Raw genomic sequence first — 56,867 nt, 5'->3', positions numbered from 1 at the left:
TCTACGCCGCCGCGGGGATCCCGACGCTGCACTACGGGCCCGGCGACCTGCACCTCGCCCACGGGCCGCTGGAGCGGGTGCCGGTCGCCGAGCTGGTCACCGCGGCGCGGGCGTTCGCGCTGCTGACCCTGCGCACCTGCGGGGTCGCATGAGCCTCGTCGGGTTCGAGGCCTGGGCGCAGCTGGCCGGCGACTCCCCCACCTCGCGCACCGAGTGGGCGGCCGTCGTCGCGGCGTGGAGCGAGCCGCACCGCCGCTACCACGACCTCGCGCACCTGGCCGCCGTGCTGGGCCTGGTCGGGGAGCTGGCGGAGGCCGCGAGCGACCCGGACGCCGTCCGGCTGGCCGCCTGGTACCACGACGTCGTCTACGACCCCCGGCGCGGCGACAACGAGCAGGTCAGCGCGGAGCGGGCGCGGGCCGGGCTGCGCGGCCTGGTGCCCGACGAGCGGGTCGCGGAGGTCGTGCGGCTGGTGCTGCTGACCGCCGGGCACGACCCCGCGCCGGACGACGCCAACGGTGCGGTGCTGTGCGACGCGGACCTCGCGGTGCTGGCCGGCCCGCCCGCGGCCTACGCGGCCTACGCCTCGGCGGTGCGCGAGGAGTACGGGCACCTCCCCGACGCCGAGTTCACCGCGGGGCGGATCGCCGTCCTCGAGCACCTGCTGGCGCTGCCGCGGCTCTACCGGCTGCCCGCGGTGGCCGACGGGTGGACGCCGCGCGCCCGGGCCAACCTGACCGCCGAGCTCAGCCTGCTGAGGGCGCGGGCCGGGTCTCCCCCGCAGGACGATCCCCCCGCGCCTTCCTGAGCCGCAGGCCGGCGCCCACCAGGCGGGACAGCAGCTCCCGCGACCCGACCGGCAGCGCCCCGGCGGCCACGGCGACCGCGTGCAGCTCCTCCGGCACGTCGTAGTGGTCGCCCTGGAACGCCCGCCGCGGGATGCCGAGCTCCGCCGCCACGAACGCGTGCAGCTCGTCGTAGGACACGTCGCTGACCAGGTGCGACCACCGCCGCCCGCGCCAGGGCCACACGGGAGGGTCGATCAGCACCACCACACGCGCCAGTCTGCCTGCGCGGTTAGCGTCGTGCCGGTGAGCGACGAGATCCGCTGGGGCATCGTGGGGCCGGGCCGCATCGCGGAGAACGTGATGGGCGACTTCGTGCACGTCCCCGGCGCCCGGCCGGTGGCGGTCGCCTCCCGGTCGGCCGAGCGGGCCGCCTCGTTCGCCCGGCGGCACGGGCTCGACCGCGCGCACGGGTCCTACGCCGACGTCCTGGCCGACCCCGACGTCGACGTCCTCTACGTCGCGACCCCGCACCCGCAGCACCACGCGGTCGCGCTGGGCGCCATCGACGCGGGCAAGGCGCTGCTGGTGGAGAAGGCCTTCACCGCGACCCCCGGCGGCGCTGCCGAGGTGGTCGCGCGGGCGCGGGAGCGCGGGGTCTTCGTCATGGAGGCGATGTGGACCCGGTTCCAGCCGGTGGTCGTCACCCTGCGCGAGCTGGTGGCCGACGGCGCGATCGGCGAGGTCCGCTCGGTGCAGGCCGACCTCGGGGTGTCCCGCGCCTACGACCCGCACGACCGGCTGTTCGCCCTGGAGCTCGGCGGCGGGGCGCTGCTCGACCTCGGCGTGTACGTCGTCTCCTTCGCGCAGATGCTGCTCGGCACGCCGGACACGGTGGCCGCGACGGGCTCCCGGTTCCCGACCGGCGCCGACGCCGACGCCGCGCTCCTGCTGGGCTGGGCCGACGGGCGCTCGGCGACGCTGACCACCTCGCTGCGGCACCCGACGCCCGGGGCGGCCCGGGTCTTCGGGACGGCGGGCTGGATCGACGTCCTCCCCCGCTTCCACCACCCGCGCACGATCGTGCTGCACCGCACCGGCGCCGACCCGGAGACCATCACCCGCCCGCCGACCGGTACCGGCTACGCGCACGAGATCGCCGAGGTGACCGAGTGCCTGCGGGCCGGCCGGACCGAGAGCGCGGTCATGCCGCTGGCCGACACCCTGTCGGTGCAGACCGTGCTCGGGCAGGCCGCCGAGGCGCTGGGGGTCCGGCACGCGGAGGACCCCGACGTCCTCCGTTAGGAGAAGTTCTCCTACAAGGTTCAAGTTCTCGTCCGCGGCGCCGATGGATGGAGTGACACCCGTCACCCACCCCTCAGGGAGCCCCCGTGTTCCTGCTCCACGGCATCACCGCACTCGTCGCGAAGTTCGGCTCCGCCTCGGTGGTCGTCCAGGCCGCCACCGGCCTCGGGATCGCCGTGGCCGGCGTGACCGGAGCCGGCGCCGCCGGCGCCCTGCCCGGCTCCGTCCAGGACGGCGTGGCCGGCGCGATCGAGGCGGTCACCCCGTTCGACGTCCCGTCCTCCGACGACCTGGCCGGCGACTCCGGCCGCAGCGGCGACGACGACGGCACCGCCGACCGCGGCCCCGGCGATGCGGGCACCACGGGCACGGACGACGACAGCACGGACGACGGCACCGACCGCGACGGCGCCGACGACGGCACGGACGACCGCGGATCCGGCGACGCGGGCCCCGACGGGATGGACGACGACAGCACGGAGCACCGGGGCGTCCCGAGCACCGACGACGACGGCACGGACGACGACGGCCTGCACCACGACGGCACGGACGACGACGGGACCGACGACCGCGGCTCGGGCGACGCCGGCGCGAGCCACTCCCCCGACGACTCCGACGACCCGGCCCGCGTGGCGCGCGAGGCCGAGGAGGAGGCCCGCGAGGCCGCCGAGGAGGCTGCTGAGGAGGCACGCGAGGCCGAGGAGCGGGCCCGGGAGGAGGCCGAGGAGGCCGCCGAGGAGGCGCGGGAAGCCCAGGAGCGCGCCCGGGAGGAGGCCGAGGATGCCGCCGAGGAGGCCGCCGAGGAGGCGCGCGAGGCCGAGGAGCGTGCTCGGGAGGAGGCTGAGGAGCGGGACCGCCGGGACGACGACTCCGACGACCGCTCCCGGCACGGCGGGGACGACGACTGACTAGGCCGCTGCCCAGGCGTCGCCGGTGGCCTGGGCGGACGTCGGCACGCGGGTCGGCGTCCGGCCGGTCCGGCGGACCGCCTCGGCGAAGGCCACCGCGTCGACGACCGCGGCGCACCCCGGGTCGTTGTTGAAGTAGACGAGCACGTCCTCGTCCGGCCCCCAGGTCGCGGCCAGCCGCTCGGCCCACAGCTGCAGGGTCTCCGGCCGGTAGCGGGGCCACGGCGACGCCGCGCCGGTGTGCATCCGCAGGTAGCCCCACCCGGTGGTGCGCCACAGCGGAGCGACCGGCTGCTCGTCGCGGTCGGCCCAACACAGCGCCGCGCCGTAGCGCTCCAGCAGCGCGCGGACCTCGTCGGTCCACCAGCTGTCGTGCCGCGGCTCGACGGCCACGCGGGTGCCGGCCGGGAACTGCGCCAGGCAGGTGCGCAGCAGCTCCGGATCGGCCTTGAGCGTGGGCGGCAGCTGCAGGAGGACGACGTCGAGCCGCTCTCCCAGCCCCGCGGCGCGCTCCAGCAGCCGGGCGACCGGCTCCTCGGGCTCGCGCAGCCGCTTGACGTGCGTGAGGAACCGGCTGGCCTTCACCGCCCACCGGAAGTCGGCCGGGGTGCGCGCCCGCCAGGCCTCGAACGTCGACCGCTCCGGCAGCCGGTAGAAGGCGTTGTTGCTCTCCACCGTGGCGAAGTGCTCGGCGAAGTGCTCCAGCCACAGCCGCTGCGGCAGGCGCTGCGGGTAGAAGCGGCCGCGCCAGTCGCGGTACTGCCACCCCGACGTCCCGATCACCACGGCCACGGTCAGCGCCTACCCGCAGGTCGTGCGGACGACGCGCGGAGGAGTGACCGCCGTCCTCCTCGGGCACTGTCGGACGAACGCTCCCAGCAGCGAGGAGGACCCGTGCCCGACCTGCCGCCCACCGTCTTCGTGCTCTTCGGCGCGACCGGGGACCTCGCTCGCCGGATGGTGCTGCCCGCCTTCTTCCAGCTCGCCCAGGAGGGGCTGCTCCCGGAGGACTGGCGACTGGTCGGCAACGGGCGCGGCGACGTGTCGCACGAGGACTTCGCCGGCCGCGTGCGGGAGGCGCTCGAGGAGTTCGGGCCCTCGCCGGACGACGGGCCGTGGGAGGAGTTCGCCGGCCGGCTGCGGTTCGCCGGGGGCGGCTTCGAGGAGTCCGACCCCGGCAGCCTGCTCGACGTGCTCGGGGAGGCCCGCGACGAGCTGGACGGCGACCCGCAGCTGGTGCACTACCTCGCCGTCCCGCCGTCGGCGTTCGAGAAGCTGACCCGGGGCCTGCAGGAGCACGGGCTGGCCGAGGGCGCGCGCGTGGTCTACGAGAAGCCCTACGGCACGTCGCCGGAGACCTTCGCCGAGCTCGACGAGCTGGTGCACTCCGTCCTCGACGAGGACCAGGTCTTCCGGATCGACCACTTCCTGGGCAAGGAGGGCACCCAGGACCTGCACGTGCTGCGGTTCGCCAACGGGCTGTTCGAGTCGATGTGGAACCGGGAGCACGTCGTCCAGGTGCAGATCGACGTCCCGGAGGACCTCGACGTCGCCCAGCGCGCCGAGTTCTACGACGCCACGGGCGCGGCGCTGGACATGCTGGTCACCCACCTGTTCCAGCTCGCCGCCGAGGTGGCGATGGAGCCGCCGGCCAGCTTCGCCCCCGCCGACCTGGTGGACGCGCGGGAGGCGGTGCTCGCCTCCTTCCGCCCCCTGGACCCCGGCGACGACGTGGTGCTCGGACAGTTCGACGGCTACACCGACATCGACGGCGTGGCCGACGACTCCCGCACCGACACCTTCGTCGCGGCCCGGCTGTGGGTGGACACCGACCGGTGGCGCGGCGTCCCGTTCGTGCTGCGCACCGGGAAGCGGATGGCGGCCGGCGAGCAGCGGGTGAGCCTGCTCCTGCGCAAGCCGGAGGGGCCGGTCACCGGCGTCCCCGGGCACGGCAACGTGCTCTCGCTGTCGCTGTCCGGGTCCGGCGCGGTGGACCTGACGCTGGTGGCCAAGGAGCCCGGCCCGGACCTCGCGCTCGCCCGCGCGACGGCGACGCTCGAGCTCGCCGACGTCCCCGGCGGGACGCCGCTGCCGCCCTACGTCTCCCTGCTGCACGACGTCCTCACCGGTGACCGCTCCCTGTTCACCAGCAGCGCCGGCCTGGCCAGCGCGTGGCGGGCGTTCGCCCCGCTGCAGGAGCACCCGCCGCAGGTGCACCGGTACGCGCCCGGGTCGTGGGGTCCGGAGGAGGCCGGGGCGCTGGCCGAGCCGTGCGGGTGGCTCCTCGGCCCCACCGGGGGCTGACCTCCGCCCCCTCCTCCCGGCCTCGGTGCGGGTCAGGAGGGTGACGGGGACCCGCCGACGGCGGGTGCCACCGTGGTCGTACGACCTCCGTCGCCCCACGCATTGGGGGAACGCCTCCCCCCTCGTCGCGGCTCCCCGTGCACCGCTCCGTGCGACGACCGTCTGACCGACCCTCCGGTGTCGGAGGGAGCCAGGACGGCTCGGACTGCGGAGAGAGGCCATGACCAGGACACGACCGACCCACCACGGCGGTCGCGGGGGCGGGACTGCACATGCGGCTCCCTCCCCCTCGCGACTGTCACTGCACAGCACGCGCACCCGCCTCGCCACCGCCGGCCTGGTGGCCGCCACGGCCACCGGCGGCGTCATCGGTCTCGCGACCAGCGCCTCGGCCGGCACCCCGCCGACGGGACCGGGGAACATCGAGGTGTTCCCCTCCCGCGACATGGTGGCCATCGAGGGCTACACCGCCCAGGCGGGGCAGACCGCGACCCTGACGGTCACCCGTGGCGGCCAGACCGTCGGCACCGCCACGGGCGAGGTCGACGCGACCGGCTTCATGGAGTGGAACCACGAGGCGACCCCCAACGGCGACGGCACGTTCGCCGGGTGCTTCACCGACGTCACGCCGGACATCCAGCCGGGTGACGAGGTGTCGGTCCGCTTCAGCGGCTCGCCGCTGGTGGACGGCATGAGGGTGAGCTCGGCGGAGGTCACCGAGGTGACCGCCAGCGAGCCGGCCGAGGGCAACGTCAACACCGTCACGATCCGGGGGACCTACGGCTCGGACGTCGACCTCAACCGGTTCGCCGTCGAGGTCGTCAACCCGGAGATGCGGGAGGCCGGCAGCGCCATCGGCGAGCGGGCCATCAGCTGGGGCCCGAACGAGCCGCCCGCGGCCACGCAGGGCTACACCGTCGAAGGCACCGCGGCCAACGGCGAGTTCTCGGTGACGTTCGGGGGCCTCTCGCCGTCCGACCAGCAGCTGGTCTTCGACGGCGAGAAGGTCGCGCTGAGCTGGATGGCCGACGCCACGACGGTCGAGGCCCAGCTCGGCCTCACCCTGTCGGAGTTCGGGCTGGTCGGCGGCGGCGCCCCCGGCTGCGCGCCCGGACCGGCCGGCGCGGAGCCCCCCGCCGGCGAGTTCTCCGTCGTGTGGGCCAACCAGTCCGAGGCCACCATCACCTGGAACTCGGCCGCGCCCGTCGCGGGCGGCGAGGCGGTCGACGGCTACAGCGTCGAGGCCATCGACCAGACGGCCGACGCCAACGGCGCCCAGCGGACGGCGGGCTACCGGGTGGGCGCGGACGCCACCCAGGTCGTCCTCGGCGACCTCGACCCCGGCGCCCTGTACGACATCGAGGTCCGCTCGATCGTCAACGGTGAGATCGGCGCACCGTTCGCCCTCGCCGGCACCGCGGAGCCCACGCCGCCGGAGGGCACCGCGCTGCAGCTGACCTCGACGCCGGCCTTCAGCGGCGACACCGCGGTCATCGCGGAGGACCGGCAGCTGACCCTGTCGGCCAACGCCGGGACGATCTACTACACCGTCGACGGCAGCGCGGTCACCACCCAGCCGAACGGCAACGTCCCGTCGGCGACCGCGAAGATCTACACGGCGCCGGTCCCGATCACGGCCGAGAACACGCGGGTCAACGTCGCGGTCATCGACGCCACGGGTGCCGTCGCGCACGCCACGGGCGTCGTGTCACCGAAGCCCGCGGCCGCCGCTGTCGCCCCGGGCGGGCTGGCGATCACCAGCATCGCCGGCTCCGGGCCGAACAACGACGCCGGCCGGGTCAGCCTGGCCTGGAACCCGGTGCCCGACGCCACCGAGTACCGGGTCCGGGCGTTCCTGAGGACGGACGCGACGAACATCAACGCGCTGCAGGCCGAACGCGACGTGGTCGTCACCGGCACCACCGCGGACGTGAGCGGTCTGCCGAAGTCCGAGCCGGGGACGCGGTGGGTCTTCCGGGTCCAGTCGAAGACGGCGGCAGGGGCGCAGTTCTCGGCGCTGTCCAACCCCGGCGTGAACGTCGTCCTCCCCGGGGACAGCATCGGCCTGACCCTCGCCCAGTTCCGGACCGGCGACGAGTTCCGCATCAGCGGCTCGGGCACCGTGCCGGGCGCGACGGTCACCGTCCATCGCCCGAACACCGCGGGCACCGGTCCGGCCGCCACCCCGATCGCCGGGTACCCGTCGGGGACGGTGGGCGCGCTGGAGGCACCGGAGAACACCGGGCCGTGGCAGATCGTCCTCGACCCCGCCCCGGCGACCGCGCCGACCACCATCTGGATCAAGTCCAGCCTGGGTGGCGTCGCCGGTCCGTTCACCGTCGAGGTCCGGTGACCCCGGCCCGGCCGGGTCCGCACCCCCGCCAGGGGTGAGCCCGGCCGGGAGGCGCCACGACCGAACACCCACCCGAGGGCCCGTCACCATCCCGGTGGCGGGCCCTCGGCCTGTCCGTGTCCGGGGTGTGCCGACATGTCCGACGCACCAGGCAGTGGACGCGGTGGCCCGGGAACGCCGACAGGGGCGGCCCCGCGGAGTGCGGGACCGCCCCTGCCGGGCAGTGCTGGTGTTGCAGGCGGCCCCTCTGCAGGGTCCCGCGCCGAGCGTGCGAGGCGTGGGGGCAGAGGGGTCCTTCAGGGACTCAGAAGTCCATGCCACCCATGTCGCCGGCGCCCGGGGCGGCCGCGGCGGCCTTCTCCGGCTTGTCGGCGATGACGGCCTCGGTGGTGAGGAAGAGCGCCGCGATGGAGGCGGCGTTCTGCAGCGCCGAGCGGGTCACCTTGGCGGGGTCGATGATCCCGTTGGCGACGAGGTCCACGTACTCGCCGGTGGCGGCGTTGAGGCCGAAACCGGTGTCCGAGTTGCGCACCTTCTCCGCGACGACGCCGCCCTCGAGGCCGGCGTTGACGGCGATCTGCTTCAGCGGCGCCTCGAGCGCGACGCGCACGATGTTGGCACCGGTGGCCTCGTCACCGTCGAGCTCGAGCTTGTCGAACGCGACGGCGGTGGCCTGCGCCAGGGCGACGCCACCACCGGCGACGATGCCCTCCTCGACGGCGGCCTTGGCGTTGCGCACCGCGTCCTCGATGCGGTGCTTGCGCTCCTTGAGCTCGACCTCGGTCGCGGCGCCGGCCTTGATGACGGCGACGCCACCGGCCAGCTTGGCCAGGCGCTCCTGCAGCTTCTCGCGGTCGTAGTCGGAGTCCGACTTCTCGATCTCGGCGCGGATCTGGTTGACCCGGCCGGCGATCTGGTCGCTGTCACCGGCACCCTCGACGATCGTCGTCTCGTCCTTGGTGACGACGACCTTGCGGGCGCGGCCGAGCAGCTCGGTGCCGGCGGACTCGAGCTTGAGGCCGACCTCCTCGCTGATGACCTGACCGCCGGTGAGGATGGCGATGTCGGTCAGCATGGCCTTGCGGCGGTCGCCGAAGCCCGGGGCCTTGACGGCGAGGGACTTGAAGGTGCCGCGGATCTTGTTGACCACCAGGGTCGCCAGGGCCTCGCCCTCGACGTCCTCGGCGATGATCGCCAGCGGCTTGCCCGACTGCATGACCTTCTCCAGCAGCGGGAGCAGGTCCTTCACCGAGCTGATCTTGCTGTTGACGACGAGCACGTACGGGTCGTCGAGGACGGCCTCCATGCGCTCGGCGTCGGTGACGAAGTAGGGCGAGATGTAGCCCTTGTCGAAGCGCATGCCCTCGGTGAGCTCCAGCTCGAGGCCGAAGGTGTTGCTCTCCTCGACGGTGATGACGCCTTCCTTGCCGACCTTGTCCATCGCCTCGGCGATGAGCTCGCCGATGGCCGGGTCAGCGGCGGAGATCGACGCGGTGGCGGCGATCTGCTCCTTGGTCTCGACGTCCTTGGCGGTCGAGAGGAGGTACTCGGTGACCGACTCGACGGCCTTCTCGATGCCCTTCTTCAGGGCCATCGGGTTGGCGCCGGCGGCGACGTTGCGCAGACCCTCGCGGACGAGCGCCTGGGCGAGCACGGTGGCGGTGGTGGTCCCGTCACCGGCGACGTCGTCGGTCTTCTTCGCGACCTCCTTGACGAGCTCGGCGCCGATCTTCTCCCACGGGTCCTCGAGCTCGATCTCCTTGGCGATGCTCACACCATCGTTGGTGATGGTGGGGGCGCCCCACTTCTTCTCGAGGACGACGTTGCGGCCCTTCGGACCGAGGGTCACCTTGACGGCGTCGGCGAGGGTGTTCATGCCCCGCTCGAGGCCGCGGCGCGCCTCTTCCTCGAAGGCGATCATCTTGGCCATGTGGTGATGTCCTCCATGCATGGATCGCTGCACGGCCGGGTTCGGCGCCCGCGACGGACGACACCAGCGGTTCGCGGGCACTCCGTCGGCCCGCCCACCAGTGCCTCACCGTTCCGACCTGATTGGCACTCGGCACTGTCGAGTGCCAATCGAGAGTCTGGCACTCGACCCTGCCGAGTGCAAGAACGGGGTGTGACCGGCGACTGTTCCCGCCGGGGACCGTGTGCGCTGATCAGCGGCACCCGGGCCCGGACTGCCGACCAGCGCCCGACGTCGCCACAGCGGCCTGCACACACGACCGAGGCCCGGCCCCCTGACGGGGACCGGGCCTCGATGAGGACCTGCTGGCTCAGGCGACGCGAACGGAGTCCGCCTGCGGACCCTTCTCGCCCTGGACGACCTCGAAGGTGACCCGCTGGCCCTCGTCGAGGCTCTTGTAGCCGTCCATCTGGATGGCCGAGTAGTGGACGAAGACGTCCTGGCCGCCGTCGACGGCGATGAAGCCGAAGCCCTTCTCGGCGTTGAACCACTTCACGGTGCCCTGTGCCACGTGTGCTCCCACGTTCGTGCGTTGCGGACGACCCCCGCCTACAGGGGGCCGGGTCTCGTTCTTCCGCCCGTCGAACACGAACGTGGAACTGGAACCGCGGGAGAAGCTACAGCACGAAAGCCGTGGTGAGAGCAACCTCACGCACGCGTCTCCCCAGAACGGGGGACGCGTGCGCGGGAACGCCCCGAACCCTACCCGGTCACCCGATCAGGCCCGCCGCCCGCACCGACTTGAGCGAGGGCTCGACGCGGTGGGTCGGACCGACGACCGGCTCCAGCGGGTCGAGGGTCTTCAACCCCTCGCCGGTGTTGAGGACGACGGTCTCCTTGGCCGGGTCGAGCCGGCCGTCCTCGACCAGCTGGCGCAGCACCGCGATCGTCACGCCACCGGCGGTCTCGGCGAAGACACCCGTGGTGCGGGCGAGGTCGCGGATGCCGCGCACGATCTGCTCGTCGTCCACCCGGCCCACCGAGCCGCCGGTGCGCCGGATGGCGTCGAGGGCGTAGGGGCCGTCGGCGGGGTTGCCGATGTTGAGCGACTTGGCGATGCCCGTGGGCTTCACCGGCTTGACGACGTCCCAGCCCTGCTCGAACGCGGTGGCGATCGGGTCGCAGCCGGCCGACTGGGCGCCGAAGATCGTCCACTCGGTGGCCTCGACGATCCCCGCGGCGGTGAGCTCGCGGAAGGCCTTGTCCACCTTGGTCAGCAGCGAGCCCGACGCCATCGGGATGACCACCTGGGCCGGGATCCGCCAGCCGAGCTGCTCGGCGATCTCGTAGCCCATCGTCTTGGAGCCCTCGGCGTAGTAGGGCCGCACGTTCTGGTTGACGAACGCGGTGTCCTCGAACTCGTCGGTCTCGGCGAGCTCGCTGGTCAGCCGGTTGACGTCGTCGTAGGAGCCCTCGACGGCGACCAGCGTCTGCCCGTACACCGCCGACTGCACGACCTTGCCCGGCTCCAGGTCGGCCGGGATGAAGACGAACGAGGGCAGACCGACGCGGGCGGCGTGCGCGGCGACGGAGTTGGCCAGGTTGCCGGTCGAGGCGGCGGCGATCTTCTTGTAGCCGAGCCCCTTGGCGGCGGTGGCGGCGAGGCTGACCACCCGGTCCTTGAACGAGTGCGTCGGGTTGGCCGAGTCGTCCTTGACCCACAGCCCGCCGGTGAGCCCCAGCTCGGCGGCCAGCCGGTCGGCGCGGACCAGCGGGGTCAGACCCGGGTCCAGGGAGACGCGGTCGGCCGGGTCCTGGCCCACCGGCAGCAGCGCGACGTAGCGCCAGATGTTCTGCGGGCCGGCCTCGATCTGCTCCCGGGTGACGGCCTTGAGCAGGTCGTAGTCGTAGTCGACCTCGAGCGGGCCGAAGCACTCCGCGCAGGCGTGCTCGGCGATCAGGCCGAACGTGGCGCCGCAGTTGCGGCAGACCAGGCCCTTCGCCGGGCACGGGGGGATCGGGCCGCCCGCGCTGGCGTCGGCCTGCTGGGAACCGGGAGCGGTCAGGGTCATGCGACGACTACCTCCTCATCTTCCCCGCGGCGGGCCGTCGAGCCGCGCGGGACGGAATTGGCACCTCTCGCTGCGCGGACGCACAGGCGGCGGTTGCCGGGGCTTCGTCGGGCCGTGTCCCTCTGCCCCTCTGGATGAGTGGAACGCCTGAGACTGTACCCACGTGTCCTGGGCCGCACCGGCCCGGCCAGGATGGCGGCGTGGCAGCGCGCATCGTCTACACCGACCTCGACGGCACGATGGTCGGCCCGCGGGGGTCGTTCTGGCACACCGAGCGCCGCGACCTGACCGCCGACCCGGCGACCGCGCTGCTGGACCTGCACCGGTCCGGCGCCGCGCTGGTCCTGGTCAGCGGCCGCACGTTCGAGCAGGTCGTCGAGGCGGCCCGCATCTTCGCGGCGGACGGCGCGATCGCCGAGCTGGGCTCGGTGGTCAGCTGGGACGGCGGCCGCGGGGTGCACCGGCTGGACGGGGAGCTGCCGGCCGAGTACGCCGGCCGGACCCCGATGGAGGTGATGGCCGAGCTGGGCGTCGTCGAGGACCTGCTCGCGCGCCACCCCGGGCGGCTGGAGTGGCACGCGCCCTGGCACGCCACGCACCAGGCCGACGCGCTGCTGCGGGGCCGGGTCGACGCGCTGGCCGTCGACGCGTACCTGGCCGACGCCGGGCTGGGGTGGCTCACGCTCAAGGACAACGGCGCCATCCACACGACGTCACGCATGACGCTGGACCCCGAGGCGCTGCCGCCGCAGGTCTACCACCTGATGCCCCGCGGGATCTCCAAGGGCGCGGCGGTCGCCTGGGACCTCGAGCGCCGCGGCCTCACGCCCGACGACGCGGTGGCGATCGGCGACAGCGCCAGCGACCTGGAGATGGCGCCCGCGGTCGGCCGGCTGTGGATCACCGCGAACGGGGCCACCGTCGACGGCATGGCCGACCTGCTGGCCGCCGTCCCGAACGCGTCGGTCACCGACGCCGCGATGGGCGAGGGCTGGGCCCAGGCCGTCCGCGCCTCGCTCTAGCGGTCGAAGGCCCCGTCCTCCCCACCCCTCGCGAGCTCGGGGCGGTGCCCTGGACGGGGCCACCGGCTGGGCACTTACGAGGTCACATCACGTCTCGAGAAGTGGCGGAAGGCCAGCGCGGTGAAGACCGCCGCGTAGACCAGCGACTGGACGACGCCGCGGAACAGGTCCCCGGAGTCGATCGGGGTCTGCAGCAGGTCGGTCCAGGCGAACTCCTCGGCGGTCGGGAACCAGTCCCGGATCGACCCGAGCTGCTCGACCTGGTCGAGGATCGCGAAGACGAACATGGTGAACACCGCACCGCCGACGGCCGCCAGCGGCGCGTCGGTGACGGTGGAGAACCAGAACGCCAGGGTGCCGACGACGAGCAGGTGGACGGCCAGGTAAGCGACCATCCCGGCCAGCCGGAGCAGCCCCTCCCCCTGCGGCAGGCTGACCCCGATCGGCGTCTGGATCGGCTCGAACCCGAAGGCGATGCCGCCGGCGACGATCCCGGTGAGGACCAGCACGACCATCGCGCCGAGCGACAGCACCAGGGCGGCGTACCACTTCTGCCGGAGCAGCCGCATCCGCGGCACGGGGGTGGCCAGCGTGTAGCGCAGCGAGCCCCACTGCGCCTCGGCCGCGACGGTGTCGCCGAAGAACAGCGCGTAGACCACGACGAGGAAGAAGCTCGTCGTCGCGAACAGCACGAACAGCGTGAAGTTCAGCCCGCTGGAGGTCGCGACGTCGACCAGGTTGAGCCGGCCGTTCTCCGCGGCCTCCTCGCTCGCTCCCAGCTGCAGCGCGGCGATCAGGATCAGCGGCAGCGCCACCATGAGCGCGAAGACGCCGATGGTCCGCCGCCGCTTGAACTGCCGGCTCAGCTCGACCGACAGCCTCAGCGTCCGCTCGGGCCGGTAGCCGGCGACCGCCCCGGTCGGCTGGACGTGCGCTGTGTCCATCGCTCGACTCCGGTCTCGATCCGCTCCTCGGTCGCCGGCGCTCCCTGCGGTGCTCCCCCGGCCGTCGTGCTCGACGGTGCTCACGACTCCCCCACCAGTGCCAGGAACGCGTCCTCCAGCCGGCGGCGCGGGGTGAACGCGTCCACCTCGACGCCCGCCTCGACCAGCGCCTGGAGCGCCCGCGCGCGGGTCGTGCCGTCGAGCTCCGCGACCAGACCCTCGTCGGTGCGCTCCACCGACACCCCGGGCAGCGCCGCGAGGACGGCGGCCGCCCGGTCGGTGGCGGCGTCGTCAGCGAGGCCGACCTGCACGGCGCCGCCGGTGCCCACGATCTCCTCCACCGTGCCCTGGGCGATCTTCTGCCCCTTGGCCATGACGACGACGTGGCTGCAGGTCTGCTCGATCTCGCTGAGCAGGTGGCTGGAGACGATCACCGTGCGGCCGGTGGCGGCGTAGGAGCGCAGCACCTCGCGCATGGCGTGGATCTGCGGCGGGTCCAGCCCGTTGGTCGGCTCGTCGAGGACCAGCAGGTCGGGCAGGCCCAGCATCGCCTGGGCGATCGCGACCCGCTGCCGCATGCCCTGGCTGTACCGGCGGACCGGGCGGTCGATCGCCGCGCCGAGGCCGGCGACCTCGATCGCCTCGTCCATGTGCGCGTGCTCGGCCGGTCGACCCGTGGCCGCCCAGTACAGCCGCAGGTTGTCGCGGCCGGACAGGTGCGGCTGCAGCCCGGTGCCCTCGACGAAGGAGCCCAGCCGGGACAGCACCGGGGCGCCGGGGCGGATCTCGTGGCCGAACACCGTGATCCGCCCGTCGGTCGGCCGGATCAGGCCCATGAGCATCCGCAGGGACGTCGTCTTGCCGGCGCCGTTGGGGCCGAGCAGGCCGAGCACCTGGCCGCGGCGCACCTCGAAGGAGAGGTCCCGGACGGCGACGAAGCCGTCCTTGTAGGCCTTGGTGACTCCGGTGAACCGCAGCGGGACGTCCTCGCCGTCGGGCTCCACGGCCGACACCCGGCGGCGCCGGCGGCGGCCCCACAGGGCGGCGGCGCCCCAGCCGGCCAGACCCAGCGCCGCCAGCACGCCGAGCAGCACCCACCAGCGGGAGGTGGTGCCGGCGACCTCGGTGCGGCCGACGACCTCGGGGACGTCCAGCGCGGCGCCGTCCCCGCCGGCGAGGGCGACCGAGTACACCGCCGACTCCGCCGGCAGCGCGAACGCCTGGTCGGTCGAGGAGACGACGACGCGCAGGGTGTGGCCGGCCTCGAAGCGGTGCACGATGCCCGGCAGGGTCACCGAGACCTCGGTCGGTGCGGTGGGGTCGGCCGAGAGCCCGGTCAGGGCCAGGGGCGCCACCTGACCGGCGGGCAGGGTCATCGAACCGTTCGGCGCGACGTCGTAGAGCTTGGCGAACAGCGTCGCCGACCCGCTGGGCGAGGCGATGTCGAGGTCGACGGTGGACGCGCCCACCACCTCGACGGCGCTCTCGAGCGGCGCGCTGTCGAAGGCCGCGAACTGGCCGGGGATCTCCAGGGTGCCGCCGGACAGCGCCGCCGACAGCGCCCCGACCCCGGGGACGACGGTGATCGCCGCGGGCGTGCCGCCGGCCGGGGTGACGACCGGCTGCACCGACCCGCTGACCGGGATCGACCCCCGGGTCGCCGGGTCCCCCCCGGCCAGGCCGGGGTAGGCCGGGGCGACGACGGTCTGGTTGCCGCCCTGCACGCTGCCGACGCCGGCCCCCACGCCGCTGGGCACCGGGAACTCGAAGCCGGTGCCCGGGTCCTCGCCGCGGGCGGGGTCGCCGGGGTCGCGCAGGTACCAGTCGAACCAGCCGGCGACCTGCTCGCGCAGCCGCTCGGTGGTCCGCTCCGAGGCCTGGCTGTCGTGGCCGCCGGTGAACCAGACGACCTTCACCGGGGTGCCGTGGGCGGCGATGCCGCGGGCGTTGGCGTCGGCCTGGCCGAGGCCGAACAGGGAGTCCTGGGTGCCCTGGACGAGCAGGGTGGGGGCCTCGATGCGGTCCAGCACCGTGGCGGGGCTGCTGCGGTCGAGCACCGCGGCGATCTGCGGCGTCAGCGTGCCGGTGGCGGCGGCGGTCTGGTAGGCGGCGCAGATGTCGGCCCGGAAGCGGCCGCAGGTGAGGGCCTGCTGCACCTGGGCGGGGTCGACCGCGGCCGGGTCGATCGTCGGCCGTCCGCCGTCGGTGCCGCCCGCCGGGGTGGCGCCGTCCCCGCCGTCGCCGTCCTCCCCCGCACCGCCGAGCGCGTCGAGGAGCCCGCCGGTCGGCGCCGAGCCGACGCCGAAGAACAGCCCCGACCACAGCCGCTTGTAGACGCCACCGGGGCCCTGCGGGGTGGCCGCGACGGTGCCCGCGTCGTCCTGCCCGACCTGCGAGGGGAACAGCGCGGCCGACAGCGAGTTCCAGGTGATCTGCGGGGCGATCGCGTCGACGCGGTCGTCGTACCCGGCGGCCAGCAGCGACAGCGCCCCGCCGTAGGAGCCGCCGGCCACGCCGACCCGCGGGTCGCCCGCGCCGTCGAGCAGCACGTCGTCGCGCTCGGCGAGCCGGTCCAGCAGGGTGGAGAGGTCGGCGACCTCGAAGCGGGGGTCGTTCAGCCCGATCTCGCCCGTGCTGCTCCCGAACCCGCGCGCGGAGTACGTGAGGACGACGTAGCCGCGCTCGGCGAGGTCGCGGGCGTCGTCGACGACGGAGTCCTTGCTGCCGCCGAAGCCGTGGGCGAGGACGACGGCGGGCGCCGGGTCCTCGGCCGTCGCCGCGCCGGGCACGAACAGCGTGGTGTCCAGCTCGACGGCGTCGGCCCCGGACCCCGAGGGGACCATCGCCTCCTCGGTGGCGACGTCCTCGGCCGCGGCGGCCGGTGCAGCCGGGGCGGCGACCACGAGGACGCCCGACACGAGCGGGGTGAGCAGGGCGGCGAGCGTCGCGCTGGCGCCGGGGCGCGGGCGGGGACGCACGGGCCCGCGAACGGGACGCACGGAGCGGCCAACGGACGACCGTCCTCCGGTGTTCCGGGACGGCCGCGGGCCGGTGGGCACCCGCTGCCCGGTCAGGGCCGCCACTCGCCGGTCGTGACCACCACGAGCCCCGGGTCGTCGACGTCCGGGACGTCGAAGAAGCGCGTCGCCGGGCCGGTGATGTCCGGGAACTGCTCGATCAGCTGCAGCGCGGCCTGCCGCTGCTCCTCGTCGCCCTCGGTGACGTAGACGGTGGTGACGGCGACGTCCCCGCCCTGGTACTGGCCGACGCCCTGCGACTCCCACCCCTGCTCCCCCAGGGCATCGGCGACCTCCTTGGCCAGGCCGGTGACGCCGGTGGCGTTGAGCACGGTGACCGGGACCCGCACCGGCGCGCTGGGCGCCTCCTCCGCCGGCGGCAGCGGGTCGACCTCCAGCGGCGGCAGCACCGAGCTGGGCGCGGCGACGGGTGCGGACGACGGGGCGGCCGTGGTGGCCTGCGAGTCCGCAGCCTCCTGCGGATCGGACCCGGCGAAGGAGTAGACACCGAGCACCACCAGTGCGACCACGGCGACGGCGAGCAGCGCGGTCGCGGCCCGGCGCACGGGGGACGGACGCCGGGGCGCGTCGTCGTCCTCCAGGTACGGGACGGGCGAGACGCCGTTGCGGCGGGCCTCCTTGCGCCGCTCGGCCTCGGCGGCCTGGCGCTCGGCGCGGAACGCCGCGCGGCCGCCGACCACCCCCGTGGCGGTGCCGGTCTCCGGGCCGCGCACGGGCTCGGCGGCGTCGACCTCGTCGCGGTCGGGGTCGTCACCCGGGCGGTCGTCGAGGTCGCCGGTCCGGCCGCGGGCGGGGGTGCGGTCGGGGATCGCCTCGGTGGCCGGTGCCGGCGCTCGGCGGGAGCTGCCGGAGTCGCGGGACGGGGTGCGGTCCGGGATGGCCTCGGTCGCCGGCGGCGGGGCGTCCTTGGTGCGCGAGGGGCTGGTCCAGTCCCGGTAGCCGGGGGCGGCGTCGCCGCGGGCACGCTCGGCGCCCCGGGAGGGCTCGGCGTCGGCAGGGTGCCCGGTCGGCGCGGACGCCGGAGCGGCGGACCGGCGGTCGCGGCCGGCGCTCCGGCCGCGGGCCGGGTCCCGGTCAGCGTCCCGGCCGCGGCCGGGGTCCCGGTCGCGGGCCGGGTCCCGATCACGGCCGGCGTCCCGCTCCGGCCAGCCGGAGGGCGCGGCGGGCTGGTCGGTCCCGTGCTCGGGGGTGGGAACGGCCTGGAAGGGGGCGACCGTCGTCCGGGGGGTGGCCGGCGCCGCGGGTGCCGAGGCGGCGGGGGCCGAGGCGGCCGGCGGGACCGGCAGCCGCAGCCGGGTCTTCGGAGCCGGCTCCGCCGCGCGGGGCCGGGCGGGCGGGGTGGGCCGCGCAGGGGGCGCGGAGGCAGCCGGGGGGGCGGAGGCAGCGGGCGGCGTGGGCCGGGCGGGCGACGCCGGGGGCGCGGGCACGGACCGGGCCGGGCCGCCGGCCGGAGCCCCCGCGGGCGGTGCGGGCCGCGAGCCCCCTGCGGGCGGAGCCGACCGCGACGCGCCGGCCGGCGGAGTCGACCGCGACGAGCCTGCCGGCGTGGTCCGTGGGGCGGCCGGGTTACGCGGCGCCGCCGGAGCAGCCGGGGTCCGCGGCGCGGCGGGGGTCCCCGGCGCCGCTGGAGCGGCCGTGGTCCGCGGCGGGGCCGGGGCGGCCGGGCGGGTGGCACCGGGCGCACCGGCGCGCGGGCCGGCCGGCGGCAGCGGGCGGGGCGGCGCCGGACGGCGGCGCCCCGGGTCGTCCCCCGCGTCGAGCAACCCCTCCCGACGACGGTCGGCGCGGCTGCGGCCGGGCGTCGTCGGGTGATCGCTCAGGTCCTGATCGACCGGGGAACCCGGCACGTCGGTCCGGCGACGACCGTGCGGGACCGGGGTCCCCCGGTCCGATACGTCACTGCCTGACGCGGCGTGCCTGCCCACAGTGACCAAATCTAGACGGATTCGCCTCCGTTGCCCAGGACGTGAGACGAGCGCCGCGAGCCCCGCGCGGCCCGCAGCCGGCGCAGCCTCCGGACCAGCAGCGGATCCGCCTCCAGGGCGGCCGGACGGTCGAGGAGGGCGTTGAGCACCTGGTAGTAGCGGGTCGGCGCGAGGCCGAAGCGCTCGCGGATCGCCGTCTCCTTGGCCCCGGGGCGCCGCCACCACTGCCGCTCGAAGGTGAGCATCTCGTGCTCGCGGTGGGTGAGGGTGCCGAGCGGGGAGCCGGCGTCGGACGGGGCGGTCGTGTCGGGCGCGGGTGGCGGGAGTACCTCGCCCCCCGGCGGGGAGACCGCGGGAGCAGGTTCGGCAGACATCGACGGTCCTTCTCTACGTGGTGATGCCCCGACGGTAGTCCCGCCCACCGACATCTCCAGGGCTGCCGGCGGCCTCGTGCAGAGTCCCGCCGCGAACCTGCGAGTGGCGGGGGCCAGGGGGGCCTCCCTCAGACCGGCGCGGGCGCCTCGGCCGCCGTCCGCCGGCGTGCACCGGCGCGGGCCTGGCGCAGGCTGTCGACGGTGAAGACCGCCAGCGCGATCCACACGATGACGAAGCCGGCCAGCCGCGCGGGGGGCATCGGTTCGCGGTAGACGAAGACCCCGATGGCCAGCTGCATGAGCGGGGTGACGTACTGCAGCAGCCCGACCGTCGACAGCGGCACGCGGCGGGTCGCGGCGGCGAACAGCAGCAGCGGGATGGCCGTGGCGATGCCCGAGCTGACCAGCAGCAGCGAGTGGCCCACGCCCGCCGAACCGAAGGTCCCGTCCCCGCGCACCTGCAGCACGACCAGCAGCACCAGCGCCGGGACGGCGACCAGCGCCGTCTCCACGAAGAGGCCGGGCGCCGCCTCGACCCGCACCACCTTCTTCATCAGCCCGTACAGCCCGAAGGTGGCCGCCAGGGTGAGCGCGATCCACGGCGGACGGCCGTAGTCGACGGTCAGCACCGCCACCGCCCCCGCGGCGATGCCGACGGCGACCCACTGCAGCACCCGGAGGCGCTCGGCGAACACCACCACGCCGAGCAGCACGCTGACCAGCGGGTTGATGAAGTAACCCAGCGAGGTCTCGACGACGTGGCCGGAGTTGACGGCGAGGACGAAGACCAGCCAGTTGACGGCGATGAGCACCGCCGCGCCCAGGAGGACCAGCAGCGCGCGGCGATCGGCGAAGACCGCCCGCACCTGCCCCCAGCGGCGCACCGCGGTCAGCAGGACGGCCACGAAGAGCAGCGACCAGACCACCCGGTGCGCCACGATCTCGACCCCGCCCGCCGGCTCCAGCAGGGGGAAGTAGAGGGGGAACAGCCCCCAGAGACCGTAGGCAGCCAGCCCGGAGGCGACCCCCGCACGCCGCTCGTCCACCCGAGCACCGTACGCCGGGGGAGGCGCCCGTCCGGTCGCCGGATCCTGAGCCGTGCTCAGGACCTCAGACCGTCTGGATGTAGTCGACGAGCTTGGCGCGCTCCTCCTCCAGCTCGTCGAGGCGCGCCTTGACGACGTCACCGATCGAGACGATGCCGACGAGCGCGCCGCCCTCGACGACCGGCACGTGGCGCACCCGGTGGTCGGTCATCGTGCGCGCGAGTTCCTCGACCCCGGCCGAGGGCGGGCAGGTGTGCACGCGGGCGGTCATGACGCTGGACACCGGGTCGCCGAGCAGCCCGGCACCGCGCTCGTGCAGCGCGCGGACGACGTCCCGCTCGGACACGATGCCGTCGACGCTGCGGCCGTCGGCGGACACGACGAGGGCCCCGACCCCGTGCTCGGCGAGCAGCGCCAGGGCGTCCCGCACGCTGACCGAGGCCTCCACGGTGGCGACGTCCGAGCCCTTGCGGCGGAGCAGCTGCTTGATGTGCACGAGACCTCCCTGGGGACGACCGGCTCGGGAAGTGTGCGCCTGAGCACACCCCTCCGGCAACGTCCGGGAGGCCTACCGTCGAGGCGTGCAGAAGCCCTCCACCGCACGCCGGCCGACGCCGCTGCAGTGGCTGCGCTACGCCTACGGCGGCGGCCTGCCCGAGGAGCTCTCGCCGTGGGTGCTGGCCGACACCACCCGGCGCGGCTGGGTCCGCCGGCACCTCACCCGTGCCGTCGTCCAGATGCTGCCCCTGGTGGTGCTCTGCGTCGCCGTGGTCCCGGTGCCGCTGAGCTACCGCCTCTCGGCCGCCGCCGGGGGTCTGCTCCTCGGCCTGTTCTTCTCGGTGGCGTTCATGACCGAGACGACCGAGCACCGGGTGGCCAAGGCCGGCTACCGCGCCGGGACGGCGGCCCGGCTGCGCGAGCAGCGCGCGGAGCGGGAGCGGCTGGAGCGCCGCTCCCCCTACCGCCGCGACGGGGCCGGCAGCTTCGACTGAGCGAGGACCCCTGGGGGCGTCAGTCCTCGACGCGGAAGCCGATCGCCAGCCGGACCTGGAAGTAGGCCACGTCGCCGTCGAGGACCTGACCGCGGATCTCCTTGGTCTCGAACCACTCGATGTGCCGGACGGTCTCGGCGGCCTTGCGGACCGCCGTGCGGATCGCGTCGTCGACGCTCGTGCCGCTGCTGCCGACGATCTCGCTGAGCCGGTACACGTGGTCGCTCAAGACTGCCTCCTGGCCTCTGCCACGCCGTTGGCGCGGGCCGGCCGCCGACCGGCCGGGGGACCGAACGCTAGCGAGGTGGCGTGGTCTGCACCACGCGAGCGGCGGGCACCGGACGCGCGCTCTCCGGTCGCAGGACGCGCAGTGACTCGACGCGGCGCGGAACGGACGGTCACCGGGTGACCCACCGCGCTGGTCGGCCTGGCCTGCGCGAGACAGGATGCCCGGCAGACGCAGCCGGAGACCGGCTGACCGCGGAACAGGAGGAGCCCATGCCCGACGAGGTGCAGGACCGACAGGAGATCCGGCAGCTCGTCGAGAACTGGGCCGTGTGGCGTGATGCCGGCGACTGGGACCGCTTCGCGACCGTGTGGCACCCGCAGGACGGCTACATGACGGCGACGTGGTTCCAGGGCCCGGCAGCGGACTTCATCGCCATCAGCCGCAAGGGCTTCGAGGACGGCGTCAGCATCCTGCACTTCCTGGGCGGGCACACCGCCGACGTCCGGGGCGACCGGGCGATCGCGCAGACCAAGATGACGATCAACCAGCGCGCCGAGGTCGACGGCGTCGCGGTCGACGTGGTCTGCACCGGCCGCTTCTACGACTTCCTGAGCCGGTACGAGGGCCAGTGGAAGATCGTCCGCCGGCAGCCGATCTACGAGAAGGACCGGCTGGACGTCGTGGACCCCGCGGCGAGCCTGAGCCTGGACCCGGAGCTGCTCGGACGGTTCCCGACGGGCTACCGGCACCTGGGCTACCTGCAGACGAAGGCCGGCTTCACCGTCACCACCGGCCTCCCGGGCCTGACGGGTCCGGTCGTCGAGAACCTCTACGCCGAGGGCGCGGCCTGGCTCGCGGGCGCGCCCACCCCCGGCGTGCCGCTCTGAGCCCGCCACTCCCCGTCGGGGTCCGCCCGGATGCCGGCGACGTCGGTGGGCGGCCACCACGCGTTCGCCTCCCGAGCGGCACACTGTGGACAGGACGCGTGTGACTGCCGCCACACCGCCTGCCGTGCCGCGTCCCCGGACGGAGGAGCCCCCGTGCACCGACCACTCCGACGCCGCTGGGCGGCCCCGGTCCTGCTCGTCCTCACCTCCCCGGCGTTCGCCAGCACCCCCGCCGTCGCGGCCACCGACACCGACACCGCCGCACTCCGCGAGGCCGTGACCGTCGACGGGATCAGCGAGCACCTCGCGGCGCTGCAGGCGATCGCGGACGCCAACGGCGGCAACCGGGCCAGCGGCAGCCCCGGGTACGACGCGTCCGGCGCCTACGTCGCCGACCAACTGGAGGACGCCGGGTACGAGGTGACCCGGCAGGAGTTCACCTTCCCGTTCTTCCAGGAGACCGCGCCGGCCACGTTCCGGCGCACGGCGCCCAGCGAGCGGGAGTACACCGCCGAGGACTTCGCCGTGGCCACCTACTCGGCGTCGGGCTCGGTGAGCGCCCCCGTCCAGGCGGTCGCCGACAACGTCGTCCCGCCGACCGGCCCGGCGAACTCCTCGACCGCCGGGTGCGAACCCGAGGACTACACCGGCTTCGTGCCCGGCAACGTCGCCCTGGTGCAGCGGGGCACCTGCACGTTCGGCCAGAAGGCCGCCACGGCGGCGGCCGCGGGGGCCTCGGCACTGCTGATCTTCAACGAGGGCCAGGAGGGGCGGACCGAGGTCCTCAAGGGGACCCTGGGCACCCCGATGCCGGAGGACTCGGCCATCCCGGTGCTGGGCACCAGCTACGCCGTCGGTGAGGAGCTGACCGGCCTGCTGGCCATCGGCGAGGTGCGGGTGGAGCTCACCACCTCGACGCTGTCGGAGACCCGGACCACGTACAACGTCCTGGCCGACACCCCGGAGGGCAGCCGGGACCGCGTCGTCGTGGTCGGCGCCCACCTGGACTCGGTGGCCGCCGGACCGGGCATCAACGACAACGGCAGCGGCGCGGCGACGATCCTGGAGATCGCCGAGCAGCTCGACGAGCTCGACGTGCACCCGCACAACGCCGTCCGGTTCGCCTTCTGGGGCGCGGAGGAGGCGGGGCTGCTCGGCGCGCAGCACTACGTGTCCACCCTCAGCGGGGCCGAACGCGGCCGGATCGCCCTCAACCTCAACTTCGACATGCTGGGCAGCCCCAACCACGGCCGCTTCGTCTACGACGGAGACGGCTCGTCGATCCCGCCCGCCGGTCCTGCCGGCAGCGGGGCCGTCGAGCAGGTCTTCACCGACTACTTCACCGCGCAGGGCCTGACCTCCGAGCCCACCTCGTTCGACGGCCGGTCGGACTACGGCCCGTTCATCGCCCAGGGCATCCCGGCCGGGGGCCTGTTCTCCGGCGCGGAGGGCGTCAAGACCGAGGCGCAGGTGGCCCTCTACGGCGGCACGGCCGGGGTCGCCTACGACGCCTGCTACCACCAGGCGTGCGACGACTTCGGCAACGTCTCGGCGCAGGCGCTCGACGAGCTGGGGGACGCCGCGGCCCACGCCACGCTGGTCTTCGCCCTGGCCGAGTCGCTGCCGGGAGCGGCAGCCGCACCCTGACACCAGCAGGTGGCGGGCCGGACGCCGTCCGGCCCGCCCCCGGCCGGGAGCCGACGGGGGGACTCGAACCCCCAACCGCCCGATTACAAGTCGGGTGCGCTACCAGTTGCGCCACGCCGGCGGGACACCACGGGACCACGTCCCGGGACGAGTCTAGGGACAACGCGGAGGACGACCCCGCGGCGGCGCCGGGGACCTGGCCGCGCGCCTGGCGTGTCAGCCTCGGCACGGCCCGCGGGCCGTCACCTCCCCAGGGCGGCGCCGAGGCGGGTCACCGCCGCGACCTCGGCGTCGTGGATGCCGGCCAGGTGTCCGCTCATGTCGGCCAGCACCGCCGCGAGGCGCTCCTCGTCCAGCGGTGGCGCGTCGGCGTGCTCGGCCCGCAGCCGCCACAGCTCCTCGGCGGCCGCCGCCCGCTCGGCCGCGCCCACGTCGCCCCCGGCGACCGCTCCGGTGACCGTGGCGGTGAGGGTCCGCAGCCGGGCGATCTCCGGGACGTCGTCCGGCAGCGCCGTCTCGGCGAGGGCGTGCCAGCGGTCGGCGATCTCCCGCCACCGCGGCGCCTCGGCGGCCAGCCCCGGCTCGTCGAGCACGGCGGCGGCCTGCTCCAGCCCGTCGGCGAACAGCCCGCGCAGGTGCCCGCCGTCCATCCCGGCGGGCTCGACGCCCTCCCACACGCCGGCCAGCGCCCGCAGCAGTCCGCGCCGGTCGGCGAACACCGTCGGCCATCCCTTGGCGGCCCGGCGGTCGACCAGCAGCCGGGACCACTTCCGCCAGGCAGGCAGCGCGAAGGAGGTCGACGTCCCGCCCAGGTGGTCGACGCCGGCCTGCAGCCCGGCGCGCACCGCGGCGCGCAGTCGGTCGGCCGGCACGGCGGCGTCCGTGGTCCGGACGACGAGCATCGTGTTGCGGTAGCTGCCCACCCGGGCCCGCGCCCGGTCCAGGTCCGCGGCCGGCACGGTCAGCGGCGCCAGCGTGCGGTCGTCGACGTGCACCCGGTCCCCCGCGGCGGCGTAGGCCACGACCGGGTGGCCGCCACCGCCGTCGAGGAACGGCGGCAGGTTCCAGTAGCCGAGGTGGTAGCGGTCCGGCCAGACGATCGCCGGGTCGCCGGCGGCCAGTGTCGAGGCCAGCGCCCGGGCCGCGCCCGCAGCGCCGCCGGTGCGCGACCAGGCGACGTCCAGGCCCAGCCGGTCGACCGTCGTGGCCAGCCGCCGGTCGAAGTACTGCCAGGAGTTGGCGAACCCCAGGGTGACCACGCGGCCGTCGTCGTGGGCGAACTCCCAGAGGATGTAGCCGGCGCCCAGGCCGCCGCCGACGACGAACAGCAGCGGCTCGGTCAGCGGCCCGTCGGGGCCGGTGACCCCGCGGTGGGCGAGCACGTTGGCCAGGGCCGCGGTGTCCGGGTCGGTGCCACCGCGCAGGGCCCATCCGGCGTCGACGACGGGGCCGGTGTCGACGGCGCCGCCGACGACGTGGGCCCGGGCGACGGCGTAGCGCTCGCCGGTCCGGGCCATCCGCGCGCGCACGCGGGCCTTGAGCTGCTTGGCCGTGGTCATGGTCGGACTCTCCCGGCTGCACCCGCGGCGACGGCTCCACGCGCCGTGCGCCGCCGCAGCCGTGACATCCGATCGGGTGGGACGTCCGAGCCGTGCAGCGCCTCGAGGCTCTCGCAGTCCCCTTTGCCCCGCGTCGCCGGCCCGCGTGGAGGACCGGTCTGGGGTTGGGCGTGAGGCTCGCCCGGAGATCACGATAGCCCGGGCGGCGTCGGCTCGAGGCTCGAGCCGCCCGCGGGCCGCGGGTCAGGAGCCCGGTGCGAGCGCCACCGCGAGCCCCAGGAGCAGTACCAGGAGCAGCAGGCCCAGGAAGAGCGGCAGTGCCCGGCGTCCGGTCAGCCAGCGCTCGGCCGTCGTCGGGGGCGGCGCCTCCCGGGCCGGCCCCGGCGGGTCGGCCAGCCAGCGCCGGGCATCGGCCACCCGCGCCCACCACCAGCGCGTGTACCCGGCGGCCACGCCGACGACGAGGACCGCACCCACGGCGGCGAGCACCGGTCGGCGGTCCCACTGACCGGCGACGAGCAGGCCCAGCGGTCCCAGCAGCAAGCACCAGCCCGCCCAGCGCACCTTCACCAGGTAGCGCGCCTGTCCGTCGACCCGGGCCCGCAGCGCCGGTCCCGGGTCGGCGTGGGAACGCAGGGCCACCTGGACCCGGTACGCGGCCGAGCGCCTGGCCTGGGCTCGCGGGCCGGACTGGGCGGCAGCGGCCGACCCGGCCAGTGCCAGGACCGACCCGACCGCGACCCACGCGCTGCCGCCGGTCCAGAACCCGAACCCGCCGGTCAACAGGACGATGCCGGCGAGGAAGGCGACGAGGACCGGGGCCGCCAGCAGGTCCAGCCGGCGTTGCCCGCGCTCGGCCTCGGCCCAGTCGACGTCCCCGGTCGGCGTGGTCACGGGCGCCCCTGCGCGGAGGTGGGCCGGAGCGGGAGCGCGGACACGCGCCCACCGTAGGAAATGCCGGGCCGACCTGCAGTTCCACCGCCCGAGCACCGTCCGGACGGGGGAACGCGCCCCGGGGCTCGGGAGGGCCGGCGGCAGAGCCCTGCCCGGGGCGTCGAGGGGATCGCGGAACCCGCCCGCCGCGACCCGCGGGGAGGTGGGTTGGCTGCAGGCGGGCCAGGGCAACAGGGGGTCGAGCCGCGGCGCCGTCCTCGACGACCGCCGCGGCCGAGGGGCCCGCCGGTCGAGCAACCGGGCGGAGGGGCCCTCCGCAGCCGATCGGGGTGGCGACCACATGAACAGCCGCGTGGCTCACTCCCGGTCGCACGCGGGCAGCGAGCGCACGCCGCCACCGCCACCCGAGCCCCCCGACGTCCCCCTGACCGGCCACTCCACCCCGGCCGACGGCGAGCGCTGCCCGCACACGCACCCGCTGTGCGCGGACATGCGCTGCCAGCGGCCGCATCACGGTCCGGACGTCGTCTGCCACGCCGTCGGCCTCCAGCCCTACTGGTCGTCGTTCTGGGAGTCGCCCGGGACCTGACCGGCGTGGCCGCCCCGCCGCCCGCGAGGCCCCCGAGGAGGGTGTTGCGCCACCGGGGCGGCTGGGTCCAGCCTGCGTCTGGCGGTCGGTGCACCAGGACAGCCCCGTGCGGACAGCCGGACGTGCGGCGAGCCGGAGTGGCGCTGTGGGCAGGTGACGCGTGCCTGCGTTCGAGGTCGAGGACCCGACCGCTCTGCTGCGGCGGTACGAGCCGGTGGTGCGGCTGACCCGCGGTGAGCTGTTCCACCCCAGCTCGGTGACGGGCTACCTCGAGCGGGCCGCGCTGCTGCGCGGGTCCGGCGGATCCACCCGCGTCCTCGCCGACCCGGGGACGCTCACGCCCGACGCGCTGGCCGCGCTGGGTGCCCGGCACCGGGGCGAGCCGCTGTCCCTGCGCTACGTCCAGCAGCCGATGGGCCGCCGGGAGCACCGGCGCTGGCGGCGCAGCGGGACGTACCAGCCGCTGCGGACGTCGAGCGGCGCGGCGGCCACCGGGCTGCTGGCCCGGGTGGTCCCCGCGCTGATGCGGCTCTCGCTGCACCTGCGCGGCAAGGTGCCCGGTGGGTGGACCGCCGCCGCCCACGAGCAGACCCGGTCGGCCGCGGACGCCGACGCCTGCCACTACTACGGGCACCTCGTCCGCGACGGCGGGTACCTCGTCCTGCAGTACTGGTTCTTCTGGCCGATGAACGACTGGCGCTCGTCCTTCGGCGGGGTCAACGACCACGAGGCGGACTGGGAGCAGGTCAGCGTCGTCCTGGCCGAGGAGGGATCGTCCCTCACCCCGGCGTGGGTGCTGTTCGCCAGCCACGACGAGACCGGCGCGGACCTGCGGCGCCGCTGGGACGACCCCGACCTGGAACTCGTCGGGGACCACCCGGTCGTCTACGTCGGCGCCGGCTCGCACTCGGCGGCCTGCCTGCCCGGTGACTACCTCGTCGCGGTCGCCCCGGAGCTGCCCGCCTGGCTGGACCGGCTGCGCCGGCGGATCGCCCGGGTGCTGCCCTGGTGGGACCCGGACGCGGCCGGCATCGGCATCCCGTTCATCGACTCCCGCCGCGGCGACGGGCTGTCCATCGGCCCGGGGCAGGACCGGGAGTGGCACCGCGAGGTGATCGACGACGACACCGGCTGGGTGCGGGACTACCGCGGCCTGTGGGGCCTGGACACCGGCGACCCGTGGGGTGGCGAGCGCGCGCCGGCCGGGCCCCGCTACGAGCGCAGCGGCGCCGTGCGCCGGTCGTGGGCCGCACCGCTGGCCTGGGCCGACCTCGACGGCGAGCCGCCGACCCCCCGGGCGGCCGACGCGCTGTGGCAGGCCCGGCGCGGACAGCTGGGGGCCCGGCTCTCCGGCGTCCACGCGCGGTTGGACGCCGTTCGGGAGGAGCTGCGCAGCGCCACCGTCGCCGACCGCGCCGCCGGCCGGTCCGCGCAGCACCCGAGCCGGGTGCGGGCCGCGCTCCAGGACCAGGTCGCCGGGCTGCGGACCCAGCAGGCGCAGCTGGCGGCCGAGCTCGACGCCCACGACGGGAGCCCGGGCACCCCGCCTCCCGTGCCGCACCCCCACGACCACCTGCGCCACCGGGCCCTGCCGCTGGACCGGGACACCGGCGCGCGCCCGTGCGATGCTGGTGTGGGCGTCGGCGTCCAGCACGGTCCTGTTCGCGGCGCTGGGCCTGCTGCTGCTGATCGGGGACGTGGGGCTGCTGGTCCCGGCGGCGGCCATCGTCGTCACCGTGCTGCTGGTCGAGGCGACGCTGCGCGGGCACCTGGTGGGGCTGGTGGTCAACCTCGCCCTGGCCGCGGTCACCGTGGCCGCCGCCTGGACCGTCGTCCTGCTCCTGGTCGACAACCTCCGGCTCGGGGCCGGGGTCCTGCTGCTGCTCGCGGCCGCCTACATGGCCGGGCAGACGGTCAGCGACGCGCTCCACCGCCGGCCGGGACGCCGGGACTGACCTCCGGCGGGCAGCGGTCGGTCAGGCGGCCGGGTCGCCGTGCCGGAGGTAACCGGCCGGGTCGCTGCTCGCGAGGGGGCCGGCGGCCAGCCACCGGGCGAAACCGGCCGGGTCGCGTCGCTCGAGCTCGTCGAGGGCCTCCTGGCGGCGCAGGACCAGCGCCTGCCGCGTCGCGGGGTCCAGCGGGCCGTTCAGCGCCGTCGAGGTCCGGACCCACTCGCGGCCCAGCTCGCCGGTCGGCAGGTCGGCCACCGGCAGGACCGGCATCTCGGTCACCCGCGGCAGGCCGAGCACCGCGCCCGGCCCCGGGGTGGCGGTGCGGCGCGACCGCAGCGCCCACAGCCCCAGGGCGGTGGCCACGCCGCCCGCGGCCACCAGCAGCGTGAGCAGCGCACCGCCGATGGTCGCGGTGCCGGAGAGGACCAGGAGCACCGCGACCGTCGCCGCGGCGGTCCGCCAGGCGGCCTCCACCGCCAGCCGGCCGTTCCGGCCGCTGGACTCCCGCGCTATCCCCCACGCCAGACCGGCGGAGACCAGCCCGGCGATGCCGATCGCGACCAGGCCGCTGGGCGGCAGGGCCAGGCCGCCGACGACCGCGAACGCGGCGCCGCAGAGCAGTACGAGGCCGAGGAGGAGACGGGTGAGGGGGCCGCGGGTGGGCACGGGGCAGCCTCCAGGACTTGCCGGACTCGGGGTCGGGCCGCGGAGAGCGACCCGACCGCCCCCTACCCAGAACACCGGCGCTTGCACCCACCGTGTCGGTGCGTCTTCGCTCGGGAGCCGGCGGTGCCGCCGACCGCCGGTCCGGCCGGGCACGACCGGCCCGGCAGGATCGGCGCCCGTGGGTTCCTCCGTCGTCGAGCTCGGTCCGCGGCTGGCCGTGGTGCTGGTCCTCCTCGCCGCCGTCGCCGCGACCGTCGGCCGGCTGTCGGGACTGGGCCAGGACCGCCCGGTCGCCGTCGCGGCGCTGCGGGCCGCCGTCCAGCTGGGCGTGGTCTCCGCCGTCCTGCTGGTCGTGGTGCGCTCGCTGCTGCTGTCGGCGGCGTTCGTGGCGCTGATGGTCACCGTCGCGGCGGCCACCGCCGCCGGCCGGGCGACGGGGCTGCCGCTGCGGGCCCCGGGGGCGCTGCGCCGGGTGGGCACCGCCGCGCTGCCGGTGGTCGGCGGGGCGGGGCCGGTGGTGGCGCTGGTGCTGGCCGGCGGGGCCGTGCCGCTGCGCGGGGAGGCGGTCATCCCGGTCGCCGGGATCCTCGTCGGCGGCGCGATGACGGCCACCTCGCTGGCCGGCCGCCGCCTGCGGGAGGAGCTCACCGGGCGGCGCGGCCAGGTGGAGGCCGCGCTCGCCCTCGGGTTCCTGCGGCGGGACGCCGTCCTGGAGATCGGCCGCGCCGCCGCGGCCACCGCCCTGGTGCCGGGGCTGGACCAGACCCGCACCGTCGGGCTGGTGACCCTCCCCGGCGCGTTCGTCGGCGTGCTCCTCGGCGGCGGCAGCCCACTGGAGGCCGGCGCGGCGCAGCTGCTCGTGCTGATCGGCCTGCTGGCCACCCAGGTGGTCGCGGTGTGGGCGGTGACCGAGCTGGTGGCCCGGGGGCGGCTGCTCCCCGACGTCCCCCGCTGACGCGTCCAGGGACCTCACAGCCGACCGTCAGCCCCGCGGCAGCCGGGCAGCCGATCGTGGTCTGCGCGAGGGCGGCGGACCGCCGCCCGATAGGAGGACTCAGGAACCGTGAACCACTACGGCACCCCCACCGCCGCCCCGTGGGCGTCCCCGGCCTGGCAGCAGCCGGGCGCCGTTCCTCCGCCGCCGCCCGGCTCCCTGCCCCCCGCCGAGCCGCAGCCGCAGGAGCCCCGCCGGCGGTCCGGCCGGCTGCGGATGGGCGTCGCGGGCCTGCTCGCCGGCGCGCTCATCGGCGGCGGCGCCGGCGCGGGCGTGGTGGCGCTCACCGACGACGGCGGGACGACCGGCACCACGGCCGCGGCCGCGCAGAACGTGACCATCACGAACCCCGAGACGGCGACCGCCGTGACCGCCGCCGCGGCCAAGGCGGCGCCGAGCGTGGTGACCGTCTACGTCACCGCCCAGTCCGGCTCCGGCAGCGGCTCCGGCGTCGTCCTCACCGACGACGGCTACGTGCTGACCAACAACCACGTGGTGAGCCTGGACGGCAGCACCGGCTCGGCCGCCATCTCGGTGCGCACCTCCGACGGCACCCTCTACGACGCGACCGTCGTCGGCACCGAGCCGACCTACGACCTGGCCGTGCTCAAGCTGGACGGCGCCTCGAACCTGACGCCGGCCACCTTCGCCGACTCCGACGACGTGCAGGTCGGCGACCTCGCGGTCGCGATCGGCGCCCCGCTCGGGCTGTCCGACACCGTCACCGACGGCATCATCAGCGCCACCGGCCGCGCCGTCGCCACCGGCTCCACGCAGGACGACGCGACGGTCATCGACGCGCTGCAGACCGACGCCGCGATCAACCCGGGCAACTCCGGCGGCGCCCTGGTCAACGGCGCCGGCGAGGTCATCGGCATCAACACCGCGATCGCCACGGTGGCCGCCGGCGCCCCCGGCCAGCAGTCCGAGAGCGGCAACATCGGCGTCGGCTTCGCCATCCCCGGCAACACCGCCGAGCGGATCGCGCAGGAGATCATGGCCTCGGGCTCGGCCCGGACGACGTTCCTGGGCGTGAGCGCGCAGACCGCGGCCGACGACGGCAACTCCGAGATCGGCACCGGCGCGCAGATCGTGCAGGTGCAGCCGAACAGCCCCGCCGCCGCCGCGGGGCTGCAGGCCGGTGACGTCGTGACCGCGGTCGGCGACCGGGTGGTCACCACCTCCACCGAGCTGACCGCCGCCGTCCGCAGCGCGACGCCGGGCGACCAGGTGAGCCTCACCGTCCAGCGCGGCCAGGCCACCTCCCAGGTCGACGTCACGCTGGGCAGCACGACCGACTGACGGACCAGCGCGGTCCGGGGCGGGGTGCCTAGGCTCGGTCAGGTGCCGGCACCCCGCCCGACCGCGACCGCGCCCCTGGCCCGCTCCCTCGACGACCCGGAGCGGGCCCGTGACCTCGCCCGCATGAAGCGGCTGGCGACCGGGCTGTTCCTGGCCGCCGCCGCGGTGTTCCTGACCTGCGTGCTGCTCGGCCCGGACGCCGGGGCGTGGGTGGGCTACGTGCGGGCGACCGCCGAGGCCTCGATGGTGGGCGCGCTGGCCGACTGGTTCGCCGTCACCGCGCTGTTCCGGCACCCGCTGCGGCTGCCGATCCCGCACACCGCGATCATCCCGCGCAAGAAGGACCAGATCGGCGCCAGCCTGGGCACCTTCGTCCAGGAGAACTTCCTCACCCGCGCCGTGGTCGAGGAGAAGCTGACCACCATCGACGTCCCCGGCCGGCTCGGCGGCTTCCTCGCCGCCCCGGGACGGGCCGAGCGGCTCTCCGGGGACGCCGCCGCCGTCCTCCAGTCGGTCGCCGACCTGCTCCGGGACGACGACCTGCAGCCCGCCGTCGCCGCCCTGGTCGACCGCAAGCTGCACGCCACCCCCGCCGCCCCGATCGTCGCCCGGGCCCTGGAGCTGGTCGTGGACGGCGACCGCCACCAGGAGGTGCTGTCGGCGGCGCTGCGCGGGCTGGCCCGCTTCCTCGACGACAACCGGGTGGTGTTCCGCGCCCAGCTCGGCGACGCCTCCCCCGCCTGGGTGCCCGACTGGGTCGACGACCGGGTCTTCGACCGGGTGTTCGCCGGGGTGATGCGGTTCCTCGAGGAGGTCGGCGAGGACCCCCGCCACGAGCTGCGCCGGGTCTACGACGCCCGGCTGCGCGCCTACGTGCACGCGCTGCGGACCGACCCCGCCGCCGCGGGACGGGTCGAGGAGCTGAAGAAGGAGCTGCTCGAGCACCCCGCCGTCCGGTCGTGGTCGGGGTCGCTGTGGACCAACCTGAAGAACGCCGCGCTGACCGCGGCCGGCGACCCCGACTCCGAGCTGCGGGCGCGGATGACCGGGATGGTCCGCACGCTGGCGGAGAAGCTGCAGAGCGACCCGACCCTCCGCGAGCTGGTGCAGCGGCACACGCACACTGCGGCCGGCTACCTCGTCGAGCGGTTCTCCGGGGACCTGGCCGACCTGGTCGGCAGCACCGTGGCCCGCTGGGACACCGAGGAGACCAGTCGCCGCATCGAGCTGCAGGTCGGCCGGGACCTGCAGTTCATCCGCATCAACGGCACCGTCGTCGGCGGCCTGGCCGGCCTGGTGATCTACACGATCGCCCAGCTGATCGGCTGACGCGGTCGAGGAGTGGGCCCCGGAGGGGTCCGCGACGAGGCGGCACTGGTGCTCATCGCATCAGGGGGACGGCACCTGATCGCGGTGCGGTCCGGAGGACCGCGATGTCGTCGCGCCCCTGCTACTCCGCTCGGCGGCGCGCCATCGCCGCGGCGTACAGGGCGATGCCGGCGGCGACGCTGACGTTGAGCGACTCGGTGTCGCGGGCGATCGGGATGCCGACGACGACGTCGCAGCGCTCCCGCACCAGCCGGGACAACCCCGTCCCCTCGGCACCGACCACGAGCGCCACCGGGTCGGCGAAGCCGTCGAACTCCGACACGTCGACGTCGCCGTCGGCGGCCAGGCCGACCGTCATCAGCCCGGCGTCCTGGTAGGACCCGAGCGCCCGGGCGAGGTTGACCGCCCGGGCGACCGGCAGGCGGGCCGCGGCACCGGCGCTGGTGCGCCAGGCGGACGCGGTCATGCCCACCGCCCGCCGCTGCGGGACGACGACCCCGTGCGCGTCGAAGGCCGCGGCCGACCGGACGACGGCGCCCAGGTTGCGCGGGTCGGTGACCCCGTCCATCGCCACGACCAGGGGCGGCCGGCCCGAGTCGCGGGCGAGGTCGAGCAGGTCGTCGGGGTGCGCGTACTCGTACGGCGGCACCTGCAGCCCGATGCCCTGGTGCAGCGCGCCGCCGGACATCCGGTCGAACTCGGCCTTGCCGACCTCCAGCAGCGGCAGCCCGCGGTCGTTGGCCAGGTGCAGCGCCTCGGTGATCCGCTCGTCGGTCGCCGCCCGCGTGTCCCCGGTGACGACGTACAGGGCGGTCGCGGGGATGTGCGCCCGCAGCGCCTCCACGACCGGGTTGCGGCCGAGCAGCAGCTCGGGCGCCTCCTCGGAGCGCTGGCGGCTGCGGTCACGCTCGGCGCGGCGCCGCGCGTCGGCCTGGGCCCGCCGCTGCGCGGGGTGACCCGGCCGCATCTCCGCAGGCGGGGTGGCGCCGCGCCCGGCCAGGGACCGGCGGTTCTTGCCGCCGGTGCCGGCGGTGGCGCCCTTCTTGCCGGCGCCGCTGGTGCGGCCCCGGCGCTGGCTGTTGCCGGCCATCAGCGGCTCAGCTCCCATCGCGGTCCTTGGGGGGTGTCCTCGACCTGGACACCGAGCGCGGCCAGCTGGTCGCGGATCGCGTCGGCCGCGGCGTAGTCCTTGCGGGCGCGGGCGGCCTGGCGCTGCTCCAGCGCGAGCGAGACCAGCCCGCCGGTGACCTCGGTCAACCGGTCGTCGGCGCCGGCGGCCCAGCGCGGGTCCAGCGGGTCCAGCCCGAGCACGCCGAGCATCGCCCGCGCCGAGCCCAGCGCCGCCGCGGTCGCGTCGTCGTCCCCGGCGGCCAGCGCGGTGTTGCCCTGCCGCACCGTCTCGTGGATCGCCGCGACCGCGGCCGGGGTGCCCAGGTCGTCGTCGAGGGCGGCCGTGAACTCCGGTGCGAGGTCCGCCTTGCCGGCGTCCGCACCCACCCGCTCAGCCGCCCGCTTCACGAACGACTCCAGCCGCCGGTAGGCCGCTCCGGCCTCCTCGAGCGCCGCGTCGGTGAACTCGATCGTCGACCGGTAGTGCGGGGTGACCAGGTAGTAGCGCAGCTCCACCGGCCGCACCCGCTTGACCACCTCGTCGACCAGCGCGGTGTTGCCCAGCGACTTGCTCATCTTCTCGCCGCCGAGGGTCACCCAGCCGTTGTGCAGCCAGTAGCGGGCGAAGCCGTCGCCGGCGGCCATCGACTGGGCGCGCTCGTTCTCGTGGTGCGGGAAGCGCAGGTCCAACCCGCCGCCGTGGACGTCGAACTCCGGCCCGAGGTAGCGCTCGGCCATCGCGGAGCACTCCAGGTGCCAGCCCGGCCGGCCGCGCCCCCAGGGCGTGGCCCAGCCCGCGGTCTCCGGCTCCCCCTCCTTGTGCGCCTTCCACAGCGCGAAGTCCCGGGGGTCGCGCTTGCGCTCGTCGGTGTCGGTGTCGGCGGCCGGCTGCAGGTCGTCGGTGCGCTGGCCGGTCAGCTCCCCGTAGCCGGCGAAGGAGCGGACGTCGAAGTACACGTCGCCGTCGGAGGCGTAGGCGTGGCCGCCCTCGATCAGCCGCTCGATCAGCGCGACCATGTCGGGCACGTGCCCGGTCGCCCGCGGCTCGTAGGTGGGCGGCAGCACGCCGAGGACCTCGTACGCCCGGGTGCAGGCCAACTCGTTGGTGTAGGCCCACGCCCACCACGGGACGCCGTGCTCGGCGGCCTTGGCGAGGATCTTGTCGTCGATGTCGGTGACGTTCCGGACGTAGGTGACCTCGAGCCCCTTGGCCGCCAGCCACCGGCGCAGGACGTCGAAGGCGAGTGCGGCCCGCACGTGGCCGACGTGCGGCGGGCCCTGGACGGTGAGCCCGCAGACGTACATGGAGGCCTGTCCCGCACGCAGGGGCGTGAAGTCGCGGACCGCGCGGGCGGCCGTGTCGTACAGGCGGAGGCTCACTGCGCGGAGTCTACGGAGCGCAGCGTCGGCTCCGCGCGGAGTCTTCGGGCGTTCGCCGATCAGCCCGACCCGGCGTCCGTCGACCCGGTCCGGACCACCAGCGCCGTCGCCATCGCCGCGCGCCCCTCGCCCCGGCCGGTCAGACCCAGGCCGTCGGTGGTGGTGGCGGTGACGCTGACCGGGGCGCCGAGGGCCGCCGACAGCGCCGCCTCGGCCTCGGCCCGCCGCGGGCCGACCTTCGGGGTGTTGCCGACCAGCTGCACCGCGGCGTTTCCCACGCGCCAGCCGGCCTCGACCAGCACCTCCCGGACGTGCTCCAGCACCGCCGCCCCTCGGGCGCCGGCCCACCGGGGGTCGTCGGTGCCCAGCAGCCCGCCGATGTCGCCGAGCCCGGCGGCCGACAGGACCGCGTCGATCAGGGCGTGCGCCACGACGTCACCGTCGGAGTGCCCGGCGCAGCCGTCGGCGCCCGGCCACAGCAGCCCGCCCAGCCAGCACTCGCGCCCGGCCTCGATCGGGTGCACGTCCACCCCGATCCCCACCCGCGGGAGCTGGTTCACCGCCGGACCTGCAGCTCGGCCAGCGCCAGGTCGTGCGCCACGGTGACCTTGGCGGCCCGCTCGTCACCGGGCACGGTGGCCACCGGGATCCCGGCCGCGCGCACCACCGCGGCGTCGTCGGTCAGCTCGGCGTCGTCGGGCAACCGGCCGTAGGCGGCGACGAGGGTCTCCCGGTCGAACCCCTGCGGGGTCTGCACCCGGCGCAGCTCCTCGCGCGGGAGGGTGCCGGCGAGCAGCCCGTCGGGGTCGACGGTCACCGTGGTGTCCACGACCGGCAGCACGGGGACGACGGCGGGTGCTCCGGCGGCCACCGCGGCCAGCACCCGGGCCACGACGTCGGGCGGGGTCAGCGGGCGGGCGGCGTCGTGCACCAGGACGGCGTCGCAGCGGTCGTCGGCCGCCGCGAGGGCCGCCCGGACCGAGGCGGTGCGGGTGCCGCCGCCGACGACGAGCCGGACGTCGGCCGGCAGCACGGTGGCGAAGGCGGAGCGCTCGGCGGCCGGGACGGCGACGACGACCTCGGCCACCCCGCCGTCCCGGAGCGCGTCGACGGCCCAGCAGACCAACGGCCGTCCGCCCAGGGGCACCAGCGCCTTCGGCCGATCTGCCCCCAGACGCAGACCACTCCCGGCCGCTGCGACGATGCCGACAGCGTGCACGGGAGTGGTCTGGACGTGCTGGAGCGCAGGAGAACTCGCGGGGACGAGCTCAGCTGGCGAGGACCTCGTCGAGGAGCACCTCGGCCTTGTCCTCGTTCGTGCCCTCGGCCAGGGCGAGCTCGCTCACCAGGATCTGGCGGGCCTTGGAGAGCATGCGCTTCTCGCCGGCGGAGAGGCCACGGTCCTTGTCGCGGCGCCACAGGTCGCGGACGACCTCGGCGACCTTGTTCACGTCGCCGGAGGCGAGCTTCTCCAGGTTGGCCTTGTAGCGGCGCGACCAGTTGGTCGGCTCCTCGGTGTGCGGGGCGCGCAGGACCTCGAAGACCCGGTTCAGCCCCTCCTGACCGACGACGTCACGGACGCCGACGATCTCTGCGTTGTCGGCCGGCACGCGCACGGTGAGGTCACCCTGGGCGACCTTGAGCACGAGGTAGGCCTTCTCTTCACCCTTGATGACCCGCTTCTCGATCGCCTCGATGAGCGCGGCACCGTGGTGCGGGTAGACAACGGTCTCGCCGACAGTGAAGCCCATGTGTGTGTGACCCCTTTCGCTGTCCACAGGTTACCACGCGAAACTGACGAAGGGGACGGCCCGATTTCGTAAACCCGCAGGTCAGCGGCGGAATGAACTAGTCGAGAGGGGTTGACATCGGCGTGGTGGATGTGCCTGCGCACCCCTCCCGCCCGGCGGTGACCGCCCGCGCGCTGGCGCTGGCCACGCACCCCGGCCCGGCCGTCGCGGTGACCGTCGTGGCCACCCTCCTCGGGGTCGCCGCAGGGGTCCCGGGCGGGCGGGTGGTACTGCTGTCCCTGGCCGTCCTCGCAGGTCAGGCGTCGATCGGGTGGAGCAACGACTGGCTCGACGCCGACCGCGACCGCGCCGTCGCGCGGGCCGACAAGCCGGTCGTCCAGGGCGCCGTGGCCCCCTCGCTGCTGCGCTCGCTGGCCCTCGCGTCGGCCGCCGTGGCCGTCGTCCTGTCCCTGTTCCTGGGTCTCGTGCCGGGACTGCTGCTGCTCGTCCTGGTCGCCAGCGGCTGGGCCTACAACGCGGGACTCAAGCGCACCGCCGTGTCCGTCGTGCCCTACGTGACCGGGTTCGGGGCGCTGCCCGCCGGCGTCGTCGCCGCCGCCCCGGGAGGACCGGTCGCGCCCTGGTGGCTCGTGGCGGCCGGCGGCGCGCTCGGGGCCGCGGCCCACCTGGCCAACGTCGCCCCCGACCTCGAGGACGACCTCGCCACCGGCGTCCGCGGGCTGCCGCACCGGCTGGGGGCGCGGGTCTCGGCGGTCACCGGTGCGGTCCTGCTGGGCGCGGCCTCGCTGGTGCTGGTCCTGGGTCCCGACGGCCGGCCGACGGCCGCCGGGTGGGCCGGGCTGGCACTCGCCGTGCCCGCCGTCGCCGTGGCCGCCCTGGCCGGCACGCCGCGCTTCCGCCGCCTGGCCTTCCCGGCGGTCATGCTGCTGACCGTCCTGGACGTGGTGCTGCTGCTGGCCGGTGGGGCCGCGGTCACCTGAGCGCGGCCCCACCGCCGGCGTCACTTCCGGCCGTGGCCCTTGCCGTTGCCGTTGCCGTTGCCGTTGCCGTTGCCGTTGCCGTTGCCGTTGGATTCGACCTCGGCCGCGGGGACCGCCTCAGCGGTCTCCTCCTCGGCCTCCGGCGCCTCGACCTCGGTCTCGGGCTCCTCCGCCGCGGCCCGCTCGGCCTCGCGGGCGTCCTTGCGCTGCTGGTTGCGCGCGTGGGCCTGCTCGCTGACCGTGCCGCCGTCGACCCAGCCCTGGCGGGCGCCCTCGCTCACCCACGAGCCGTGGGACTGACCCTCGACCGGCCCCTCCTGCCACACCTCCTGCTCGGGGGTGACCTCGTCGGCCGACTCCTCGGCGTCGACAGACTCCTGGGCGTCCTCCGGCACCTCGGTCTCCTCCGGCACCTCGGCCTCCTCCGGCACCTCGGTCTCCTCGGGGACCTCGGCCTCCTCCGGCATCCCGGTGCCCTCCGGGTCCTCGGTGGCCCCCGGCGTCGCGTCGTCGACGCCGTCGGTCGCGTCCCCGGAGGGGGCTGTGGTGTCGCCGTCCGAGGCGGGCTGGACGACGGGGGCCGGCTCGTCCTGGGTGACGGCGACGGTGGCGGTCGTCGCACCGGCCAGGGCGACGACGACCGCGCCGGTGCCGGCGGCGGCCTTGGCGAGCGCGCCGGCCGAGGCGATCTTGGCGACGAGAGTGGTGAGCAGCATGCGAGGCCTCTTCCGTGAGGTCCGGGCGGGGCGCCCGGCCGTCCCTGGGGACGGTTCCTGGTGGGGGGTGAGGAGACCGGTCGCCAGCAGTTCGGCCAGGGCCGCGTTCGGCCGCCCGGGAGCGGCGGCGTCCGCCCGGACCGCGTCGGTGAACGCGGCCAGGCCGGACGCGCAGTCGCGCACTGGGCGGCCGGCGAGGACGGCGTCGAAGGCCGCCTCGAGGGCTCGGTCGTCGGCTGGCGTGGTCATCTCGTCCTCGTCATCGCCGGAGGGCTCCAGAAGGGTGCGCACCGACCCCCACCCGTTCGGGGGAGGTCGTCTCGAGGGTGCTGCGCAGGCTGCGCAGCCCGCGCCGCTGGAGTGCCTTGACCGAGCCGACGGAGCGGCCGAGCACGGAGGCCACCTGCTCGACGGTGAGGTCGCCGAGGATCCGCAGCAGGAGGACCGCGCGCTGGTCGGTCGGCAGCGTCGCGCACAGTCGGTGCACGTCGTCGGCGCCGATCCGGACGAACGCGTCGTCCTCCACGTCGCCGCCGCCGAGGTCGCCGAGCACCGCGTCGTCGTCGGTCACCTGCGGACGGCGGCCCCGGCGACGCCAGTCGTCGACCAGCCGCCGGTGGGCGATCGTGAAGACCCAGGCGCGGAACGCCTCCTCGTCGCCGTGGAAGCCGGCCAACCCGGTGAGGACGCCGATGAACGTCTCACTGGCCAGGTCGTCCGGCTCGGCCGCGCCGTGGAGCCTCAGGTAGCCGGTCACGACCGGCGCGAGGTCCCGGTAGAGGACCTCGAAGGCCCACGCGGCCCCGGCCCGGCCCGCGGCCAGGACGTCGTCGAACGGCAGTCCCGTCCGCATCCCGCCTCCCGTCGTCGCCCGCGTTGCTCCAAGGGCATCGGCAGGCATCGGGGCGAACCGGACCGGCACCACCCGGTCGGGTGGTGCGAGGCGGGGACGGCGCGCCGGGGCGTCCCCTTCCCTCCGGGCGGGTCCCCGGGGCCGGGCGTTAGGCTCGGCGCGACAAGGGCCATCGACGTGCGGTGGCCGGCACGTCCCTGGAGGTCGACGGCTGTGAACCGCGCACTGCGCGCCGCCACGATGGGTGCCCTGCTCCTCAGCCCGATCGCGTTGACCGCGTGCAGCGCGGGGCAGGTCTCGCAGACCGCCACCCAGAACCGGGACAAGGTGGGCCCCGAGGCCCAGGCCGGCGACATCACCCTGCGCCAGGTCCTGCTCGAGTACCCCACCGAGGGCCGGTACTCGCCCGGTGACGAGGCGTCCCTGTCCATGACGATCGTGAACGGCAGCAACGAGGCCGACACCCTGGTCGGCATCGAGGGCGACGCCTTCACCGGCGTGATCGTGAGCGGGCAGGCGACCGCCTCCCCCGCCGTCCCGGGCTCCCCCTCGGCAGCGCCGACCACCGGCGCGACGCCCTCGGCTCCGGCCGCGCCCAGCGCCCCCGCCGCGCCCAGCGCACCGGCCGCGCCGACGACCGCCACCGCGAGCACGCGGGTCGACATCCCCGTGCCCGCCCGCTCCAGCGTGCAGATCGGCGACGACGGCACGCTCACCGTCGACCTCGCCGACCTGTCGGAGGAGTTGACGACCGGCCAGACCGTCGAACTGACGCTGACCTTCCAGGGCGCCGGCGAGGTCTCCGTCCAGGCGGGCGTCGCCACCCCCGACCGCGCGCTGCCCCGCGGCGAGGGCTTCGACTTCCACGACGGGGCCGCGGAAGGCCGCGAGGGCGAGCAGGACACCGAGTCCGAGTAGCCGGAGGGCCCCGTCCGCGTCCTCCCCGGAACTGTCGTACCCGGCGGTTAGCGTCGCCGGGTGCCTTCTGCAGGAGTGAAGTCCCGCCCCGCCCACCGCTGCACCGAGTGCGGCTACGGCTCGGCCAAGTGGGTCGGCCGCTGCCCCGAGTGCCAGGCGTGGGGCACGCTGCAGGAGGTCGGCGTCCCGGCCTCGCCGCTGCGGTCGGTGGCGGCCGGCCCGGTGACCGCACCGGCCGTCCCCATCGCCCAGGTGGAGCTGGCCTCCGCCCGCGCGGTCCCCACCGGCATCGACGAGCTCGACCGGGTGCTCGGCGGCGGGCTGGTGCCCGGCGCGGTGCTGCTGGTCGCCGGCGAGCCGGGGGTCGGCAAGTCCACCCTGCTGCTCGAGGTCGCCCACCGGGTGGCCGCGGCCAACGGTCCGGCGCTGGTGGTGTCGGGTGAGGAGTCCGCGGCCCAGGTGCGACTGCGGGCCGAGCGGATCGGCGCCCTGCACGACGGCCTCTACCTGGCCGCGGAGACCGAGCTGTCCGCCGTCCTCGCGCACGTGGAGCAGGTGAACCCCTCGCTGCTGGTCCTCGACAGCGTGCAGACGGTGCGCTCCCCGGCCGTCGACGGCACCGACGGCGGGTCCACCCAGGTGCGCGCGGTGGCCAGCGCGCTGACCGGGGTGGCCAAGAGCCGCGGGATGACGACGATCCTGGTCGGCCACGTCACCAAGGACGGCGCCATCGCCGGGCCGCGCACCCTGGAGCACCTCGTCGACGTCGTCATCTCCTTCGACGGCGAGCGGCACTCCACCCTGCGGCTGATCCGGGCCACCAAGAACCGGTTCGGGCCGGCCGACGAGATCGGTTGCTTCGAGATCGGCGACCGCGGGGTCGTCGGCGTCCCCGACGCGTCGCACCTGTTCGTCTCCCGGCGGGCCGCCCCGGTCCCCGGCAGTTGCGTCACGGTGACGATGGAGGGCAGCCGGCCGCTGCTGGCGGAGGTGCAGTCGCTGGTCGCGTCGAACAGCGGGGGCGGGTCGCCGCGGCGGGCGGTCAGCGGGCTGGACTCCCAGCGGGTGGCGATGGTCAACGCCGTCGTCGAGCGGCGCGGCGGGGTGCGCCTGGCCGACGCCGACGTCTTCGCCGCCTCGGTGGGCGGCGTGCGGATCACCGAGCCCGCGGCCGACCTCGCCCTGGCGCTGGCGATCGCCTCCGCCGCCAAGGACGTCGCCCTCCCCCAGGGCCTGGTCGCGCTGGGCGAGGTGGGGCTCTCCGGCGAGATCCGCCGGGTGGGCGGGACGGGACGCCGGCTGGCCGAGGCAGCCCGTCAGGGCTACCGGGTCGCGCTGGTCCCCGAGGACGCCGGCGCCGCGCCGAAGGGCATGCGACTGGTCGAGGTGCCCGACCTCGGGGCCGCGTTCGCCCGCTTCTTCTGACTCTCCGTCACGGCCGGTCCGGGGTCTCGCCGGATCCGGTGAGGTGGCTCACGGACCCGGACCAGTACCGTCGGGGCCACGTAGACTCAGCCGCCAACACACCGAACGTCAGGAGCGCTCGTGCCCCCCGCCGTGGATTCCGAGGTCGCGCTCCGCGAACTGCTCGGCCGCATCGCACCGGGGACGGCACTGCGCGACGGCCTGGAGCGGATCCTCGCCGGCCGCACCGGTGCGTTGATCGTCCTCGGCTACGACCGCGTCGTGGAGTCCATCTGCACCGGCGGTTTCGCCCTCGACGTCGCCCTGTCGGCCACCCGGCTGCGCGAGCTGGCCAAGATGGACGGCGCGGTGATCGTCTCCTACGACGGTGCCCGCATCGTCCGGGCCGGCGTCCACCTGATGCCCGACCCGACGGTCCCCACCGAGGAGTCCGGAACCCGGCACCGCACCGCCGAGCGGGTGGCGATCCAGACCGGCTTCCCGGTGATCTCGGTCAGCCAGTCGATGCACATCATCAGCGTGTACGTCGCCGGCCGGCGGTACACCCTCGAGCACCCGACGACCATCCTGGCCCGCGCCAACCAGGCCCTGGCCGCGCTGGAGCGGTACAAGCTGCGACTCGACGAGGTGGCCAGCACCCTGTCGGCGCTGGAGATCGAGGACCTCGTCACCGTGCGCGACGCGATGAGCGTCAGCCAGCGGCTGGAGATGGTCCGGCGGATCGCCGACGAGATCGAGGGCTTCGTCGTCGAGCTCGGTACCGACGGCCGGCTGCTGGCCCTCCAGCTCGACGAGATGCTCGCCGGCGTGGAGGAGGACCGCGGCCTCCTCGTGCGCGACTACCTCCCCGGCGGGGCCCGCCGTCCGAAGACCATCGAGAGCGTGCTGACCGACCTGCGGGCGCTGTCGGCCACCGAGCTGCTCGACCTGTCCGCAGTGGCCCGCTGCTACGGGCTGCCCACGTCGGCCGACGCGCTGGACTCCCCGGTCAGCCCCCGCGGGTACCGCCTCCTGGCGCGGGTGCCGCGGCTGCCGGCCGGCATCATCGACCGCCTGGTCGACCACTTCGGCGGGCTGCAGAAGCTGCTGGCCGCCACGATCGAGGACCTGCTCGCCGTCGACGGCGTCGGCGAGGCCCGGGCCCGCGGCATCCGCGAGGGCCTGTCACGCCTGGCCGAGACCTCGATCCTCGACCGCTACAGCTGAACCGCCCGGGGCCGTCCCTCAGGTGACGGCGAAGGCGGCGTCGGGGCTGGTCTTGGTGTCCAGCCGCCCGCGCAGCAGGTACTGCCCGGGGCCGACCGCCGTGCGCTGCGCGGTGCAGCCGGGCTCGCTGGACAGGCCGCTCCACACCAGCGGGAAGGCGACCGACTCTCCCGGTGCGAGGGTGCGGGTGTCGCTGCTGGCCTCGGGGAAGCAGTCGTTGCTGCCCCACAGCCGGTTGCCGGCGCCGTCGAGCAGCACGATCTCCTGCAGGCCCTTGTCGAGGGTCCGCACGCACGGCACCGGCGAGACGTTGGTGACCACCAGCTCGAAGGTCGGCTTGCTGGCCGCCGGCGCGCTGCCCGGCGTGCGCACCTGCAGGCCGATCCCGTCGTCGCTGCACGGGCCGCCCGGCTCGGGTGCCGGTGCGCGGGCAGGCTCCGGCTCCGGTGTCGTCTCGGGCGCGGGGGTCGGGGTCTGCACGCTGGCCAGCGAGGGCACCACCCGCTCCAGGGCCGGCTGCTCGGCCGGCTCGTCGGCGGCGGTGGTGGGCGCCGCGGCGGCCGAGGCGCTGCTGCCGCCGTCCCGGAGCGCGGCGACCAGCAGCCAGCCCGCGCCGCCGAGCACCGCCACGACCAGGAGCAGGACCAGCAGGCGACGCCGCCAGTAGACCGCCGCGGGGAGGGGGCCGACCGGGTGCAGCACGCCGAGAACCGTAGTGCGCCCGGCCGGGGGCTCCCGCGTCGGCACGCCGTCCCCGCCGGGCGGCACACTGGACCCCCGTGGACAGCACCGCCCCGCCCCTGACCGGGACCGGCCTCGGCGAGGCCCTCGTCGACTGGTACGCCGACGCCGCCCGCGACCTGCCGTGGCGGCGCCCGGACGTCGACCCGTGGGCGGTGCTCGTCAGCGAGGTGATGCTCCAGCAGACCCCCGTCGCGCGGGTCGAGCCGGTCTGGCGGGAGTGGATGGCTCGCTGGCCCACGCCGGCCGCGCTCGCCGCCGCCTCCCCTGCGGAGGTGATCCGGGCCTGGGGCAAGCTCGGCTACCCGCGACGGGCGCTGCGGCTGCGCGAGGCCGCCGTCGCCCTCACCGAGCGGCACGGCGGCGCCGTCCCCGCCGACGTGGCCGCCCTCGAGGCGCTGCCGGGCATCGGCACCTACACCGCCCGCGCGGTCGCCTGCTTCGGCCACGGGCAGCCACAGCCGGTCGTGGACACCAACGTGCGGCGGGTGGTGGCCCGGCTCGTGCACGGCCGGGCGGAGGCGGGCACCGCGCGGACCGCCGACCTCGCCGACGTCGCCGCGCTGGCCCCGGCCGACCCGGGACGGGCGGTGCGGTTCTCCGTGGCGGCCATGGAGCTCGGCGCGCTGGTGTGCGTCGCCCGGACGCCGCGGTGCGGCGCCTGCCCGGTGCGGCACAGCTGCGCCTGGCGGCTGGCCGGGTGCCCGGCGTCCGACGGTCCGCCCCGCAGGGTGCAGCGGTTCGCCGGGACCGACCGTCAGGTGCGTGGGCGGCTCCTGGACGTCCTGAGAGCCGCTCAGGGGCCCGTGGCGGCCGTCGAGCTCGACGGCGCCTGGGACGACGCCGTGCAGCGCTCCCGGTGCCTGGACTCCCTGCTCGTCGACGGGCTGGTCGAGCAGACCCCCGACGGCCGGTTCCGCCTCCCCGCCTGACGGCCCACGCCCCGCTGATCATGGGGATGTTGCCGGCCGTCGCGGCGCGTCCTCGCGTGTCGCCCGCAACGACCCCATGATCGACGAACCGGGACGGCGGGCGGGGTGGGACGGCCGGCGGGACGGGCTCGGCACAGAGCAGCCCGCGCTCGTCCTCAGCGGCGCGGGCGGGGGTTGCTGAGGTCGCGGAAGGTCATGAGCCAGCCCGCCAGCGCCAGCACGAGAGCCAGCACCACAGGGACGGCGCGCAGCCAGCCGGGCAGACCGCGCCCCCGGACCCACGCCACGGTCGCGCCGACCATCGCCGCCACGATCAGCAGCCCGCCGTAGACCGGCGTCCAGCTCGGGTGCTCGCCCCGCGCCATGACGTCATCGTCCTGCGGGAGACGCGGCAGGGGCCGCCTCCCGTGCGGGAGGCGGCCCCTGTCGTGCTGCTACCGGGACTCGCTCAGTGGTCGGAGGTCCCGGTCGCCGGCGGCTCCTCGTCCCCGACCGACAGCGCGACCGGCGGGGTGTCGGGGAGGTCGATCGGCTTGGCCTCGCCGCGGAAGACGAACTTCTGCTCGGCGCCCTCGCCCTCGACGTCCACCACGACGATCTGACCGGCGGTCAGCTCGCCGTAGAGGATCTTCTCCGACAGCGTGTCCTCGATCTCGCGCTGGATCGTCCGGCGCAGCGGCCGGGCACCCAGCACCGGGTCGAAGCCGCGGTGGGCCAGGAGCTTCTTGGCCTCCTGCGTGATCTCCAGCGACATGTCCTTGTTCGCCAGCTGGCCCTCCACGCGGGCGACCATGAGGTCGACGATCTGGATGATCTCGGCCTCGGTCAGCTGGTGGAACACCACGATGTCGTCGATGCGGTTGAGGAACTCAGGGCGGAAGTGCTGCTTGAGCTCGTCGTGCACCCGCGACTTCATGCGCTCGTAGTTGGACTGCGTGTCGTTCCCGGCCTGGAAGCCGAGGCCGACCGCCTTGGAGATGTCCCGCGTCCCGAGGTTGGTCGTGAGGATCAGGATCGTGTTCTTGAAGTCCACGATCCGGCCCTGACCGTCGGTGAGCCGGCCGTCCTCCAGCACCTGCAGGAGCGTGTTGAACACGTCCGCGTGCGCCTTCTCGATCTCGTCGAAGAGGACCACCGAGAACGGCTTGCGCCGCACCTTCTCGGTCAGCTGGCCGCCCTCGTCGTAGCCGACGTAGCCGGGAGGGGCACCGACCAGCCGCGAGACGGTGAAGCGGTCGTGGAACTCACCCATGTCGATCTGGATGAGCGCGTCGTCCTCACCGAAGAGGAAGTTGGCCAGCGCCTTGGCCAGCTCGGTCTTACCGACACCCGAGGGGCCGGCGAAGATGAACGAGCCACCGGGACGGCGCGGGTCCTTGAGGCCCGCCCGCGTCCGCCGGATCGCCTGGCTGACGCTCTTGATGGCCTCTTCCTGGCCGATGATCCGCTTGTGGAGCTCCTCCTCCATGCGCAGGAGTCGGGTGGTCTCCTCCTCCGTCAGCTTGAAGACGGGGATGCCGGTCCAGTTGGCCAGCACCTCGGCGATCTGCTCGTCGTCGACCTCGGCGACGACGTCCATGTCGCCGGCCTTCCACTGCTTCTCGCGCTCGGCCTTCTCGCCCAGGAGCTGCTTCTCCTTGTCGCGCAGCGACGCGGCCTTCTCGAAGTCCTGCGCGTCGATGGCCGACTCCTTCTCGCGGCGGATGGCCGCGATCCGGTCGTCGAACTCGCGCAGGTCCGGCGGGGCGGTCATCCGCTTGATCCGCATCCGGGCGCCGGCCTCGTCGATCAGGTCGATCGCCTTGTCCGGCAAGAAGCGGTCGGAGATGTACCGGTCGGCCAGCGTCGCGGCGGCGACCAGGGCGCCGTCGGTGATGCTGATCCGGTGGTGCGCCTCGTAGCGGTCGCGCAGCCCCTTGAGGATCTCGATCGTGTGGGTGAGCGTCGGCTCGCCCACCTGGATCGGCTGGAAGCGGCGCTCGAGCGCGGCGTCCTTCTCCAGGTGCTTGCGGTACTCGTCGAGCGTGGTGGCGCCGATGGTCTGCAGCTCACCGCGGGCCAGCATCGGCTTGAGGATGCTGGCGGCGTCGATCGCGCCCTCCGCGGCACCGGCCCCGACGAGGGTGTGGATCTCGTCGATGAACAGGATGATGTCGCCGCGGGTGCGGATCTCCTTGAGGACCTTCTTCAGCCGCTCCTCGAAGTCACCGCGGTAGCGGGAACCGGCGACGAGGGCGCCGAGGTCGAGGGTGTAGAGCTGCTTGTCCTTCAGCGTCTCGGGGACCTCGCCCTTGACGATCGCCTGGGCCAGGCCCTCGACGACGGCGGTCTTGCCGACGCCGGGCTCGCCGATGAGGACGGGGTTGTTCTTGGTCCGCCGCGAGAGGACCTGCATGACCCGCTCGATCTCCTTGGCCCGCCCGATGACCGGGTCGAGCTTGGAGTCGCGCGCGGCCTGGGTCAGGTTGCGGCCGAACTGGTCGAGGACCAGCGAGGTCGACGGGGTGCCCTCCGACGGGCCGCCGGCCGCGGCCGGCTCCTTGCCCTGGTAGCCGGACAGCAGCTGGATGACCTGCTGGCGGACGCGGTTGAGGTCGGCGCCGAGCTTCACGAGGACCTGGGCGGCGACACCCTCACCCTCGCGGATCAGGCCGAGCAGGATGTGCTCGGTGCCGATGTAGTTGTGGCCGAGCTGCAGCGCCTCGCGCAGGGACAGCTCGAGGACCTTCTTGGCCCGAGGGGTGAAGGGGATGTGCCCGGACGGGGCCTGCTGGCCCTGCCCGATGATCTCCTCCACCTGCTGCCGGACACCCTCCAGCGAGATGCCCAGGGACTCGAGCGCCTTGGCGGCGACACCCTCACCCTCGTGGATCAGGCCCAGGAGGATGTGCTCGGTGCCGATGTAGTTGTGGTTGAGCATCCGGGCCTCTTCCTGGGCCAGGACGACCACGCGGCGGGCTCGGTCGGTGAACCGTTCGAACATCTGCTGCTTCTCCTCTGACCGGCTGGTCCGGCACTGCCCTCCCCGCGCTGGGGAGGAGCACCCGACGTCCGTCGGCGCGCGGCGCACCGGTCTTCCACTGTAGTCGCGGACTCCGTCCCTCCGTCGGCACGCGAGGCCGCCGGTGGAGGAACTGGAGCTGCCCGGTCCAACCGATGGTGGCGCGGTGGTGTTCCGGGACCGTTACGCCGTGAGCGGACGCGGTGTCAGCAGGTGAGCGCCAGGCACACCCAGCACAGCGGCCACTCCTCGTCGCCGTCGTCCGGCCAGGTCCACAGGGCGGGGTCGAGGAGGGTGACCGGCGCGAGGCAGAGCGCGCGGCCGGCGATCAGCCCGTCGGCGCCGACGGCGTGCAGCCGGGTCGTCGGCGCCTCGTCCGCGGCCGGGCGGCAGCCGACCTCGTCCACCCCGACGGTCCAGTGGCCGTGGTCGAGCGAGCCGCGCCCGGCGCTCCGGCCGGCCGTCACTCGAGGACCACCAGGACGCCGTCGGCCGCGAGCCGGTCGGTCAGCTCGTCGAGCACGGCGCGCGCCGCGGGCTCCACGGTGGCCTGCAGCCGGACGGCGATCAGCCGGTGCCCGTGCCGCTGGAGGGCCAGCACGGTCCCGCTGAGCAGGTCGGCGCCGACCTCGTCGAGGTGGCCCCGGGCCCGGACGAGGCCGCGGACCTGGTCCACGGTGGCGGTGAAGGAGGGAGCGAGAGGGGAGGTGTCCTGGGGGGTCGGTTCAGAGCTGGGATCGCGACCACCCGTCGTGGTCGCCCACGCCGCGTCTTGGCTCATACCCCTAGCGTTACCGGACCGTCCGTATCCACCCAGGGACCTAGGACCCTGACCTGCGACTTCAGGTGAACTCTCGGTGGCGGGACGGCAACGGCCCGGCCCCCCGAGGGGAGCCGGGCCGCACGACGTGCTGGAGCGACCCCTCGCAGGGCCCCGTCGCGGCCCCGTCCAGCGGCTCACCCCGAGCCTGCGAGGGGTGAGGAGGACGGGGTCCTTCTAGTGCGCGGCCTCGTAGGCCTCGACGACGCTGGCCGGGATGCGCCCGCGGTCGCTGACCTGGTGGCCGTTCTTCCGGGCCCAGTCGCGGATCGCGCCGGCCTGCTCCCGGTCCATCCGGCCGCCCCCACCGGTCGCACGGGAGCGCCCGTTGCCGGACGCCCGGCCCGAGCCGCGGCCGACCTTGCGGGCGGCCTGGACGTACCGCGAGAGGGCGTTGCGCATCTCCTCGGCGTTCTTCTCGGACAGGTCGATCTCGTAGTTCGTCCCGTCGAGGGAGAAACTCACGGTCTCGTCGGCCGGAAGGTCCTCGTCGAGGTCGTCACTGAGGATCACCTGGACCTTGCGAGCCATTCCACTTCCCCACTTCTCGCTACGGCCCCTTTCGGGGCGGTCGGTCGCCCCGAAGCGGGGCAGTTGCTTTGCCACCACGAACCATAGTGCATTCAGCGAGAAGTCCGGAATGACGAAATACCAGATGGGGTGAGAAACGGACCGCGGAGTTCAGGACGAAATCGGCCGCACGAGCGGGAAGAGGATGGTCTCGCGGATTCCCAGGCCGGTGAGGGTCATCATCAGCCGGTCCATGCCCATGCCCATGCCACCGGTCGGCGGCATCCCGTACTCGAGCGCCTCGAGGAAGTCCTCGTCGAGCGCCATCGCCTCGGGGTCGCCGGCCGCGGCCAGCGCCGCCTGGGCGGTGAACCGCTCGCGCTGGGCCACCGGGTCGACCAGCTCGGAGTAGGCGGTCGCGCGCTCGACCCCGGCGATGTACAGGTCCCACTTCTCCGCCAGGCCCGGCGCCGACCGGTGCGCCCGGGTCAGGGGCGAGGTGTCCAGCGGGTAGTCGACGACGAAGGTCGGCGACTGCAGCGTGTCCTGCACCAGCGCCTCGAACAGTTCCTCGACGACCTTGCCGGGAACCCACTTGGGGTCCACGCCCACACCGTGGCGCTCGGCGAGGGACCGCAACTGCTCGTGCGGGGTCTCGGGGGTGATCTCCTCCCCCACTGCGTCCGACACCAACGTGTAGAGCGGGATCTGCGGCCACTCGCCCGACAGGTCGATCTCGGTGCCGTCGTTGTGCCGCGCGACGTGGTCGCCGAACAGCGCCGCGCAGCATTCCTGCGTCAGTTCCCGGGTGAGCGTGGCCATCACCTGGTAGTCGGCATAGGCCTGATAGGCCTCCAGCATCGCGAACTCGGGCGAGTGCGTGCTGTCGGCGCCCTCGTTGCGGAAGTTGCGGTTGATCTCGAAGACCCGCTCGAGCCCGCCGACGATGCACCGCTTGAGGAACAGCTCCGGTGCGATGCGCAGGTACAGGTCGAGGTCGAACGCGTTCATGTGGGTGCGGAAGGGACGCGCCGCGGCGCCGCCGTGCACCGTCTGCAGCATCGGGGTCTCGACCTCGAGGTAGCCGCGGGCGGCGAGGCCGGCGCGCAGCGTCGACATCACCGTGGACCGCTGCCGCACCGTCCGGCGGGCCTCGTCGCGCACGATCAGGTCCACGTACCGACGGCGGACCCGCAGCTCCTCGCTCATCGGCTTGTGCGCGACCGGCAGCGGGCGCAGCGCCTTGGCGGTGAGCTGCCAGGAGTCGGCGAACACCGAGAGCTCCCCGCGCCGCGACGTCCCGACCTCGCCCTGGACGAACACGTGGTCGCCGAGGTCGACGTCGGCCTTCCAGGCGTCCAGCGCGTCGGCGCCCACGCGGTCGCGGGAGAGCATGACCTGCAGCTCGGCGTCGCCCTCGCGCAGCGTCGCGAAGCACAGCTTGCCGGTGTTGCGGCTGAAGATGACCCGGCCGGTGACCCCGACCTTCTCCCCGGTCGTGGTGTCCGGCGGCAGGTCCGGGTGGGCGGCGCGGACGTCGGCCAGCGTGGTCGTCCGGGCGACGGCGACCGGGTACGGGTCGACGCCGGACTCGCGCAGCCGGTCCAGCTTCGCCCGGCGGACCCGGAGCTGTTCGGGGAGTTCGTCGTCAGGCGGGCCGGGCGGTACGTCTGTCACGGGAGGCCAGCCTACGGGGAGAGGGGACGTCGTCCTGCCGCCTGCTGCCGGTCGAAGGCCAGCCGCAGCCCGTGCACGGTGAGGTCGGGCTCGCGCTCGCCGATGGACCGGCAGCTGCCGGCGACCAGCGGGGCCAGCCCGCCGGTGGCGACGACGACCGGCGGCACCCCGAACGAGTCCACCAGCTCCGCGGCGATCCGGGCCACCAGCCCGTCGACCAGGCCGGCGAAGCCGAGCACCAGACCCGACTGCAGCGCGGCCACGGTGTTCTTCCCGATCGCGTGCGGCGGCACGGTGAGCTCCACCGACCGCAGCTGGGCGGCGCGGCTGGCCAGCGCCTCGAGGCTGACCTCCACCCCCGGGGCCAGCGCTCCCCCGAGGAACTGCCCGGACGGGCCGACGGCGTCGACGTTGGTGGAGGTGCCGAAGTCGACCACCACCACGGGCCGGTCGCCGCCGTCGGGCCCGCGCCCGTACAGCTCGTGCGCGGCGAGCGCGGTCACCACCCGGTCCGCGCCGACCTCGCGGGGGTTGTCCACGTGCAGCGGGACGCCGGTCCGGACGCCGGGGCCGATGAGGACGACCGGCACCTCGAGGGAGTCCAGCAGCTGCCGCAGCGCCGGCAGCAGCGCCGGCACCGTCGAGCAGGCCGACACCCCGGTCACCTCGGTGTCCCGGAGCAGCCCCCGCCACAGCAGCCGCAGCTCGTCGGCGGTGGCCCGCGGCGCCGTCGTCACCCGCCAGCAGCCCACCCGCCGGTCGCCGTCGAAGGTGGCCAGGACGGTCTGGCTGTTGCCGACGTCGACGGTGAGCAGCACGGTCAGGCCCGCAGGTCGAGCGCGAGGTCGAGGATCGGCGCGGAGTGGGTGAGCCCGCCGACCGACAGGTAGTCGACGCCGGTCTCGGCCACCTCCCGGGCCACGTCGAGGGTGAGCCCGCCGGTGGCCTCCAGCTCCGCGCGGCCGCCCACGAGCGCGACGACCTCGCGCAGCGCGGCCGGCGCCATGTTGTCGCAGAGCAGGAAGTCGGCGCCGGCCTCGACCGCCTCGACGGCCTGCGCCGGCTCGTCCACCTCGACCTGCACGGTCACGCCCGGGGCGCGCTCGCGGACCGCGGCGACGGCGGCGGCCACCGACCCGGCCGCGGCGACGTGGTTGTCCTTGACCATCGCCACGTCGTAGAGGCCCATCCGCTTGTTCGACCCGCCGCCGCAGCGCACCGCGTACTTCTCCAGCGGCCGCAGCCCCGGCGTGGTCTTGCGGGTGTCCAGGACGACCGCGCCGGTGCCCTCGACGGCGTCGACCCACCGGCGGGTGAGCGTGGCGATGCCGCTGGCCCGGCTGGCGATGTTCAGGGCGCTGCGCTCGGCGGCCAGCAACGCCCGCACCGGTCCGCGGACCGTCAGCAGCACGTCGCCGCGGCTCACGCGGTCGCCGTCGGACGCGCCCGCGGTGAGGGTGGCGCCGGGCGCGAGCCGGGTGAAGACCCGGGCGGCGACCGGCAGGCCGGCGACCACGCCGTCGGCGCGGGCCACCAGGTCGGCGGTCCCGAGCTGGCCGGCGGGGACGGTCGCGGCACTGGTGACGTCGTGGGTCACCGCGAGGTCGGGGGCGGCGGGCAGCGGCGCGCCGCCGGTGAGGTCCTCGGCGAGGGTGCGCTCGACCAGCTCGTCGACCCACGCCTCGGTCAGCCCCGTGCCGCTCAGGTCCCGGGGGTCGTTCACCACGGCTGCACCACCGGGGTGCCGACCGGGCGGCGGGTCACCGTCAGGCGGCCGGACGGGTCCAGGCGGACGTCGAGGTGCACGCGCCACTCCTCCTCGGTCTCGGGGTGGTCCTCCCGCCAGTGGCACCCGCGGGTCTCCTCGCGGGCCGCGGCCGCGGCGGTGAGGGCGCAGGCGACGGTCAGCAGGTCGGTGGCCTCCCAGCCCTCCACACCGGGGGCGACCCCGCCCAGCCCGGCGGCCAGCGCGGCAAGCCGGCCGACCGCCTCGGCGAGTCCGGATCCGTTGCGCAGGGCCCCGACCCGGGCGGACATCGTGTCGGTCACCGCCCGGCGCCCGGCCGGGTCCAGCAGCCCGGACGGCGCGGCCTCGGGGACCCGCCCCGGCGAGGGCGCGGGCAGCCGCCCGGCCAGCTCGGCCCCGATCCGGGCGGCGAACACCAGGCCCTCGAGCAGCGAGTTGGAGGCCAGCCGGTTGGCACCGTGGACGCCGGTACAGGCGACCTCCCCGCAGGCGTAGAGCCCGGGCACCGTCGTCCGGCCGGCGAGGTCGGTGACCAGGCCACCGGAGGCGTAGTGCGCCGCGGGGGTCACCGGGACCAGGTCGGTGACCGGGTCGACGCCGGCGGCGCGGCAGCTGGCGGTGATGGTCGGGAAGCGCGCGGCGACGTCGGGCACCCCGCGGGCGTCCAGCCAGACGTGGGGGACGCCGTCGCGCAGCTGCACCGCGGTGATCGCCTTGGCGACGACGTCGCGCGGGGCGAGCTCGGCCAGCGGGTGCACCCCCACCATGAACCGCTCCCCCGACCCGTCGCGCAGGACCGCGCCCTCGCCGCGCAGCGCCTCGCTGACCAGGGGCTGCTGGCCGCGGGCACCGGGCCCGAGGTAGAGCGAGGTCGGGTGGAACTGGACGAACTCCAGGTCGGTGGCGACCGCGCCGGCCCGCAGGCCCAGGGCCACGCCGTCACCGGTGGAGACCGAGGGGTTGGTGGTGGCGGCGTAGACCTGCCCCATGCCGCCGGTGGCCAGCACGACCGCGCGGGCGCGCACCGCGCCGACGCCGTCCGCGCTGCCCTCACCGAGCACGTGCAGGGTCACGCCCGCCGCCCGGCCCTCGGCGTCGGTGAGCAGGTCGAGGACCATCGCGTGCTCGACCAGCGTCACGCCCGGGTCGGCGCGGACGGCGTCCTGGAGGGCGCGCTGCACCTCCGAGCCGGTGGCGTCGCCGCCGGCGTGCACGATCCGGTCGGCGGAGTGCCCGCCCTCGCGGGTGAGCAGCAGCCGGCCGGCGGGGTCGCGGTCGAAGGCGGCCCCCCAGTCCATGAGCTGGCGCAGCCGCTGCGGCCCCTCGGAGACCAGGACCGACACCGCGTCGGGCTCGCACAGCCCCACGCCGGCCACCTCGGTGTCGCGGGCGTGTGCCTCGGGGCTGTCGGCGGGGTCCAGGACGGCGGCGATGCCGCCTTGTGCCCAGCGCGTGGACCCGGCGTCCGCCCGGACCTTGGTGACCACGGCGACCGACAGCCCGGCCGCCCGCGCGTGCAGCGCGACGCACAGCCCGGCGACGCCGGAGCCCACGACGCACACGTCGGCGGTGAGCTCCCAGCCGGGCGCCGGCGCCGACAGGCGCAGCGGGAGCCCGGTGACGGTGTCGGTCGCCGGTGCCGTCACCGAACCGGGACGCCGCGGTCGCTGCGCTGCTGGTCGGTCGCGCCGGGGACCGGGGCCGAGGGGTCGCCGCCGAGCTCGACGATGCGGTTGGCGCCGTCGACGTGCACGACCCTGGGGATGTGGCTCTCGGCCTCGGTCTCGTCCATCATCCCGTAGCTGATCATGATGACCAGGTCGCCGGGGTGCACCAGGTGCGCGGCGGCGCCGTTGATCCCGATCACCCCGCTGCCCCGCTCGCCGGGGATGACGTAGGTCTCCAGCCGGGCGCCGTTGGTGACGTCGACGATCGCGACCTGCTCGCCGGGCAGCAGGTCGGCCGCGTCGAGGAGGTCCTCGTCGATGGTCACCGAGCCCACGTAGTGCAGGTCGGCCTGGGTGACCGTCGCCCGGTGGATCTTGGATTTGAGCATCGTGCGCATCATCGGGAGGCTCCCGGGGGCTGGAGGGTGGGCGAGCTGAGGTGCAGCGGGGTGTTGTCGATCAGGCGGGTGCTCCCGGCGCGGGCGGCGACCAGCAGCCGGGCGGGCCCCGCGGCCGGGGCCGGGCCGAGGTCGGGGTCGGTGAGCGCGAGGTAGTCGGGGACCAGCTCGGGAGCACCGGCCAGCACCTCCCGCGCCGCGGCCAGGACCGCCTCCGCGCCCCGCGGGCCGGCGGCGGCACCCGCGCGGAGCGCCCGGGACAACGCCGCGGCGGTGGCGCGCTGTTCCGGGGAGAGGTAGCGGTTGCGGGAGGACAGCGCCATGCCGTCGTCCTCGCGGACGGTGGGGACGCCGACCACGTCGGGGCCGAGGACGAGCTCGCGGGCCATGGCGCGGATGAGCACCAGCTGCTGGTAGTCCTTCTCGCCGAAGTAGGCGACGTCGGGGCGGACCAGGCCGAACAGCTTGGCGACGACGGTGAGGACGCCGGCGAAGTGCCCGGGCCGGACGGCGCCCTCGAGGACGTCGCCCAGCGGCCCCGGGTGCACGGTGACCCCGACCGCGCCGGACGGGTAGACCTCCTCGACCGGCGGGTGGAAGACGACGTCGGCGCCCTCCTCGGCCAGCGCCGCGAGGTCGGCGTCCCAGGTGCGGGGGTAGCGGTCGAAGTCCTCGCCCGGGCCGAACTGGGTCGGGTTGACGAAGACCGAGACGACCACGGAACCGCCGCGCTCGCGGGCGGCCCGGACCAGGGTGCGGTGCCCCTCGTGCAGGGCGCCCATCGTCGGGACGAGGGCGACCGGGCCGGACAGGTGCGCCCGGAGCCGGGCCAGGTCCGCGGTGGTCTCCGCGACGGCCGGGGTGGTGGGGGCGCTCACCGAGAGCCCGCCGTGTCGGCGGCCTCGTACAGCAGGTCGAGCAGCGGCGCGCCCTCGTGGCGCTTGAGCCGCCCCGCGGCCAGGGCTCGCTCGGTGGTCCGCTGGGCCATCGCGACGTAGGCGGCGACCGACTCCGGGGCCCGCTCGGTGAGGGTCTCCAGGTGGTCGTGGACGGTGCCGACGTCGCCGCGGCTGACCGGGCCGGTGAGCCCCTTGTCGCCGCGCCGCAGCCCGTTGTCCAGCGCCGCGGTGAGCAGCGGGGCCAGCACCCGTGCCGGTTCGCCGACCCCCGCGCTCCGCAGCAGGTCCGCGGCCTCGGCGACCAGCGTGACCAGGTGGTTGGCGCCCGTCACGAGCGCGGCGTGGTAGAGCCGCCGGTCGGCCTCGGCGACGAAGAACGGCTCGCCGCCCATCTCGAGCACCAGCGTCTCGGCGACCGGCCGGTGCTCCGGGGCGCTGGTGACCGCGAACGGCGCGCCGGCCAGCCGGTCGGCGTCCTCGGGCGCGCCCGTGAAGGTCATGGCCGGGTGCAGGGCCAGGGGCAGGACGCCGGCCCGTGCGGCCGGGGCGAGCACCGCGAGGCCGTGCGCCCCGGAGGTGTGGAAGGTGAGCTGGCCGGCGCGCCACACCCCGGTCTCGGCCAGGCCCGCGACCAGGCCGGCGAGGGTGTCGTCGGGAACGGCGAGGACGACCAGGTCGGCGGCGGCGACCACCTCGTCGGTGGGGAGCAGCGGCGTGCCCGGCAGCAGGCGCCCGGCGCGCTCGGCGGAGGCGGTGGAGAGGCCGGCGGCGGCGACCACGTCGTGGCCGGCGGCAGCGAGGGCGGCGCCCAGGACGGCGCCGACGCGTCCGGCGCCGACGACGCCCACGCGGAGCCGGGCGGGAGCGGTGTCGGCGGGCAGGAGGCCGGCAGCGCGGAGGGTCCTGCGGGCAGCAGGCATCGGTGCACCTCTCGTTCCAGTCCCTCGCGGGTACCGGACTCGGGTTCGCGGCCGTCCTCGTCGACGACCGTCAGGGCGTGCAGGTCGTGCGGTGGTGCCGGCGCGGGCCCCGCTGCGGCCAGGGTGTGTCACGCGGGTTGAGCGCCGATGGCGAGTGTGTGACCGGCAGGCAGCAGGTGCAACGGCTGGGG

55 protein-coding genes, 1 tRNA gene and 1 riboswitch (1 of these 57 cut by a window edge) are annotated in these 56,867 nt (G+C 75.3%); of the genes, 20 read left to right on the top strand and 36 right to left on the bottom strand.

The window, feature by feature from the left end; translation table 11 throughout:
• Both ACI79D_RS04285 and ACI79D_RS04280 read left to right on the top strand, forming a co-directional pair.
• On the top strand, positions 1-152 hold the end of the coding sequence (locus ACI79D_RS04285) for an ArgE/DapE family deacylase (protein ID WP_456917073.1). 1,120 nt of this gene lie to the left of the window's left edge; 152 of the gene's 1,272 nt are visible here — the last part of the coding sequence; the start codon falls outside the window, past its left edge; its stop codon occupies positions 150-152.
• Positions 149-808: an HD domain-containing protein gene (locus ACI79D_RS04280; RefSeq protein WP_456917072.1), complete on the top strand. Its 660-nt coding sequence runs from the start codon at positions 149-151 to the stop codon at positions 806-808. The genes ACI79D_RS04285 and ACI79D_RS04280 overlap by 4 nt, the downstream gene beginning before the upstream one ends.
• Here the strand turns inward: ACI79D_RS04280 and ACI79D_RS04275 are convergent.
• Positions 747-1,055, bottom strand: coding sequence for a DUF4031 domain-containing protein (locus tag ACI79D_RS04275; RefSeq protein ID WP_456917071.1), 309 nt, complete (start codon positions 1,053-1,055; stop codon positions 747-749). The two genes, ACI79D_RS04280 and ACI79D_RS04275, sit on opposite strands and share 62 nt — an antisense overlap.
• Positions 1,056-1,091: 36 nt before the next feature.
• Between ACI79D_RS04275 and ACI79D_RS04270 the strand changes: the two genes are divergently transcribed.
• The gene (locus ACI79D_RS04270; protein WP_456917070.1) at positions 1,092-2,090 is read left to right on the top strand and encodes a Gfo/Idh/MocA family protein; all 999 of its coding nucleotides are present in this window, start codon (positions 1,092-1,094) and stop codon (positions 2,088-2,090) included.
• An 86-nt stretch (positions 2,091-2,176) separates the two neighbouring features.
• Positions 2,177-2,998 carry a hypothetical protein gene (locus ACI79D_RS04265; RefSeq protein WP_456917069.1) on the top strand — a complete coding sequence of 274 codons (822 nt, stop codon included), beginning with the start codon at positions 2,177-2,179 and terminating at the stop codon, positions 2,996-2,998.
• Here ACI79D_RS04265 and ACI79D_RS04260 read toward each other — a convergent pair whose 3' ends face one another.
• Positions 2,999-3,790: a DUF72 domain-containing protein gene (locus tag ACI79D_RS04260; protein WP_456917068.1), complete on the bottom strand. Its 792-nt coding sequence runs from the start codon at positions 3,788-3,790 to the stop codon at positions 2,999-3,001.
• A 102-nt stretch (positions 3,791-3,892) separates the two neighbouring features.
• On the opposite strand from ACI79D_RS04260, the gene ACI79D_RS04255 reads away from it, so the two are divergent.
• Entirely contained in the window at positions 3,893-5,302 is a 1,410-nt protein-coding gene (locus tag ACI79D_RS04255; protein ID WP_456917067.1) for a glucose-6-phosphate dehydrogenase, read from the top strand.
• 340 nt (positions 5,303-5,642) lie between these two features.
• Complete coding sequence (locus ACI79D_RS04250; protein ID WP_456917066.1) at positions 5,643-7,655, top strand: fibronectin type III domain-containing protein; 2,013 nt, start codon at positions 5,643-5,645, stop codon at positions 7,653-7,655.
• A gap of 304 nt (positions 7,656-7,959) precedes the next feature.
• Here the strand turns inward: ACI79D_RS04250 and groL are convergent, their stop codons facing one another.
• The 3 genes from groL to thrC all read right to left on the bottom strand — a co-directional run bounded on the left by groL (position 7,960) and on the right by thrC (position 11,636).
• Positions 7,960-9,585: a chaperonin GroEL gene (groL, locus tag ACI79D_RS04245; RefSeq protein WP_456917065.1), complete on the bottom strand. Its 1,626-nt coding sequence runs from the start codon at positions 9,583-9,585 to the stop codon at positions 7,960-7,962.
• A 349-nt stretch (positions 9,586-9,934) separates the two neighbouring features.
• Positions 9,935-10,135 (bottom strand): cold-shock protein, encoded by a 201-nt coding sequence (locus ACI79D_RS04240; protein WP_387988035.1) that lies wholly within the window; start codon positions 10,133-10,135, stop codon positions 9,935-9,937.
• A 199-nt stretch (positions 10,136-10,334) separates the two neighbouring features.
• Positions 10,335-11,636, bottom strand: a complete 1,302-nt coding sequence (gene thrC / locus ACI79D_RS04235; RefSeq protein ID WP_456917064.1) for a threonine synthase — start codon at positions 11,634-11,636, stop codon at positions 10,335-10,337.
• Between the two features lie 12 nt (positions 11,637-11,648).
• Positions 11,649-11,777, bottom strand: a riboswitch (SAM riboswitch).
• A 59-nt stretch (positions 11,778-11,836) separates the two neighbouring features.
• On the opposite strand from thrC, the gene ACI79D_RS04230 reads away from it, so the two are divergent.
• Entirely contained in the window at positions 11,837-12,658 is an 822-nt protein-coding gene (locus tag ACI79D_RS04230) for an HAD hydrolase family protein (RefSeq protein WP_456917063.1), read from the top strand.
• Positions 12,659-12,732: 74 nt separating this feature from the next.
• Here the strand turns inward: ACI79D_RS04230 and ACI79D_RS04225 are convergent, their stop codons facing one another.
• From ACI79D_RS04225 to ACI79D_RS04200, 6 genes are all read right to left on the bottom strand, one after another.
• Positions 12,733-13,602, bottom strand: a complete 870-nt coding sequence (locus ACI79D_RS04225; RefSeq protein WP_456917062.1) for an ABC transporter permease — start codon at positions 13,600-13,602, stop codon at positions 12,733-12,735.
• A gap of 80 nt (positions 13,603-13,682) precedes the next feature.
• Entirely contained in the window at positions 13,683-16,580 is a 2,898-nt protein-coding gene (locus ACI79D_RS04220; RefSeq protein WP_456917061.1) for an alpha/beta fold hydrolase, read from the bottom strand.
• Between the two features lie 92 nt (positions 16,581-16,672).
• Positions 16,673-18,067 carry a LytR C-terminal domain-containing protein gene (locus ACI79D_RS04215; protein WP_456917060.1) on the bottom strand — a complete coding sequence of 465 codons (1,395 nt, stop codon included), beginning with the start codon at positions 18,065-18,067 and terminating at the stop codon, positions 16,673-16,675.
• 509 nt (positions 18,068-18,576) lie between these two features.
• Positions 18,577-18,939, bottom strand: coding sequence for a DUF3263 domain-containing protein (locus ACI79D_RS04210; RefSeq protein ID WP_456917059.1), 363 nt, complete (start codon positions 18,937-18,939; stop codon positions 18,577-18,579).
• A 128-nt stretch (positions 18,940-19,067) separates the two neighbouring features.
• Complete coding sequence (gene rarD, locus ACI79D_RS04205) at positions 19,068-19,985, bottom strand: EamA family transporter RarD (RefSeq protein WP_456917058.1); 918 nt, start codon at positions 19,983-19,985, stop codon at positions 19,068-19,070.
• Positions 19,986-20,049: 64 nt separating this feature from the next.
• The gene (locus ACI79D_RS04200; RefSeq protein ID WP_456917057.1) at positions 20,050-20,481 is read right to left on the bottom strand and encodes a CBS domain-containing protein; all 432 of its coding nucleotides are present in this window, start codon (positions 20,479-20,481) and stop codon (positions 20,050-20,052) included.
• An 85-nt stretch (positions 20,482-20,566) separates the two neighbouring features.
• On the opposite strand from ACI79D_RS04200, the gene ACI79D_RS04195 reads away from it, so the two are divergent.
• Complete coding sequence (locus ACI79D_RS04195; RefSeq protein ID WP_456917056.1) at positions 20,567-20,977, top strand: DUF5313 family protein; 411 nt, start codon at positions 20,567-20,569, stop codon at positions 20,975-20,977.
• Between the two features lie 19 nt (positions 20,978-20,996).
• Here ACI79D_RS04195 and ACI79D_RS04190 read toward each other — a convergent pair whose 3' ends face one another.
• The gene (locus ACI79D_RS04190) at positions 20,997-21,206 is read right to left on the bottom strand and encodes a dodecin (RefSeq protein ID WP_456917055.1); all 210 of its coding nucleotides are present in this window, start codon (positions 21,204-21,206) and stop codon (positions 20,997-20,999) included.
• Positions 21,207-21,475: 269 nt separating this feature from the next.
• Here ACI79D_RS04190 and ACI79D_RS04185 point away from each other — a divergent pair, with 269 nt between their 5' ends.
• Both ACI79D_RS04185 and ACI79D_RS04180 read left to right on the top strand, forming a co-directional pair.
• Positions 21,476-22,093, top strand: a complete 618-nt coding sequence (locus ACI79D_RS04185) for a nuclear transport factor 2 family protein (RefSeq protein ID WP_456917054.1) — start codon at positions 21,476-21,478, stop codon at positions 22,091-22,093.
• Positions 22,094-22,246: 153 nt separating this feature from the next.
• Entirely contained in the window at positions 22,247-23,740 is a 1,494-nt protein-coding gene (locus ACI79D_RS04180; protein ID WP_456917053.1) for a M20/M25/M40 family metallo-hydrolase, read from the top strand.
• 48 nt (positions 23,741-23,788) lie between these two features.
• On the opposite strand, the gene ACI79D_RS04175 is transcribed toward ACI79D_RS04180, so the two are convergent.
• The 3 genes from ACI79D_RS04175 to ACI79D_RS04165 form a co-directional block, all read right to left on the bottom strand.
• Positions 23,789-23,861 (bottom strand) — tRNA-Thr (locus ACI79D_RS04175).
• A gap of 121 nt (positions 23,862-23,982) precedes the next feature.
• Positions 23,983-25,299, bottom strand: coding sequence for a BtrH N-terminal domain-containing protein (locus tag ACI79D_RS04170; RefSeq protein WP_456917052.1), 1,317 nt, complete (start codon positions 25,297-25,299; stop codon positions 23,983-23,985).
• Positions 25,300-25,542: 243 nt separating this feature from the next.
• Entirely contained in the window at positions 25,543-26,193 is a 651-nt protein-coding gene (locus tag ACI79D_RS04165; RefSeq protein WP_456917051.1) for a hypothetical protein, read from the bottom strand.
• Between the two features lie 352 nt (positions 26,194-26,545).
• Here ACI79D_RS04165 and ACI79D_RS04160 point away from each other — a divergent pair, with 352 nt between their 5' ends.
• Entirely contained in the window at positions 26,546-26,782 is a 237-nt protein-coding gene (locus tag ACI79D_RS04160) for a hypothetical protein (RefSeq protein WP_456917050.1), read from the top strand.
• Between the two features lie 1,625 nt (positions 26,783-28,407).
• Positions 28,408-28,737, top strand: a complete 330-nt coding sequence (locus tag ACI79D_RS04155) for a hypothetical protein (protein ID WP_456917049.1) — start codon at positions 28,408-28,410, stop codon at positions 28,735-28,737.
• A 21-nt stretch (positions 28,738-28,758) separates the two neighbouring features.
• On the opposite strand, the gene ACI79D_RS04150 is transcribed toward ACI79D_RS04155, so the two are convergent.
• Positions 28,759-29,400 carry a hypothetical protein gene (locus ACI79D_RS04150; protein WP_456917048.1) on the bottom strand — a complete coding sequence of 214 codons (642 nt, stop codon included), beginning with the start codon at positions 29,398-29,400 and terminating at the stop codon, positions 28,759-28,761.
• 178 nt (positions 29,401-29,578) lie between these two features.
• Between ACI79D_RS04150 and ACI79D_RS04145 the strand changes: the two genes are divergently transcribed.
• The 3 genes from ACI79D_RS04145 to ACI79D_RS04135 all read left to right on the top strand — a co-directional run bounded on the left by ACI79D_RS04145 (position 29,579) and on the right by ACI79D_RS04135 (position 33,025).
• The gene (locus ACI79D_RS04145; RefSeq protein ID WP_456917047.1) at positions 29,579-30,355 is read left to right on the top strand and encodes an ABC transporter permease; all 777 of its coding nucleotides are present in this window, start codon (positions 29,579-29,581) and stop codon (positions 30,353-30,355) included.
• 108 nt (positions 30,356-30,463) lie between these two features.
• Positions 30,464-31,696: a S1C family serine protease gene (locus ACI79D_RS04140; protein ID WP_456917046.1), complete on the top strand. Its 1,233-nt coding sequence runs from the start codon at positions 30,464-30,466 to the stop codon at positions 31,694-31,696.
• A 42-nt stretch (positions 31,697-31,738) separates the two neighbouring features.
• Positions 31,739-33,025: a DUF445 domain-containing protein gene (locus ACI79D_RS04135; protein WP_456917045.1), complete on the top strand. Its 1,287-nt coding sequence runs from the start codon at positions 31,739-31,741 to the stop codon at positions 33,023-33,025.
• 121 nt (positions 33,026-33,146) lie between these two features.
• On the opposite strand, the gene rlmB is transcribed toward ACI79D_RS04135, so the two are convergent.
• Genes rlmB through ACI79D_RS04110 form a run of 5 tightly spaced genes read right to left on the bottom strand, consistent with a single transcriptional unit; the run spans position 33,147 to position 37,266 of the window.
• On the bottom strand, positions 33,147-34,133 hold the full coding sequence (rlmB, locus tag ACI79D_RS04130; RefSeq protein ID WP_456917044.1) for a 23S rRNA (guanosine(2251)-2'-O)-methyltransferase RlmB: 987 nt from the start codon (positions 34,131-34,133) through the stop codon (positions 33,147-33,149).
• On the bottom strand, positions 34,115-35,515 hold the full coding sequence (gene cysS, locus ACI79D_RS04125) for a cysteine--tRNA ligase (protein ID WP_456917043.1): 1,401 nt from the start codon (positions 35,513-35,515) through the stop codon (positions 34,115-34,117). The genes rlmB and cysS overlap by 19 nt, the downstream gene beginning before the upstream one ends.
• 59 nt (positions 35,516-35,574) lie before the next feature.
• Positions 35,575-36,075, bottom strand: coding sequence for a 2-C-methyl-D-erythritol 2,4-cyclodiphosphate synthase (gene ispF / locus ACI79D_RS04120; RefSeq protein ID WP_456917042.1), 501 nt, complete (start codon positions 36,073-36,075; stop codon positions 35,575-35,577).
• On the bottom strand, positions 36,072-36,734 hold the full coding sequence (ispD, locus tag ACI79D_RS04115; RefSeq protein WP_456917041.1) for a 2-C-methyl-D-erythritol 4-phosphate cytidylyltransferase: 663 nt from the start codon (positions 36,732-36,734) through the stop codon (positions 36,072-36,074). The genes ispF and ispD overlap by 4 nt, the downstream gene beginning before the upstream one ends.
• 49 nt (positions 36,735-36,783) lie before the next feature.
• Entirely contained in the window at positions 36,784-37,266 is a 483-nt protein-coding gene (locus tag ACI79D_RS04110) for a CarD family transcriptional regulator (RefSeq protein ID WP_097206868.1), read from the bottom strand.
• Positions 37,267-37,388: 122 nt separating this feature from the next.
• Between ACI79D_RS04110 and ACI79D_RS04105 the strand changes: the two genes are divergently transcribed.
• Complete coding sequence (locus tag ACI79D_RS04105; protein WP_456917040.1) at positions 37,389-38,246, top strand: UbiA family prenyltransferase; 858 nt, start codon at positions 37,389-37,391, stop codon at positions 38,244-38,246.
• Between the two features lie 20 nt (positions 38,247-38,266).
• Here ACI79D_RS04105 and ACI79D_RS04100 read toward each other — a convergent pair whose 3' ends face one another.
• Entirely contained in the window at positions 38,267-39,211 is a 945-nt protein-coding gene (locus tag ACI79D_RS04100) for a hypothetical protein (RefSeq protein ID WP_456917039.1), read from the bottom strand.
• A gap of 10 nt (positions 39,212-39,221) precedes the next feature.
• Complete coding sequence (locus tag ACI79D_RS04095; protein ID WP_456917038.1) at positions 39,222-39,815, bottom strand: RNA polymerase sigma factor; 594 nt, start codon at positions 39,813-39,815, stop codon at positions 39,222-39,224.
• Positions 39,816-40,028: 213 nt separating this feature from the next.
• Here ACI79D_RS04095 and ACI79D_RS04090 point away from each other — a divergent pair, with 213 nt between their 5' ends.
• From ACI79D_RS04090 to disA, 3 genes are all read left to right on the top strand, one after another.
• A complete protein-coding gene (locus ACI79D_RS04090; protein WP_456917037.1) occupies positions 40,029-40,733 on the top strand; it encodes a hypothetical protein in 705 nt (234 codons plus the stop codon).
• A 60-nt stretch (positions 40,734-40,793) separates the two neighbouring features.
• The gene (gene radA / locus ACI79D_RS04085) at positions 40,794-42,158 is read left to right on the top strand and encodes a DNA repair protein RadA (RefSeq protein WP_456917036.1); all 1,365 of its coding nucleotides are present in this window, start codon (positions 40,794-40,796) and stop codon (positions 42,156-42,158) included.
• 120 nt (positions 42,159-42,278) lie between these two features.
• The gene (gene disA / locus ACI79D_RS04080) at positions 42,279-43,364 is read left to right on the top strand and encodes a DNA integrity scanning diadenylate cyclase DisA (RefSeq protein WP_456917035.1); all 1,086 of its coding nucleotides are present in this window, start codon (positions 42,279-42,281) and stop codon (positions 43,362-43,364) included.
• 18 nt (positions 43,365-43,382) lie between these two features.
• Here disA and ACI79D_RS04075 read toward each other — a convergent pair whose 3' ends face one another.
• Positions 43,383-44,066 (bottom strand): MucR family transcriptional regulator, encoded by a 684-nt coding sequence (locus ACI79D_RS04075; protein WP_456917034.1) that lies wholly within the window; start codon positions 44,064-44,066, stop codon positions 43,383-43,385.
• A 77-nt stretch (positions 44,067-44,143) separates the two neighbouring features.
• Here ACI79D_RS04075 and ACI79D_RS04070 point away from each other — a divergent pair, with 77 nt between their 5' ends.
• A complete protein-coding gene (locus ACI79D_RS04070; RefSeq protein ID WP_456917033.1) occupies positions 44,144-45,037 on the top strand; it encodes an A/G-specific adenine glycosylase in 894 nt (297 codons plus the stop codon).
• A gap of 155 nt (positions 45,038-45,192) precedes the next feature.
• On the opposite strand, the gene ACI79D_RS04065 is transcribed toward ACI79D_RS04070, so the two are convergent.
• The 12 genes from ACI79D_RS04065 to ACI79D_RS04010 all read right to left on the bottom strand — a co-directional run bounded on the left by ACI79D_RS04065 (position 45,193) and on the right by ACI79D_RS04010 (position 56,676).
• On the bottom strand, positions 45,193-45,402 hold the full coding sequence (locus ACI79D_RS04065; RefSeq protein WP_456917032.1) for a hypothetical protein: 210 nt from the start codon (positions 45,400-45,402) through the stop codon (positions 45,193-45,195).
• Between the two features lie 83 nt (positions 45,403-45,485).
• Complete coding sequence (locus tag ACI79D_RS04060) at positions 45,486-48,020, bottom strand: ATP-dependent Clp protease ATP-binding subunit (RefSeq protein ID WP_456917031.1); 2,535 nt, start codon at positions 48,018-48,020, stop codon at positions 45,486-45,488.
• 224 nt (positions 48,021-48,244) lie between these two features.
• Positions 48,245-48,505 (bottom strand): hypothetical protein, encoded by a 261-nt coding sequence (locus tag ACI79D_RS04055; protein ID WP_456917030.1) that lies wholly within the window; start codon positions 48,503-48,505, stop codon positions 48,245-48,247.
• Positions 48,502-48,714: a hypothetical protein gene (locus ACI79D_RS04050; RefSeq protein ID WP_456917029.1), complete on the bottom strand. Its 213-nt coding sequence runs from the start codon at positions 48,712-48,714 to the stop codon at positions 48,502-48,504. Before ACI79D_RS04050 ends, ACI79D_RS04055 begins: the two co-directional genes overlap by 4 nt.
• Positions 48,715-49,035: 321 nt before the next feature.
• Positions 49,036-49,389 (bottom strand): histone-like nucleoid-structuring protein Lsr2, encoded by a 354-nt coding sequence (locus tag ACI79D_RS04045; protein WP_456917028.1) that lies wholly within the window; start codon positions 49,387-49,389, stop codon positions 49,036-49,038.
• 150 nt (positions 49,390-49,539) lie between these two features.
• Positions 49,540-51,045 carry a lysine--tRNA ligase gene (gene lysS / locus ACI79D_RS04040; protein WP_456917027.1) on the bottom strand — a complete coding sequence of 502 codons (1,506 nt, stop codon included), beginning with the start codon at positions 51,043-51,045 and terminating at the stop codon, positions 49,540-49,542.
• A gap of 11 nt (positions 51,046-51,056) precedes the next feature.
• Positions 51,057-51,863, bottom strand: a complete 807-nt coding sequence (locus tag ACI79D_RS04035) for a type III pantothenate kinase (protein WP_456917026.1) — start codon at positions 51,861-51,863, stop codon at positions 51,057-51,059.
• A gap of 2 nt (positions 51,864-51,865) precedes the next feature.
• A complete protein-coding gene (nadC, locus tag ACI79D_RS04030; protein WP_456917025.1) occupies positions 51,866-52,768 on the bottom strand; it encodes a carboxylating nicotinate-nucleotide diphosphorylase in 903 nt (300 codons plus the stop codon).
• Entirely contained in the window at positions 52,765-54,438 is a 1,674-nt protein-coding gene (locus ACI79D_RS04025) for an L-aspartate oxidase (RefSeq protein ID WP_456917024.1), read from the bottom strand. The genes nadC and ACI79D_RS04025 overlap by 4 nt, the downstream gene beginning before the upstream one ends.
• Positions 54,435-54,848 carry an aspartate 1-decarboxylase gene (gene panD / locus ACI79D_RS04020; RefSeq protein WP_456917023.1) on the bottom strand — a complete coding sequence of 138 codons (414 nt, stop codon included), beginning with the start codon at positions 54,846-54,848 and terminating at the stop codon, positions 54,435-54,437. Before panD ends, ACI79D_RS04025 begins: the two co-directional genes overlap by 4 nt.
• A gap of 8 nt (positions 54,849-54,856) precedes the next feature.
• On the bottom strand, positions 54,857-55,735 hold the full coding sequence (panC, locus tag ACI79D_RS04015; RefSeq protein ID WP_456917022.1) for a pantoate--beta-alanine ligase: 879 nt from the start codon (positions 55,733-55,735) through the stop codon (positions 54,857-54,859).
• Positions 55,732-56,676 carry a Rossmann-like and DUF2520 domain-containing protein gene (locus ACI79D_RS04010; protein WP_456917021.1) on the bottom strand — a complete coding sequence of 315 codons (945 nt, stop codon included), beginning with the start codon at positions 56,674-56,676 and terminating at the stop codon, positions 55,732-55,734. Before ACI79D_RS04010 ends, panC begins: the two co-directional genes overlap by 4 nt.
• Positions 56,677-56,867: the final 191 nt, after the last annotated feature.

It is taken from the genome of Geodermatophilus sp. SYSU D00708, assembly GCF_054050115.1.
Note: the sequence above shows the minus strand (reverse complement) of the source record. Positions and strands in the feature narration are given on the sequence as shown.

Coding starts and splice junctions, on each gene's coding strand:
- ACI79D_RS04280 (WP_456917072.1), top strand. CDS start 149: ATGAGCCTCGTCGGGTTCGAGGCCTGGGCGCAGCTGGCCGGCGACTCC.
- groL (WP_456917065.1), bottom strand. CDS start 9,585: ATGGCCAAGATGATCGCCTTCGAGGAAGAGGCGCGCCGCGGCCTCGAG.
- thrC (WP_456917064.1), bottom strand. CDS start 11,636: ATGACCCTGACCGCTCCCGGTTCCCAGCAGGCCGACGCCAGCGCGGGC.
- ACI79D_RS04225 (WP_456917062.1), bottom strand. CDS start 13,602: ATGGACACAGCGCACGTCCAGCCGACCGGGGCGGTCGCCGGCTACCGG.
- ACI79D_RS04210 (WP_456917059.1), bottom strand. CDS start 18,939: ATGTCTGCCGAACCTGCTCCCGCGGTCTCCCCGCCGGGGGGCGAGGTA.
- ACI79D_RS04185 (WP_456917054.1), top strand. CDS start 21,476: ATGCCCGACGAGGTGCAGGACCGACAGGAGATCCGGCAGCTCGTCGAG.
- ACI79D_RS04170 (WP_456917052.1), bottom strand. CDS start 25,299: ATGACCACGGCCAAGCAGCTCAAGGCCCGCGTGCGCGCGCGGATGGCC.
- ACI79D_RS04155 (WP_456917049.1), top strand. CDS start 28,408: ATGCTGGTGTGGGCGTCGGCGTCCAGCACGGTCCTGTTCGCGGCGCTG.
- rlmB (WP_456917044.1), bottom strand. CDS start 34,133: ATGGGAGCTGAGCCGCTGATGGCCGGCAACAGCCAGCGCCGGGGCCGC.
- ACI79D_RS04110 (WP_097206868.1), bottom strand. CDS start 37,266: ATGGGCTTCACTGTCGGCGAGACCGTTGTCTACCCGCACCACGGTGCC.
- ACI79D_RS04100 (WP_456917039.1), bottom strand. CDS start 39,211: ATGACCACGCCAGCCGACGACCGAGCCCTCGAGGCGGCCTTCGACGCC.
- ACI79D_RS04095 (WP_456917038.1), bottom strand. CDS start 39,815: ATGCGGACGGGACTGCCGTTCGACGACGTCCTGGCCGCGGGCCGGGCC.
- ACI79D_RS04065 (WP_456917032.1), bottom strand. CDS start 45,402: ATGGCGCGGGGCGAGCACCCGAGCTGGACGCCGGTCTACGGCGGGCTG.
- ACI79D_RS04060 (WP_456917031.1), bottom strand. CDS start 48,020: ATGTTCGAACGGTTCACCGACCGAGCCCGCCGCGTGGTCGTCCTGGCC.
- ACI79D_RS04045 (WP_456917028.1), bottom strand. CDS start 49,389: ATGGCTCGCAAGGTCCAGGTGATCCTCAGTGACGACCTCGACGAGGAC.
- panD (WP_456917023.1), bottom strand. CDS start 54,848: ATGCTCAAATCCAAGATCCACCGGGCGACGGTCACCCAGGCCGACCTG.
- ACI79D_RS04010 (WP_456917021.1), bottom strand. CDS start 56,676: ATGCCTGCTGCCCGCAGGACCCTCCGCGCTGCCGGCCTCCTGCCCGCC.